Source organism: Actinoplanes sp. NBRC 103695 (genome assembly GCF_030269485.1).
In the GTDB taxonomy this organism is placed as follows: domain Bacteria; phylum Actinomycetota; class Actinomycetes; order Mycobacteriales; family Micromonosporaceae; genus Actinoplanes.
The window spans coordinates 256522-314192 of sequence record NZ_BSTL01000013.1 but is presented as its reverse complement, the minus strand read 5'-3'; the positions used below and the strand labels follow the sequence as shown (position 1 = coordinate 314192).

Below are 57671 nucleotides of genomic sequence, written 5' to 3'. Positions count from 1 at the left end.
CACGCCGGCGGTCACCGGGTCGTCGGTGCCGATGCCGTCGCCGTACCCGAAGATCATGGTGCCCGAGCGGGTGAGCGTGGCCGAGAAGTTGACCGGCTCGGTGTATTCCGACCGGGTCGGATAGGCCCAGAGCTTGGCGTTGCGGTACTCGATGACGAACGCGTCCTCACCGTTGACCTTGGTGGCCGCCGTGAAGATGCCGCCGCCGGGGGCGAACTCGACCGGGCTCTCGACGTAGAGCGGGAAGATGCCCGCACCGCCGTAGCCGGGTCCGGTGCTGCCGTCCGGGGCGATGACACCGCGCCGGCCGACGCCGAGAGTGTCGTGGCTGCCGTTGTAGAGCGCGATCGGGAACGGCAGCTTCACCGTGGCCCACACACCGCTGCCGAAGGTGACCGGTTCGGTGCCGCGCAGGTACTCGCCCTCGGAGACGGCGCAGCTGTAGCCGCCCTCGTCGACGATGAGCCCGACCGGGATCTCGGACGGCTCGTTCTGCGCGCCGACGGTCAGCGGGATGGTCTTGGGCGAGAAGCAGGCGTTGGGCTCGACGGCCAGACCGTACGCGCCCTCGGGGACAGCGGCGATCGTGAACGCGCCGTCGGCGTCGGTGCGGACCGGCTTCAGCGGCGTGCCCTTGATGGAGACGTCGGCGTTCGGGACGGGCCGCTTCTTGTCGTCGACGACCCGGCCGCTGATGTCGTGCCTCACGGCGGCAGTGAGCGGCAGCGTGACGGAGGTGTCCTGGCCGAGGGTGATGGTGACGTCAGCGGTCGCGGTCAGGTAGCCGAAGACCTTGGTGCTGAGCTTGTAGTCGCCGACCGGGAGGTTCGTCGTGAACCTGCCGTCGGAGCCGGTGCCGATCGACCGGCTGAACGGCCCGCTGATCGTCACGTCGGCGGCCGGGACAGGGGCGCCGTCGGCGGTGACGACGCCGGTAAGGGTGCCGCCCTTCCGGGGTGCGAGCTCCAGCAGGCGGACGAGGTCGAGCCGGCCCTCGCCGTACTTGTTGTTGATCTCAGCGGTGCCGCCGCACTCGGTGTCGTCGACGTCGACGGCCGACTCGCCGAGCAGGCGGCGGGTCTCGTCGACCTGCCCGATCAGGGTCGGGTCGTAGCTCCAGAGCGCCGCGACAGCGCCGGCGACGTGCGGTGCCGCCATCGACGTGCCGGACAGGTCGGCATAGCCGTTGCCCGGGTACGACGAGCGGACGCCGACACCCGGGGCGGAGATCTCGGGCTTGATCCGGCCGCCTTCGCCCTCGCCCTTGCGGGAGAACGACGCGAGCGTGCCGTCCTCCGAGTAGGCGCCGATGGAGTAGGCGCTCTCGGCGGCGCCGGGCGTGGAGACGGTGTCGCAGGGCGCGAACGGTGAGCTGTTCCCCGACGACCACGTGCTGAAGATGCCCGCGGCATTCCACGCCTCGTCGACGGCCTGGAAGAAGTCGTTGAAGTTGTTCTCGAGGTTCTGACCCCACGAGTTGTTGATGACGTGGGGGCGCTTGGACGGGTCCGGGTTGTTCCCCTGGAGGTCGGTCGGTGCGAGCAGCCACCAGCCGGACCCCAGCAGCGACTCGACGCCGGTGTCCGAACAGCAGCCGTCCGTCGCGATCCACCGCGCGTCCGGCGCGACGCCGACGTGGTCGGTGCCGTCGGCGCCGACCATGGTGCCCATGGTGTGCGTGCCGTGTCCGTTGTCGTCGCAGGGCTCGCCCGTGCACGAGCCCCGGGTGGCCATCCAATTGTAGTTGTGGTCGACGGTGCCGTCCGGCTTCACGCCGCGGTACTGGCGCGCCAGAGCGGGGTGGTCGAACTGCACGCCCGAGTCGACGTTGGACACGGTGATGCCGGCGCCGGTGGCGCCCATGGCCCACGCCTGCGGGGCGTGGATGGCCTCCAGGCCCCACGTGACGGTGTCGTCCGCACCGGCGGCCTTCGGCTTGGGCCGGGCGGACCGGTCGGCGGGGAGCTTCTCGTCCACCGGATCGACCAGCGCGACCTGCGGCGTCGCGTGGATCTCGGCGACCTGGACATCCGCTGCCACGTCGAGGGCGAGCTTCTGGGTGCCGCCCTTGACGAGCACGGCGTTGACGATCGGGTAGGAGGTGTACTTGACGCCGGCCCGATCGAGATCACGGGAGACGGACGCCACGGAGTCCTTCGCCGACGCGGCCAGCGCGTCGTAGACGAACTGACCCCGAGCGGTCCAGTCGGCGATCTTCTGCGCCGGCCCGAGGTCGGCCTTGGTCTTGAAGGTGATCCAGAAGTCGGAGGACGGCTGCGTGCGGAAGCGGTCCTTCAGGGTCTGCTCGATCTTGCCGGAATCCGGCTCGGCCGCGGACGCCGGTAATGCCTGGAACATGCTCGTGCCGAGCGCTGCCACCAGCGCAGCCGCGAGGGCTCTTACTCTCATGGGGGTCCCTTCCGCCTACAGCGGTTGGTAGGGGTCGTGGCTCTGGTGGTCAGCGGCACCGTCGGCGTCGTCGGTGTCGTCGTGTGGCTCCCGCGGCAGCTCGAATGGTGCCGGGTGCTCTGTTTCGGAGTCGTCACGCACGATGGGTCGCTCAGACATGCATCGGCCATGGGCTGTGGAACATGGAGTCATGCTCGACGGACCGCGGGTCCTTAGCTATCCAGCGGATACGTCAATGAACACGCCGGCCTCCACCGCCTTGACCGCGAGCGCGGTCCGGGAGCTCACTTTCAGCTTGCGCATCGCGGCGCGCAGCTGTTGATCCACCGTGGCCGGAGACTTGGCCAGGATCCTGCTGATCTCCCGGTTCGTCTTGCCGGCGACGACCAGCTGGACCACGTCGAGCTCGCGAGGTGAGAGCTGGTCCCCGTAGCCGCGCCGGCCGCCGCGCCACAATCGCGGGACCTCGGCGCCGTGCTCGCGAAGCCGCTGGGCGACACGGTCCGCGTCGCCGCGTGCGCCCAGCCTGAACAGCTGCTCGTACTGCGCCGCCAGCAGCTCGCGGCCCTGCTCGATCCTGCCCTGCGCGACCAGCGCCTCGGCCTGACGCTCGCGGGCGCGCATGGCGTCGTAGGGGCGCGGCAACGCGCTCCAGGCGCGCGCCGCCCGGTCGTAGGCCGTCGCCGCCCGGGAGTGATCTCCGGCCGCGGCGAGCAGCAGGGCACGGCACAGGGTGAGCGCGGCTCGAGGCGCGGGTGCCGTACGGCCGCGCAGTCCACGGGCGAACTGGCCGACCAGGCGTGTCGCGGCCGTCAGGTCGCCGGCAGCGAGGAGCGCCTCGATCCGGGCGGGAACAAGGTCCGTCGCCCAGACCCAGATGCCCTTTCGCCGTACGGTGTCCATCGGCTCGTTCGTGATCCGCAGCGCCCGGCGGCTGTTTCCGTCCGTCAGCCACAGCCTGGCCAGCGCGGCCGCGGCCTCCATCGTGTCGTCGGCCGCGCCGAGACGAGCAGACTCCTCCAGCACCAGCCGGAACTGCTCCTCCGCGGCGCGCCGCCGTCCGGCCGCGGCCGCGAGCCGGGCAGCGAGGCGAACGCTGCCGAGATAATGTGCCGGCCGGTCCGGGTCGGCCTCGGCGAGTGCCGTGCTCGTCTGCGCGAGACCGTCCCACCGACCGGTGTTCCACGCCAGGTTGGCCTGCTCGAGCCGGACGTTGTGCTGCAACCGGGACGCCTGCTCGGCCTCGGCGAGGCGCATGGCCACGGCGAGGTGTTCCTCGGCGTCGGCGTACCGGCCCCAGATCAGCGCCCCGGTACCGACGTTGACGTGGATCCGGGCCACGTCGATACGCTCCGCCGCCGACGTGCCGTCGATGGGCAGGCCGGCTACGACGTCCCAGGCCTCCTCCTCGCCCAGCATGAGCAACGCCGCGGCTCGGTTTCCGGCCAGGTTCAGCCGTTGCGCGGGGGAGTCGATCTGGGCGGTCAGTTCGGCGGCGCGATCCAGCCAGCGCCGATGGGTCGAGGCCGGCCACGGTCCCGCGTACGCCCAACCGAGGTAGGTCATCGCCCGGGCCGCCTCGACGGGGTCGTGGTCGAGGTTTTCCACCGCCTGCTCCAGCTCGCTGAGTGCGGCCTGCGCCTCGCCTCCGGTGATCAGGAGCCGGCCCAGGGGGTTGCGGATCTCGGCCTGCTGGCGGGCGGAGAGGCCGGGACTTTCCAAAACCGATCTGAGGGTACGGATCACACGGTGGTAGACCTCGTCGACCGGTTCGCGACGGCCCAGCGCAGCGACTCCGGTGATGCGCGCGACACGGGCACGGTCCGCCGGCGGCAGTACGGCTCGCGACAGCAGATCGACCAGCAGGTCGACCGCCTTGGTGTGGTCACCCGAGGCGATGGCCAGTTCGGCGCCCTGCTCGGCGTACCGCGCCCAGGACCGCATCTCGCGGGCCTCACGGAAATGGTGGGCGAGACGCGCCACGGGCGGGGGACGCAGGTGTTCCAAGGCCCGGCCGGCCAGCAGGTGGAAGTGTCTGCGGTCGGTCAACGGGATCGCTTCGTAGACAGCGGTGGCAGCCAGCACATGCCGGAATTGCCACCGGCCGTGGTCGTCGCCGTCCAGGACGCCGGCGCCGGCCGCCTCCGCGATGGCGCCTCGGCACTCGGCTGGTGACAGGTCGGCGGTCATCGCGATCGTCGCCACCGAGGAACGCTCGGCCAATGTGGCCGCCGCGCGCAACGCCTGCTGCGCCGTCGGCGACAGACGGCTCACCCGCTCCCGGGTGGAGTCGCGCACCGTCGGCGGAACCTGTAGCTCGCGCAGCTCCAGCCGGACCCACTGTCCGTCGCGGAAGACGAGGTCGGCACGGTCGCACATGAGGTGGACCGACTCCTCCACGGCCAGGGGAACACCGCCGGTCCGGTCGTGCATGAACGTCGTGAATTCCTGCGAGATCGGGTTGCCGTCAAGCATCGAGGACACCAGCGCCGCCGTGTCGCCGGGTCGCATGGGCGCCAGGGCGATCCTCAGCTGGGTCACGCCGGCGGGCAACCGGGACGTCAGCCGCAGCAACAGCGATCCGTCGTCCACCTCCTCCGGCCGATAGGAGATCGCGAGGCTGGGCCCGTCCGACTGCTGTCGGGAGATGAGGAACAGCAGGAACTCGCACGTCACCTCGTCGGCCCAGTGCGCGTCCTCGAGCACGAGAACATCGACACGCAGAGCCCGCAGCAACTCGTCCAGGGCACGGAACAGGCGGTGCCGCGCCGCCTTCGCATCGTCCAGGGGCGGCAAAGCGGGCGGCAGGTTCGAGGACCATTCAGGGAACAAGGGCCGTAACGCGCCCGCGAGCTCGGTGAGCCGCAGGCGCGGCAGCGGGCGCTCGATCCCGAGGAACGCGTCGACGATCGGCCCCAACGTCAACGACTCACGAAGCGGCGGGCACACCGACACCAGGGCGGTGCGCTCGTCCGGCGCGGCCAGCCACTCGCGCAGCAGCCGGCTCTTGCCGATCCCCGCCTCGCCCTCCACCAGCACGATCGCCGGAGGCCGGGCCAGGGCACCCCGCAGGGCCGCCATCTCCCGATCGCGACCGACGAAACGCGGCGTGGAAACGGCCGGTGAGGTCCCGTCGTCCTCCGGCGAGGGGTCGAGCATGCGTGATGATCTCGCTTTTCGGTGCTCGGGCACAAGACCGTCGCGGGCTCTGTGCGCAGGATTCAGTGGAACTGCATCTTCTGCAGCTCGTCGGCGACCACTACATTCCCTCCGACGTGGTGAGAGCAGGCGAGACGCTCGCTTCGGACGAGCCGTTTCCCTTCCGGATCGAGGCGGCGTCCCTCCTGCATCGCCGCCGCCCTGACTGACGTCGGGCAGATGGTCAGGGACCGGGCCCGCGACTGACCTCCGACGCCGAGAAAGAGGACCAGCATGACCACCTCGCCCGAGTCGCCTGTGTACGCAGCGATTCTTGAGGGCATCGGCCTTCGGGAACAGGGTCGCCCGACGGACGCGAAAGCCCTCATGGAGCCGCTCGTCGCTGACGTCGAGAGTGGAGAGGATGCGTTCGCGAAGGTCTTTCTGGCGCACTCGCTGGCCGATGTGCAGGAGGAACCCGAGGATGAGCTTGCGTGGGACCTTCGGGCGCTCGCTTTCATGGATGAACTGACCGACCAGCAGGCCGTCGGAAGAGGCAACGCCGGGGGCAAGAACGCGCTCCTGCCGTCGTTGCATCTGAATCTGGCCGAGGACTACCGGCGCCTCGGTGATGAGGCCGGCGCTCATCGGCACTTCGAGCTGGGGAAGGCGTACCTGGAGGCGCTTTCGGGCGATGCGTACGGGGACAGCATTCGGAGCGCGTTCGCTGCGTGGCGGTCCTCTTCATGACGAGGGCCCCGGCGCTTCAGCGCCGGGGCCCGGGGTTGATAGGTCGAAACACCATCTACCGGCCGTGAGGCCGGGTTGTCGTGTCCACACCTGCCGCCGTGGGAAGCGCGGGGTGCGAGGATCGCGTCAGCGTGACCGAAGACCACCTCTCGTTCGAGGGAAACTGCGGTGTCCGCCCCAAGGCGGGCGATCCAACGGTGTCTGGGCCCTCCCTTTCCTCGGTTACCGGATCTCTGTCCTACCGCTTGCCCGCCGGTGACGGAGCCCCACGCGACTTCATGGCCCCGCACACGTGCGACGAGCTGTCCTGCTGAGCCGAGCGAGCCGCGGAATGGTCCGGGGCCCTGCTTGACGCTCGGTCTGGTTCGTCTGCGTCTTTGTTAGATCTCATCTGCCAACGCCAGGAACTCTAACCAGTCTTCCCGACAATGTCTAGTACCGACGTCATAGATTTTCTGGGCGTCGGCCTGAGGTTCTCGCGCTGGAGCGTGGCCGCGGAATATCTTCGGAGGCGGGGACTTGTAGACGCGGAGAGACCGACCACAGCTGGAGAGAAGGCATCATGGCTGACAAGCCCGTTCTTGAGCCTGGCCCGGACCACCCGATCACGATCACGCCCAACCACAACCGAGTGGTCGTGACCGTCGCGGGCAAGGTCGTCGCCGACACCCGCAACGCCCTGACGTTGCAGGAGGCGTCCTACCCGCCGGTGCAGTACGTGCCGCTGAGCGACGTCGACGAGTCGGTGCTCGAGCGCACCTCGACCGAGACGTACTGCCCCTACAAGGGCGACGCCAGCTACTACTCGATCCCGCTGGGCGGCGACACGGCGGTCGACGCGGTGTGGGAGTACCGGGACCCGCGTCCCGCTGTCGCCGCCATCAAGGACCACGTCGCGTTCTACCCGGACCGGGTGGACGGGATCGACGTCGAGGCGGACGGCGCCCGCTCCTGAGGCATTACGGTGGCATCGTGGCTTCGTGGACGCCCGTGGTCGACGTCAACATGCTGGTCCGCCGTCCGGCGGCGGAGGTGTACGAGGCCTTCGCCGACCCGGACCGGGTCCGGCGGTTCTGGCTGGCGGCGAGTTCCGGCCGGCTGGAGACCGGGACGCGGGTGCACTGGACGTTCAAGGTGGCCGGTGCGGAGACCGACGTCGACGTGATCGAGGCGGATCCGCACCGGTTGCTCGACCTGCGCTGGGACGACGGGCAACCGGTGCGGATCACCTTCGAGGACCGGGGCGGCGTCGGTCGGGAGCGGTCTGATTGTCGCGACTCGACGACATCGGCCGGTTTGAGGCGACCTGGGGCGGGAAGATCTTTGCGGAGAAGCAAAGATCGAGGAGGCGCCCCAGATGCCCAGCTCGGCACCCGCGGACGAGCGGGAACACCAGACGTCACACGGTGAGCTGATGTCGGGAACGGCCTGGTACGGCGGCGTTCGCGGACCCGCTCCGGCCGGGACGATGTCCCCGGAACCGGAACGACGGCAAAAGTCCACAAACCGGAAGTCCTAGTACGTTTTTCGCGTCGTCCTTGGGGTAGTCGACGTCCTTCAGCCGAGGAAACTCCCGAAGGACGAGGCCAGATGAGCAGCTCCAAACCGGCGCGGAAGATCCAGCAGGCCGTCGAGGCGGCCGCGTCGAAAGTGGCCGACGCGGTGGACGCCGTGAGTGACCGCATCCCCGGCTCGCCGGGCAGCGCACCGGCGCCCCTGGAGGAGCCGACCACGCCGCACGAGCCGTTGCCGCCCAAGCCGGAGCAAGGGACACCGCAGACGCGTACGCCCACCGGTGCGGAAACCGGGGCGCCGCCGCCCACGCATGCCCAGCAGGGGAAGTACCTGACCACCGCGCAGGGCGCCCGGCTCCGCGACACCGACCACTCCCTGAAGGCCGGCACCCGTGGCCCGACCCTGCTCCAGGACCACCACCTGCGCGAGAAGATCACCCACTTCGACCACGAGCGGATCCCCGAGCGGGTCGTACACGCCCGTGGCGCGGGCGCGCACGGCGTCTTCACCGGGTACGGGGCCGCCGCCGGAGTCACGCGGGCCGGGTTCCTCGCCGAGGGCAAGGAGACCGAGGTCTTCGTACGTTTCTCCACCGTGCTCGGCTCGCGCGGCTCGGCCGACACCGTCCGCGACACCCGCGGCTTCGCGACCAAGTTCTACACCGACGAGGGCACGTTCGACCTGGTCGGCAACAACATGCCGGTGTTCTTCATCCAGGACGCGATCAAGTTCCCGGACATCATCCACGCCGCCAAGCCGCACCCGGATCGGGAGATCCCGCAGGCGCAGAGCGCACACGACACCTTCTGGGACTTCGTGTCACTGCACACCGAGGCCCAGCACCACACCATCTGGAACATGTCCGACCGGGGCATCGCACGCTCGTACCGGACGATGGAGGGTTTCGGCGTGCACACCTTCCGCCTGGTGAACGAGGCCGGGGAGACCTCCCTGGCCAAGTTCCACTGGAAGCCCAAGCTCGGCGTGCACTCGCTGGTCTGGGAGGAGGCGCAGCTGCTCAGCGGCATCGACCCGGACTTCCACCGGCGTGACCTCTACGACGCCATCGAGGCCGGCGCCTTCCCCGAGTGGGAGCTCGGCATCCAGGTCTTCCCGGACACGCCGGACGAGACCTTCGCCGGGATCGATCTGCTCGACCCGACCAAGATCGTGCCCGAGGAACTGGCGCCGGTGCAGCGGATCGGCAAGCTGGTGCTCAACCGTACGCCGACGAACTTCTTCGCCGAGACCGAGCAGGTCGCCTTCCACCTGGGCAACCTTCCGCCCGGCATCGACGTGACCAACGACCCGCTGCTGCAGGGCCGGCTGTTCTCCTACTTGGACACCCAGCTCACCCGGCTGGCCGGGCCGAACTTCCACCAGATCCCGATCAACCGCCCGCACGCGCCGGTCAACGACATGCTGCGGGACGGCTTCCACCAGCAGGCCGTGCACGGCGGCGTCGCGCCCTACCGGCCCAACTCGCTGGACGGCGGCAACCCGTTCACCACCGAGGAGAACGCGTTCCTGGACACCCCGGTGACCGTCACCGAGGCGCCGAAGATCCGTGCCAACCCGGCGTCGTTCGACGACCACTTCAGCCAGGTGCGGCTCTTCTGGGCGAGCATGACGCCGGTCGAGCAGGACCACATCATCCAGGCCTACACGTTCGAGCTGGGCAAGTGTTACGAGCAGGCGATCAAGGAACGCCAGCTGCGGTGCCTGGCCAACATCGACCCGGTGCTCTGCGAGCAGGTGGCGGCCGGCCTTGGCCTGCCCGTACCGGAGCCGTCTCTCACCCTGCCGGAGGTCACGCCGAGCCCGGCGCTGTCGCAGCTCGGCGCGGAATGGCCCGCGGACGGCCGGATCGCCGGCATCGTGGTCGACGTGGACGCCCCGGACGGCGACCTGGACGACGTGCGTCAGGCGGTCTTCGCCGCCGGGATGGTGCCGCTGCTGATCGCGGCGCGCGGCGGGATGATCGGCGACCTGCCGGTGCAGCGGACCTTCGCCACCATGCGGTCGGTCGAGTTCGACGTCGTGCTCCTGGCCGGCAAGCCGGTGACCGTGGACGGCGCGTTGCTCGACCCGCGCGTCAAGCTGCTGGTCGAGGAGGCGTGGCGGCACGCCAAGGCGATCGGGGCGTGGGGCGCGGGCCAGGAGGTTCTCGAGGAGGTCGGTGCTTCGGGTACGCCCGGAGTCGTGACCGCGGAGTCCGGCGCCGAGGCCTTCACCGCCGTGCAGCGGCTGCTCGCCACCCACCGGGTGTGGGAGCGCTTCGCGGCGTGATCACCTGCCGGTGAATCCGGTGGCGGCCGCGAGACGGACCAGATGGTCGTCGCTGCCGGTCGCCACCGTGGCGCCGTCGGGGCTGAAGCGGGCGATCATCGGCCAGTCCTCGCCGACCGGCACCTCGCGGACCAGCTTGCCGGTCGCCACCTGCCAGACCGGCACGCCCTGCTCGGCCTCGGTGCCGGCGATCAGCCAGGCGCCGTCGGGGCTGAAGTCCAGGGTCTCGATCTGTCCGTCGGAGGGAGCAGGGGAGACGGCGCGGCGCCAGGTTGCCGTCTCCCAGATACGTACCTCGCCGTCCGTGCCGCCCACGGCGAGCAGCCTGCCGTCCCGGCTGAACGCCGCCGCCAGCGCCGATGAGGGTCCGTCGAGCTCGGTCACCCGGGCCGCGGTCGCGGCGTTCCAGACCCGGACCTTGCCGTCGTTGCCGCTGCTGACCAGGGACCGGCCGTCGGGACTGTACGCGAGGTCGTACGTGCCGCTGGTGTGTGCGACGAAGCGTTTCCGCACCGTGTGGGTCGACGTGTCGATGAGGGCGATCCGGCCGGACAGGCCGCCGGCGGCGAGGGTCGCTCCGTCGGGGCTGTAGGCGATCGCCTGCACCGATCCGACTCCGGGATCGAGGGTCGCCACCGGGTCGCCGTCGGGCTGCCAGAACCGTACGGTCCGGTCGTCGCTGTGGCCGGCCGAGGCGAGGATCGTGCCGTCGGGGTTGAAGGCCAGGTCGAGCACCGTGTCGCGATGGTCGCCGCGGACCGTGAGCTTGCGGCCGGTGGCGGTGTCCCAGATGCGGAGGCTGGAGTCGCCGGCGCCGGAGGCGAGCAGCTTGCCGTCGGGACTGAAGGCGAGGGCCAGCACGGTGTCCCGGTGACCCGCGAGCTCGCCGCGATAGACAACCGCCGGTGGCGGTGGCGGTGGCGCCGAAGAGGGGTGGCGCGGTGGGGGAGGCGCATCGTTGAGTGCGACGACCGTCAGCACGGCCACGACGACACCGGCCGTCGCCGCGGCAAGCCAGAGCCGCCGCCGACGGGGTGCGGGGGCTGGAACGGCGGGCGTTCCCGCCGCCACCGCCGCGAGTAACGGGCGGGCCTGCTCGACGGTCAGCCGGCGCTCCGGATCCTTGTCCAGCAAGCCCTTGATCACCGGCCAGAGCCGCCCCGCGTGCGCCGGCGGGGCGGGCTTGCTGGTCAGGATCGCGGCCATCGTGGCGGGCGCGAAGTCCCGCTGGAACGGCGATTGCCCGGTCACCGCCGCGTACAGGGTGACGCCCAGGCTCCACAGGTCGGCGGCCGCCGTCGCGGGCCGGCCGCCGAACCGCTCCGGCGCCATGTACGCCGGTGAGCCCACCATCTGCCCCGACCGGGTCAGCGCCGTGGCGTCGTCGATCGCGGCGATGCCGAAGTCGGTCAGTACCACGTGCTGGTCGTCCAGCAGGATGTTCGCGGGTTTGACATCCCGGTGCGTGATGCCGCCTCGATGCGCGGCGTGCAGCGCGTCCAGGACCTGCAGCCCGATCTCGGCGGTTCGTCGCTCGGTGAGCAGCCCGTGCTCGCGGATGGTGTCGGCCAGGGACCGCCCGGGGACCAGTTCCATGATGATCCACGGCCGGCCCGCCTCGGTGACGACATTGTGGACGGTGATGATGCCGGGATGCTTCAGCCGGGCCGCCGCCTGTGCCTCGCGCAGCGCCCGCTTGACCATCGGGTCGTCATCGCCGTGCGGAAGCCGGATCTCCTTGATCGCGACGTCGCGGCCGAGCAGGTCGTCGTGGGCGTGCCAGACCGCGCCCATGCCGCCCCGGCCCAGCTCCCGCAGGAGCCGATAGCGGCCGGCGACGACGGTCATGCGAGAAACCTACCGGGTGGCGATGACCTTCTCGGCGAGCCAATGCGCGACCCCGTCCGGGAACGGCGGCGGCACACTGAGGACGAAATGCTGGAACCCGGCATCGGTCGCGGCGCTGATCGCGTCCCGGGTGGCGCCCGGATTCTCGTAGCCGACACCCAGGTGCATCGAGCGGGTGATCGCCGCCGGGTCACGGCCGATCTCGGCGCAGAAGCGATCCAGCAGCGCGCTGCGCCCGGCCGCGTCGTCCAGGTCGCCGCCGGGGATGTTCCAGATGTCGGCGTGCTCGGCGACCACCCGAAGCGTCGCGGCCGAACGCCCGCCGATCAGGATCGGTGGGTGCGGTCGCTGCACCGGTTTCGGATTGCCGAACGCTCCGCGGAGTTTCACGTACGCGCCGTCGAAGTCGAACGGCGCCGGCTCCGTCCACAACCGACGGATGACGGTGCACGCCTCCGCGAGGCTGCCCACCGAGTGCGCGAAATCGTGATACTCCAGCCCGTGTCCGTCGTACTCGCGTCTGGCGATGGGGTGACCAGGTCGGGAGCCGGCGCCGATCCCGAAGTCGAGCCGCCCGCCGGAGACGACGTCGACGGTGGTGGCGATCTTGGCCAGCATCGCCGGCGGGCGGAAGCGGTTGCTGGTGACGAGGAGGCCCAGACGCAGGCGCCGGGTCTGTGCGGCGAGAGCCGAGAGCAAGGTCCATCCCTCGTACGCGGGTCCGTCCGGGTCGCCGCCGATCGGCATGAGGTGGTCGAACAGCCACGCGTGCTCGATCTGCGGTACCTCGTCCGCCTCCCGCCACACCCGCAGGATGTCGTCGTAGCCGACCTGCATCGGCGCGGTCATGATGCCGAAGCTGGGCACGGTCACCGCCTCCGCAGGGCCGGGTCGAGCAGGGCCGGCGGCGTGTCGATCTTCTCGTCCGGCGCCAGGTCCAGGCCGGGCGCCACGATCGCGTCGACGGCGTCGAGCACGTCGGCGGGCAGCACGGTGTCCGCCGCCGCGAGCTGGGACCGCAGGTGCTCGATCGTGCGCGGGCCGATGATCGCGCTGGTCACGCCCGGGTGCGCGGTCACGAAGCCGAGCGCCAGCTGGATCAGGCTCAGCCCCGCCTCGTCGGCGACCGTGACCAGCCGCTCGACGGCGTCCATCCGGACCTGGTTGGCCGGCACCGTCAGGTCGAAGCGCTGCGGCAGGAAGCCCGCGCGGTGATTGGTGTTCTCCCGGCCCGCGCGGACGGCGCCGCTCAGCCAGCCGGAGGCGAGCGGGCTCCAGACGAGGACGCCGAGCCCGTACTCCTGGGTCGCGGGCAGCACGTGCGACTCGATGCCGCGCTGCAGGATCGAGTAGCTGGGCTGCTCGGTGACGTACCGGCCGAGGTGGTGCTCGCGGGCCGCCCACTGGGCCTGGACGATCCGGTAGGCGGGGAACGTCGACGACCCGAAGTACCGGATCTTGCCGGCCCGCTGGAGGTCGGTGAGCGCGGACAGGGTCTCCTCGTCGCTGGTCCGCGGATCCCACCGGTGGATCTGGTAGAGGTCGACGTGGTCGACGCCGAGCCGGCGCAGGCTGTCCTCGAGCGCGGTGACCAGCCAGCGACGCGAGCCGCCCTGGTGGTTGCGGTCGTCGCCCATCGGCAGGGTCGCCTTGGTGGCCAGCACGAGGTCGTCGCGGCGCCCGGCGATGGCCTTGCCGACCATCTCCTCCGATTCGCCGCCGCCGTACATGTCGGCGGTGTCGATCAGGTTGATCCCGGCGTCGAGCGCGGCGTCGACCATGGCGGTGGCGTCGTCCTGGGTGGTGCGGGCCATGGCGCCGAAGTTCATCGCGCCGAGCACGAGGCTGCTGACCTGCACGCCGGTGCGGCCTAGGGTGCGGTACTGCATCGGTTGTCCTATCCTCGGAGTAAGCGGAACCGTGTTCCGCTCTCGAACATACGGAACCGTGTTCCGTTTTCCAAGGGCTGTGGTGGAGGTAACTGCGTGGAGACGCGGAAACGGGCGGACGCCCGCCGCAACGAGGCAACCCTGCTGGATGCGGCGGCCGCGGCCTTCGTCGAGGCGGGCGTCGATGCTCCGGTACGCGACATCGCGGCGCGGGCCGGTGTCGGCGTCGCCACCATCTACCGCCACTTCCCGACGCGCGCGGACCTCATCGTCGCCGTCTACCGCCACCAGGTCGAGGCGTGCGCCGAGGCCGGGCCGGCGCTGCTCGCGGAAGGCGGATCCCCGCACGCCGCCCTCGGCACGTGGATCAACCTGTTCGTCGACTTCCTGGTCACCAAGCACGGCCTCGCCGCGGCGCTGCGCTCCGACGACGCCGCGTTCGACAAACTGCACGCGTACTTCCTGGACCGGCTCGTCCCGGTCTGCGCCCAGCTGCTGGACGCGGCGGCCGAGGCCGGCGAGATCAACCCCGGCACGGACGCACTGGAACTGATGTTCGGCGTCGGCAACCTCTGCATCGGCGCCGAGAACCACCCGCAGTACAACGCCCGTCACATGGTCGCCCTCGTGATCGCCGGGCTGCGCCGATGAGCATCGAGGAGTTCCCGGTCCCCGGCCAGCCGGCTCGGCCACGTCTCACCCACCGGCGAGTTCCGCCACGTCGACCTCCCGACCCCCGGCTCCGAGCCGCACGGCCTCACACTCGGCCCGGACGGTGCGGTCTGGGTCGCCCTGGAGACCGGCACGGTCGCCCGGATAACGGAGCAGGTGTGAACTTCGTTCCCGCCTGAACGTCGTGGTTCGGGCGGGGGAGTGCTGGTTCGTCGCTGTGGTGTTTCTTGTCGATCGGGCCGAGGTCTGTCTCGCGCGGGCTGCCGTGTGGCGGCGGCTCAGTACACGCCGTTGCAGGAGTTCGTGCCCGACCGGGAGCGGCTGGCCGTCTCGCTCGCCACCGCGGACGCTCGGGTCCGGGAGTACACCTCGTCCTTCGGCGTGACCCGGAGCCTGGGCACCATCCTCACCCGCATCCCGGGTGACCTCGACGTCGTCTTCGTGCCGAGGCAGTTCCAGTACCACGGCGACACCTTCGGTGACCGGTACGTCTTCGTCGGGCCGTCCGAGCACGACCGGGTGGAGGCAGGCACCTGGCAGCCGCCGGGCGGGCGCCTGCTCTTCGTGTCGCTGGGCACCCTGATGAACCAGAACCCGGAGTTCTTCCGCCTCTGCGTCGAGGCGTTCGCCGACACGGACTGGCAGGTGGCGATGGCTGTCGGCGGGCGGGTCGAGGTGGCTGAGCTCGGCACGATCCCGGGCAACGTCGAGGTCCGCCCGTACTTTCCGCAGTTGGACGTCCTCAAGCACTCGAGGGTGTTGGTGACCCACGCGGGAATGAACTCCACCATGGAGGCCGTGTTCAACGAGGTGCCCACGGTCGCCGTGCCGCAGATGCCCGAGCAGAGGGCCAACGCACGCCGGCTGCACGAGCTGGGCCTGGGCGTGACCCTGGCCGGGCCGACCGCCGCCGAGTTGCGCCGGGCCGTGACCGAGCTCGACCGCGACGAAACTGTCCGGAAGGACCTGGCGGTGACGGCCGAGCTGTTCCGGGCGGCCGGCGGTGCGTCCGCTGCCGCCGACGCCGTCGAGGGGCTGTTCTAGCCGGCCGGCGCCGACGGGGCAGCTCACCGGATCGGGGGCAACCTTCACACTGCGACTCCCGCACCGATAGGTTCGCTCTGTGAAACGGCTTCTGCGCAATGTTGCGCTTGCGGCGGGTGTGGCGGCCGTGGCTGTCGGCGTCCGTTCCTACCTCGGCAAGCGACGCTCGATCGCCATGGTGCCGGAGGATCTTCGACACCCCATCCTGTACGCGCCGTTTCAGATCACGTCCAGCCTGATGGTCCGGGCGATGCGGCGGATACCCGTCCCGGGCGGACCGGTGGAGCCCGGCGTCACCGTCGATCAGCAGGACAATCTGTTCGTCTACCGGCCCAAGGCCCGCTCGGTGCCGTCCGGCGCATTGCTCTACATCCACGGCGGCGGCTACGTCGTCGGGCACCCGTCGAGCTACCACCCGATCTGCAGCCGGATCGCCGCCGAGCTGGGCATCCTGGTGGTCAGCGTCAACTACCGCAAAGCCGTCGGGCATCCGTTCCCGGCCGGGCTGGACGACTGCTTCCGGGCGCTGACCTGGATCCACGAGCAGGCCGAGGCGCTCGGTGTCGACCCGTCGCGGGTCGCGGTGGCCGGTGACAGCGCGGGCGGCGGCCTGGCCGCGGCGGTCGCCCAGATGGCGTACGACCGGGGTGTGCCGCTGCGCTTCCAGGCGCTGATCTACCCGATGCTGGACGACCGCACCGTGCTGCGCGACGACCACCTGGGCACCGGCGAGCTGGTCTGGACACCGGCGTCGAACCGGTTCGGCTGGACGGCCTACCTGGGCCACCGGCCCGAAGTGGAGGAACCGCGCCCGTACGCGGTGCCCGCCCGCCGCGCGGACCTCGCCGGCCTGGCACCGGCCTGGATCGGGGTCGGCGATCTCGACCTGTTCCACGCCGAGGACGTCGCCTACGCCGGCCGCCTTCAGATCGCCGGAGTCCCGACCGACCTGGTCGTCGTCCCCGGCATGTACCACGGCGCCGACAACTTCCTGGCCGACCGGTCGGAGACGATGATCGCCTTCCGCGACGACATGATCGCGGCGCTGCGCAAGGCGCTGGTCGCCCGCCCCTGAGCGGCGCTGCCCTCGCTTCATGGCCTCGCATCCTTCATGAACAGCCGGGGCTCACTCGAAGAACTTGAGGCCCCAGCCGGTGTCGTTGTTCGGTCCGGGGACGTTCGCGCGGCCGTAGGTCACGCTGCCCCACCAGGCGAACGTGCCCGTGTACCAGTACCGGTTCTCCCAGGAGTACGGCGTGCCCTTGGGGACCGCGTGGTACATCAGCGGGAAGCGCGGCCCGGCCGGCGGGCTGGTCGCGATGTCGCCGTTCAGCAGGACGAACGTGTGGTGGCCCGGGCCGTTGACGTTCACCGTCGGATCCCAGCCGGCCATCATCGTGGCGCGGTTGGAGCCGAAGAGGCAGCCGTTCGACTTGTACCAGTCCCACACGTAGGTGGGGTCGCCGCCGGCGCGTAGCCGCAGGTCGGCCAGGCAGTACTGGTCGCTCCAGGAGCCGTTGGCGGAGTAGACGACGTGCAGCTGGCCGTTGGGGTCCTTGATCGGCTCGGGGCCCTCGTTGATGAACGGGTTGCCGACCACTCTCTCCCAGGACTCCCGTGGCTGGCTGATCACGAACCGGCCACCGGTCGACGTGCTCGGGCTGCTCATCCGGGCGACGTACAGGTTCTGCTCGATGTTGGTGTCGCCGGCCCAGCCGGACCAGACGAACCAGCGCTGCCCGTTGAAGGTGAACATGCTGCCGTCGATGGCCCACTTGTCGTCCGGCAACGCCACCTTCGTCTCGCCGCCGTAGCCGGTGGCCGCGGACGCCGAGCTGATCACGTACATCCGGTGCAGGTTGCCGCGGCCGGCCGAGAAGTGGATGTAGAACCGGCCGCCCTCGACGGCGATCTCCGGCGCCCACACCTCGCCCAGGTTGCGGGTGTCGGTCCAGACCTGGCGGGCGGTCGCGCCGGCCAGGCCGTCGGGGGAGGAGGCCGACCGGACGCTGATGCCGCCGTTCATCGACTGCACCGAGTGGTAGGTGCTGCCGACCCGGATGACGCTCGGGTCGGCCGCGCGCATGACCTGCGCGGCCTCGGCGGGTGGTGCGGACCGCACGGCGGCGAGGGCCGCGACGGCGACAAGAGCGATGACCAGGGGTACGCGCGGAAGCTTCATTGTCACTCCACGGTGGCTGGGGGGATCCGTGAGGAGCGCCGTCCAGGCCTGGGGGATCCGGGAGAGCGTTCTCCCGAGCATCCGCGTACCTCTACAACGTTGTCAAGCTCATCTATATGTTGAGGTCAGGTCCTTCTCGACGTACATGGCGGCGTCGGCGGAGGCGAGCAGCGCGTCCGAGGTCGGATGGACGAGCGCGCCGGCGACCGAGACGCCGATGCTCACCTGGACGCTGACCGGCGGGTCCAGGCCGATGGGCGCGGTGACCGCCGCGCGCAGCCGCCCGGTCAGCCCGGCCGCGTCCGCCACCGTCGGCGACACCACCACGAACTCGTCGCCGCCCAGCCGGGCGACCGTGTCCGTGGCGCGCACCGTGGCCCGCAGGCGCTCGGCGATCTCGACCAGCACCCGGTCGCCGGCCGCGTGGCCGTACCGGTCGTTGATGGGCTTGAAGCCGTTGAGGTCGAGGAAGTGCACCACCGGGCCGCCGCCGCTGCCCCGCTGCACCGCCCTCGAGAGCCGCTGGTGCAGCTCCTGGCGGTTGAGCAGCCCGGTCAGCTGGTCGTGGGTGGCGCGGTGGGACAGCGCCGCCCGGCCGCGTTCCTGGGCGCGCACCACCAGCGTGAACCGGGTCAGCACGATGACGGTGAGCAGCACCATCGCGATCGTCAGCGTGGCCCGCTCGAACCGGATGTCGCTGATCCGCAGGTCGGCCAGTCCGGGCAGGGCGAGCAGCGCGACGCCGAGGAAGACCACGCGTCCGGGGTGCAGCCGATCGTCGGCGTCGGCGGCGGCCGGTTCGAGGAGGTGGCCGGCGCCGGGGTGGTACAGGGCGGCGGCGATCAGGCCGTTGGCGAGCAGGAGCACGGCGTCGAGGCGGGAGTCGTCGAAGCCGGGGAACCAGTACGGCGTCAGCGAGATCGCCACGTCGCCGGCGAACGTGAGCGCCATCGCGCCGAGCAGGTACCGGATCGGGCCGCCGCGCCCGCCGGGGGCCAGCACGAGCAGCGTCCCGGCCACGAAGAACTGCATGTCGCCGAAGGGGTAGAGGATGTCGGCGAGTTCGGACAGGTCCAGCGAGTTCCGGGCGACCGCGGGGACGATCAGGAACTGCCAGAACACCGCGGACACGACGACCGTCATCGCCAGCCCGTCCAGCAGCGCCTCGCGCAGCCGGCCGAGCGCCCGCAGCCGGACCAGCTGGATCAGGCCGGCGGTGAGCAGCGGATAGCCGGAGAGCCAGAGCGCGTCGGCGATGGTGACGCCGCCGCCGTACTCGGTCAGCCGGTCCAGCAGGCCGAAGACCAGGTCGCCGGCCAGCCAGGCGGTGAGGGCGGAGGCGATCAGGGCGTACGCGACGCGCCCGCGCCCGGTCTGCTCACGGACGCCCTGCCACCCCAGCACCACGAAGAACACGAACGCCAGCGTGTACGCCGCCCCGGCGACCGCCGAGCCCGGCGCGACCAGCGTCGGCAGGCCCGCGATCACGGCGATCGCGGGCACCGCGAAGGAGGGCAGGCGCTTCACCCCATCCCTATCGGTCGTTTCAGCCGCAGGTGGAGAACTTCGGCACCGGCGAGCCCAGCAGGTAGCGGGTGACCACGGCGTCCACGCAGGCGTTCCCGGCCACCTTGTACACCGTGTGCCGGTAGCCTCCGCGCAGGGTCACGGCCGACGATCCGGTCAGCTTCCGGCGCATCGCCTCCTGCCCCGCGTACGGCGTGATCGGGTCGTGGTCACCGCCGACTACCAGCACCGGCCGGTCGGTGTGCAGGTCGGTCGGCGGCTCGGCGCCCCGCACCGGCCAGAAGGCGCACGGGGAGATGTTGCGGGTCAGTGGCCCGAAGAGCGGCTCGTCGCGGCGGTGCGCCTGGATGTCCCGGTAGTACGCCCCGGGGTCGCGCCCGGCCGGCCGGTCGGCGCACAGGATCGGGGTGCCGTACCGGTCGGCGGGGTTGCCCTCGCCGGTGAACAGCCCGCGCAGGTAGGTCTCCAGCGACTCGGGCAGCGGACCCGCCTTGCCGAAGAAGGCGAGCTCGGCGGAGAGCGTCGGGTAGTCGGCCTGGCTCAGCCGGCTGAACAGGTAGGCGGGCAGGAACTCGGCGTCGACCCGGTAGGCGCCGATCGGCTGGGCCCGATGCAGCCGGGCGACCGTGGCCAGGACCGCGGGGACGGTCGCGCCGAGGTGGTACTCGTCGTCGTGCGCCGCGGCGAAGCCCGCCCACTGCCGCAGGGCGTCCTGCATGGCGGGGGCGTTGCGGGCGAAGAGCGCCGGGCCGTACTGGGACGGGTCGACCGCGCTGTCGAGCACGAACCGGTCCGCGTGCGCGCCGAACATCTGCAGGTAGACGGCGCCGAGGTAGGTCCCGTACGAGAAACCCAAGTAGTTGATCTTGTCTTGGCCCAACGTCCGGCGGAGACGGTCGATGTCGCGGGCGGTGTTGCGGGTGTTCGCGTACGGGAGACGAGCGCGATCGTGGGCGCAGCCGCCCGCCAGGGTCCGCATCAGCGCGGCGCTCCGATCGAACGTGCGCCGGTCCGGCCCGGCCGAGCGCAGGAAGGTGTCCGTCGTCCAGTCGCATTCGATCGCGTCGCTGCGCCCGGTGAAGCGGGGATCCATCCCGATCACGTCGTACCGGGCCAGCAGCTCGGGGAACAGCTGCGGCGCGGCCGCCGCCAGTTCCAGCCCGCTCGCGCCCGGCCCGCCCGGGTTGAGCAGCAGCACGCCACGCCGGTGGGCCGGGTCGGTTGCCTGGAGGCGGGTCACGGCGACCTTGACGGACGGGCCGGACGGGCGCTGGTAGTCGACCGGCACGGTGAGCGTGGCGCAGCTGGCGCCGGCCTGGTCGAGGTACGCGCCGAGCTGGTCACCCGCGTCGTGAGCGCACGTGCCCCACGCGAGAGATGAGGACGGTGGGGCAACCAGTGACACGAGGGTCAGCAGGACTGCGAAGAATGGCATGGCACAGACGGTAGAAATCGGCGGACTTCGACGCACTGGGTCTGGATATCGAGGTCGGGTAGGCCTAGCCCCACCTCGCGAGGGGGTCCACTCTGGATGAATGTTCGCACTGCGTGCAGTTACCGCGGCCGTACTCGCTCTCGGACTGATCGGCGCCGCGGCGCCCCCGGCCCAGGCCCACGACCGGCCCCTGCGCGGCAAGCTGCAGATGACCGGCGACATCGGCGACTTCGTGCCCGGCGTGATCGACGACCCGGTGCACGACCCGACGGTCTTCGCCGACCGGGGCACGTACTACGTCTTCTCCACCGGGGTGCTGAACCCGGCCGACCCGGGCGGCGTCTTCGCCCGCCGCTCCCGCGGGACGCTGGCCGGCCCCTGGGAGTCGCTCGGCGCGATCCCGTTGCCGGCCTGGACCCGCGCGTACGGCGTGAACCATCTCTGGGCCCCGCACGTGGTCCGGCGCGGCGGCTGGTTCTACCTCTACTACGCCGCGTCCTCGTTCGGCTCCAACAACTCGGCCATCGGGGCGGCCCGCACGCGTACGCCCGGGGTGCTGTCCAGCTGGCAGGACCTGGGCCCGATCCTGACGTCGGACCCGAGCAGGAACTACAACGCGATCGACCCGATGGTGTTCTCCGACGGCCGGCAGTGGTGGATCACGTTCGGCTCGTTCTGGGACGGGATCAAGATGCAGCGGCTGAGCGACCCGGTCACGCCGTACGGCCCGGTGCTGGACGTGGCGCGGCACCCGCAGAACCCGCCGAACCCGATCGAGAACCCGCAGATCTTCCAGCACGGGCGGTACTGGTACCTGCTGGCCTCGTGGGACTTCTGCTGCCAGGGCGTCAACAGCACCTACCGGACCGTAGCCGGACGGGCGACCCGGCCGACCGGGCCGTTCCTCGACCGTGCCGGGAAGCCGCTGGCCGAGGGCGGCGGCACGGTCGTGCTGCAGAGCCGCGGCAACCAGATCGGCACCGGCGCGCCGGACGTGATCCTGGACCACGGCCGCTGGTACATGGTCCACCACTACTACGACGCGAACGCGAACGGCGTGATCCGGATGCAGATCCGCGAGATCGAATGGGACCGCGCGGGGTGGCCGTTCTTCCGCCCGGACGGTGCACCATGACCGGATGGGAAAACTGACCGGCGATGAGATCGCCGCCGCCGGGCTGACCGGCTGGACCAACCTGCTCGGCGGCCTGCAGACCCGCATCGCCACCAAGGACTTCGCCGCCGGCCTGGCGCTGGTCGACGCGATCGGCGCCGCGGCCGAGGCGGCGGACCACCACCCCGACCTGGACCTGCGTTACACCCACGTCGCGGTGCGGCTGCGCAGCCACGACGTCGGCGCGATCACCGACCGGGACGTGCGGATGGCCCGCCGGATCACCGAGATCGCCGCGGCCGCGGGGCTGGTCACCGACCGGGCCGCGGTGGCGCGCCTGGAGTTCGCCCTGGACACCCCGGCGCAGGGCCGGGTCGCGCCGTTCTGGGCGACGGTTCTCGGCTTCGAGCGGGCCGCGAACGACGACATCGTGGACCCGTACGACGCGCTGCCGACGGTCTGGTTCCAGGAGTCCGGGGGCGCCGAGCCGCGCCAGCGCTGGCACCCGGACCTCTGGATCGACCCGGACGAGGTGCAGCCGCGCATCGCCGCCGCGCTGGCCGCGGGCGGCACCCTGGTCAGCGACGCGGAGGCGCCGAGCTTCTGGGTGCTGGCCGACGCGGAGGGCAACCAGGTGTGCCTGTGCACCTCGCAGGATCGTCCTTCGAAAGACTGACGCACGGACGTTCGACGCCAAGGAAGGGTAAATTGTCAGAGTTTGGGGCGTGTGAAGCCTTCCGCGCTCCTCATGGCCGTCTGCGTCCTTCTCGGCACTGCCACGGTGGCGCGGCCACCGGCGGCGAGCGCGGCCGCGGCGCTCACCTTCGCGCCGCGGGTGGTGCCGGCCGGGGCGCGTCCGTACAACGACGAGGCGGTCTTCCCCCGCAAACTGGTCGGGGTGGTGGACGGCACCGGCGTACGGATGTTCGTCCGCAGGGCGACGACCGGCGGCCGCAAGGTGAACCACCCGGTCGCCCAGGCGCAGTACGGCCTCAGCCTGCTCAACAGCTATCGGCTCACGCATGACGCCTGGTATCTCACCTACGCCGCCCGGCAGGGCAAGCGCCTGATCGACACGCGCGTGGCGGCCCGGGGCGCGTGGTGGTACCCGTACCCGTTCGACTTCCCCCTGGGCTCGAACCTGAACATGACCATGCGCCGGCCGTGGTACTCGGCGATGGCCCAGGGGCAGGCGCTGTCGCTGTTCGTCCGGCTCCACCAGGCCACCGGGAACGCCTACTGGAAGGTCGCCGCGGACCGGACGTTCGCGTCGCTGCGCCTCGGCTACGCCGCCGGGACACCGTGGGTCATCCACACCGACGGCAATCGCAAGCTGTGGCTGGAGGAGTACCCCGGCCCGACCCCGGCCACGTCCTGCCGGGTGCTCAACGGCCACCTCTTCGCCCTCTACGGCGTCTGGGACTACTGGTTCCTGACCCGTTCGGCGGCCGCCGCGAGCCTGTTCAACCAGGCCGCTCTCACCACGCACCGGTACGTGCTGAACAACTTCCGGAACCGCGGGTGGGCCTCCAGCTACGGCCTTCGGGGCGACGCGCCGACCGAGAAGTACCACGTCATCCACGTCAACCAGCTGCTGCACCTGCACGCGCTGGCCGGTGCGCCGGTGTTCGCCACGATGGCCGAGGTGCTGCAGGAGGACTTCTCCGCCCCGGCGGTCCGGGCGACCGTCACGTTCGCCGCCGCCCCGCACACCGGCGTGCGGTTCCTCTCCACCTCCAACGGCGCGGTGACCGGCCGCAAGCTGGTCCGGCTGAACGCCTCCTCGACGGCGCCGGTCGGGATGCGCCGGCGGATCCTCGGCCAGCCCGGCTACTGGTACCGGATCAGCGCCGGGGTGCTGGCCGGCTACTGGGTGCAGGAGGTGCCGCGGATCCGGGCCACCCGCCGCCCGGTGTCCACGGCCGCGTACTTCGCCATCCGGTCGGTGCGGATGGCGCCCGGCACCTACACGCTCCTGACGCCCGGCAAGACGCGGACCGTCCGGCTGACCGCGGCCGCGTCCGCCCGCGTGTCGGCGTTCGGCTGGATCGACGGCCGGCGTGCCGTGCTCATCTCGGCCGGCAGCTCGAGCGGCTGGTGGCTGCCCCTCGGAGTGGGGACCACGATGCGGTGATTTGCGCCGTTTCCTGAGATCGGGGAGCCCCGTTGAGGTGAGCATGCCTGCGACATCGGTAGGTGCTGACCCTGGGGAGTGACGGATGACCGCGACGTTGAACGAGCCGCTGGCCGGCAAGCCCGCAGCCACGCCACGCGGACGGGTCGTCATGCTGGTGGACAACGGGGTGGACGGTGACTCCCGGGTGCAGAAGGCGGCCCGTTCGGCCGCCGCCGCGGGCTGGCACGTGACCCTGCTCGGGGTGACCTCACCGGGTGACCACCGGCCACCCTGGCTGCTCGGCGACGCCGAGGTGCAGCTGGTCCGGACCCGGCGGCCACTGTTCACCCACCACTCCAAGCTGCGCTGGTCGCCGCGCCGGCCGCTGGCCTACTCCAGCGGCGCCCTGGCCGCCAACCGCCGCCAGACCGTGGCCGCGCGCGCCGGCGACGTCCGCTTCCGGTACGCCCGGCTGGCCGCCGCGCGCCGGGCCGGTGGCGGACGCGCAGCCGCGCTCGCCGGCCGGCTGTGGCTGGCGCCGCTCCGGATCGGCATCAAGGCGCAGTCCCTGTGGGTGAACCTGCGGTCCGGCGAGCTCAAGCGCCTGACCGCCGCCAGGGAGAACCCGCGCTCCCTGCTCAACCGGATGACCATCGGCTGGTGGCGGCTGCTGCGCGGCACCGGCTCGTGGCGCAGCCTGGATCCGAGCCTCTGGGACTTCGAGATCGCCATGGGCCCGGTCATCGACCGGCTGCGGCCGGACATCATCCACGCCCACGACTACCGGATGCTGGGCGTCGCCGCCCGTGCCAAGGTTCGCGCCGCCGCCGCCGGGCGCAAGGTCAAACTGGTCTGGGACGCCCACGAGTACGTGCCCGGCCTGGCGCCGTTCCCCGGCTGGCCGGCCTGGCTGCCGGCGCAGATCGGCTACGAGCGGGAGTACGCCCCGCACGCCGACGCCGTGGTCACCGTCTCGCCCGCGCTGGCCGACCTGCTCGGCGCCGAGCACCGCCTGAAGAAGACGCCGGCCGTGGTGATGAACTGCCCGACATCCCGGCACACCCGGCCCGCCCGGACGGTGCGGGAGGACTGCGGGCTCGCGCCCGGCGTCCCGCTCATCGTGTACGCCGGCGGACTCTCCGTCGCCCGCAACACGATCCTGCTGGTCGAGGCGCTGACCGATCTGCCCGGCGTACACCTGGCCCTGGTCTCGGTGCCGCCGAGCGGACGCCGCGCCGCCGCGGACGAGCACCTCAAACGCGCGACCGACCTCGGTGTCCTCGACCGGGTGCACGTGCTGCCTTACGTACCGCACGACCAGGTGGTGGCCTACCTGTCCGACGCTGACGCCGCCGTCAGCCCGCTGCTGCACCTGCCCAACCACGAGATCGCGCTGAGCAACAAGTTCTTCGAGTACGCGCACGCCCGGCTGCCGATCGTGGTCAGCGACGTCCGCACGATGGCGAACACCGTCCGCGGGGCCGGGCTGGGCGAGGTCTACCCGGCCGGCGACCGGGACGGCTACCTGCGGGCGATGCGCGCGGTGCTGGCCGACCCGGCGCGCTACCGGGCCGCGTACGCCCGGCCGGTCCTGCTCGCCGACTGGACCTGGGAGCACCAGGCCGCCGTGCTCGACGAGATCTACACGTCGCTGCGCCCGGTCGGCGTCATCGCGCCCCGTTCCCGGCCGGCGGCGAAAGTGGGGGGCCGGCGGTGACGATGCGGACCGTCCTCGGTGCGCCCGAGACGCGGCGGAAGTCCGGCCGGGCCGTTCGCGGGCGGGTCGTCATGCTGGTGGACAACGCGATCGAGGGCGACTCGCGGGTCCAGAAGCAGGCGCGCTCGATGGCGGCGGCCGGCTGGGACGTCAGCCTGATCGGGGTCACGTCGCCCGGCGGCCGCCGGTTGCGCTGGGAGATCGGCGAGGCCGAGGCGTGGCTGGTCCGGCTGCCGCGCCCGCTGGCGGTGCCGGCGGCGAGCATGCGGCTGTCGCTGCGGCGGCCCCTGGCGTACGGCGGCGCGGCCATCGCCGACCTGCGCCGGCAACAGGCCGCCGCCCGCACCGTGGACCTGCGGCACCGGCGCGCGACGGTCGCCCCGGGTGAGGCCGGGCAGCGGCTGCGCCTGGCCTCGGCGTACGCGATGAATGGTCTGACCCGGCGGTGGATCCACCTGCGGGCGGCCGAGCACGACCGGCTGGAACGAGCCCGGCAGAACCCGGAGGCGCCGCTCAACCGCTGGCAGCTGCACTTCTGGCGGACGCTGCGCGGCAACCGGAGCTGGCGCAATCTGGACCCCGGCCTGTGGGACTTCGAGATCGGGCTGGCGCGCCACGTGGACCGTCTCGACCCGGACATCATCCACGCGAACGACCACCGGATGCTCGGCGTCGGCGCCCGCGCCAAGATGCGTGCGGCATCCCGCGGCCGCGACGTCAAGCTGGTCTGGGACGCCCACGAGTACGTCCCGGGTCTGGCGCCGCTGGCCGGGGCGCCGAAGTGGCTCGCGGCGCAGGTCGCCTACGAACGCGAGCACGCGCACCTCGCCGACGCGGTGGTGACCGTGTCGCCGGGCCTCGCCGACCTGCTGCGCTCGACGCACGGGCTGCCCGAGAAGCCCGCGGTGGTGCTGAACTGCCCGGAGCTCTCCGCGGCGACCGGCCCGGCGCCGGACCTGCGTGCGGACTGCGGGATCGGACCGGACGACGACCTGGTCGTCTACTGCGGCGGGATCTCCGAGGCGCGCAACACCCTGCTGATGGTCGAGGCGCTGCCCGACCTGCCCGGGGTGCACGCCGCGTTCGTCTCGGTCCCGCCGAGCGGCCGCCGCGCCGCCGCCGACCAGCTACTCACCCGCGCGCGGGAGCTCGGCGTCGTCGATCGCGTGCACGTGCTGCCCTACGTCCCGCACGACCAGGTGGTGGCCTATCTGGCCGCCGCCGATGCGGCGGTCAGCCCGCTGCTGCACCTGCCCAACCACGAGATCGCGCTGAGCAACAAGTTCTTCGAGTACGCCCACGCCCGGCTGCCGCTGGTCACCAGCGACGTGCGGACCATGGCCGACGTGGTCCGTACACAGCGGATGGGCGAGGTCTACCGGGCCGGTGACCAGGCCGATTACGTGCGCGCCGTGCGCTCGGCGCTGGACGGCCGGGAGCGGTTCCGCGCGGCGTACGACCGGCCCGGCCTGCTCGACGACTGGAACTGGGACCGGCAGGCCGCCGTGCTCGACAAGGTCTACACCCAGGTGGTGGCGGGCGCCGTCCCGGCACAGACGAGAGGCTCCGATGACTGAGGAACGGCACGTCGCCGGAGGCGACAGGCCTGCCAAACTGGTAATGCTCGTCGACAACGGGGTGGTCGGCGACTCGCGGGTGCAGAAGCAGGCGCGGTCGGCCGCCGACGCCGGATGGGACGTCACCCTCGTCGGGCTGCGCTCCAACGGCAGCCGGCGGTTCGACTGGACGATCGGCCAGGCCAAGGTCGAGCTCTACGGGATCCCGGCGCCGCTGCGCCAGCACAAGTCGCGGTTGCGCTGGTCGGTGCGGCGGCCGCTGGCCTACCCGCCGGGTCAGATCGCCGCCTACCAGGCGCAGATGGTCAAGGCCCGGCGCGCGGACCTGACGGCCCGGTTCGGTCGGCTGGCCCAGGCGCGCACGTCCGGCGCCTCCGCGGTACGGCTGGCCGCGATGCGCGTACGCCTGCTGCCCGCCCAGGCCGGCCTGCGGGCGTTCCGCCACTGGGTGGCCCTGCGCACCGCCGAGCTCAAGCGGCTGCAGGCCGGGCGCGACGACCGGAACTCGATCCTCACCCGGCTCACCGTCGGGACGCTGCGCGCGGTGCACGGCCGGCGGAGCTGGCGGCGGCTGGACCCGGCGCTGTGGGACTACGAACTGGCCCTCGGCCCGGTCGTCGACCGGTTGAAGCCGGACGTCATCCACGCCAACGACTACCGGATGGTCGGGGTGGGCGCCCGGGCCAAGCTGCGCGCCGCGTCCCGGGGACGGTCGGTCAAGCTGGTCTGGGACGCCCACGAGTACGTGCCCGGCATGAACCACCGGCCGGGTAATCCGCGCTGGCTGCCGGCCCAGGCCGCGCACGAGCGGGAGTACGCGGTCCACGCCGACGAGGTGGTGACGGTGTCGCCGCTGCTCGCCGAGCTTCTGCGGAAGGAGCACCGGCTCCCGCGTACGCCGACCGTCGTGCTGAACGCGCCCGACCTGTCCGCGGCTTCCTTCGAAGGGCCGTCGCTTCGCGAGCAGTGCGCCGTCGGGGCGGACACGCCGCTGCTGGTCTACTGCGGGGGCGTCAACGACGTCCGGGGCGTCGACGTCGCCGTGCGGGCACTGCCGGTGCTGCCCGGCGTACACCTCGCCCTGGTCTCGGTGCACCCCAACGGGAACCGGTCCACGGTCGAGCCGGTCGAGGAGCTCGCGCGCACGCTCGGCGTCGCGGACCGCGTGCACGTCCTGCCCTACGTCCAGCACTGGGAAGTGGTGCCGTTCCTGGCCGAGGCCGACGCGGCGTTCAGCGGGCTGCTGCACCTGCCCAACCACGAGATCGCGCTGAGCAACAAGTTCTTCGAGTACTCGCAGGCGCGGCTGCCGCTGCTCGTCAGCGACGTGCGGGCGATGACCGAGACGGTGCGGGCGACCGGTCAGGGCGAGGTGTTCCGGGCCGACGATGTCGCCGACTTCGCCGCGGCTGCCCGACGGGTGCTGGCCGATCCGGCGCGTTACCGGGCCGCCTACGACGCACCGGGCCTGCTGGACGGCTGGACGTGGGCCCAGCAGGCCGCGGTGCTGATGGATGTCTACCGCAGGGTGGCGCCGCTGGTCTGCCCGCGGCAGGCCACTCAGTCCGACCCGTCGCCCAGCATGGCGTTGTCGTAGGCCGGGGCGACCACCGACCAGTCCCAGGCGCCGACCGCGTGATCCGACGCGGCGGCGCCTTCCCGCTCCCAGGTCTGCTCGTCGGCTGTCATGGCCAGGATCCGGTCCGCGGCCTCGGCCGGCGACCCGACCACCCAGCCGGCCGGGAAGAGCGTCCGTGCGCCGCGCTCCCGATCGGCGAAGAACGGCCAGTCCCGCACCACCGGGACCGCCCCGCTCGCGGCGCCCTCGGCGAGACCGCAGTGGAAGCTCTCCCGCACCGAGCTGCTGAGGATGACCCCGACCTCGGTGAGCGCCGCCGGGACGTCATCGGTCGGGCCGAGCCGCCGGGCCGCGCCCTCGGCCACCAGCTCGTCCATCGCCGTGGCCAGCCGCTGGAAGTACTTCCGTTCCGGCGCGGTCCGCGGCGTCGGCCGGTCGTCGCCGATCAGCACCAGGCGGTAGCGGTCGTCGTGCTTCCGCAGCAGACGCAGCACCTCGACGCCCCACAGCGGATCCTTGGCCACCGCGTTCACGCCGACCAGCCCCAGGGCGAACCGGGCGCCGGGCTGCTTCGGCCGGACGAACCGCCGCAGATCCATCGCGTTGGTGAGCACCAGCGACCGGGGCGCACCGGCGGCGGTGAGCGCGGGGATCGTCCGGTGGACCAGATCGCGCAGGTGCTCGGAGACGAAGACCAGGTCGTCCACCCGGGAGAAGTCGATCAGATGCGGCCACTCGGTGAACGCCTCCACGCTGTGCAGACGCACCATGACCCGGGTGCTGGCCGGGTCGACGAGCGTCAGCACGGCCGGCGTGACCGTGCACCAGTCGACGAAGACGGTGTCGGCCCACTCCAGGTGCGGGCGGAGGATCTCCTCGACCTTCTCGATGTACCCCCGGGAGCCGCCGGCCACGTCCCGGATCAGGTCCTCCTGCTGCCGCAGCGCGGCGCCCAGGAACGGGTCCTGCCCGATGTCGAGCGTCCGTACCTCGGTGTCCGGGTTCGCCTCGTACCGCTGCTGGATCGCGTCGACGAAGTTGTGGTTCCAGAAGTACATGAACAGGATCCGCGGCCCGCCCGTGCCTTTCCCGGACCGCCCGCGTGGTTCGGCCAGTGCCCGGCCGACCTCGGAGTCCCGCAGCGGCGCGACGAAACCGGCCGGGTCGTCGGCGAGCGGCGACGTGAGCGAGTCGAGGTGCATCGCCCGGTGCAGCAGCAGGTTCGACGCCCGGCGGTAGCTCCGGGTCGCCTCCAGCGCGTCGCCCGCCCGGTACGCCCGGTCGGAGGCCGCCAGCTCGGTGGTCACCGCCTCGCGCAGGAATCCGGGCACCCGTCCGGCCCGCACCTGCTGCAGCGCCTTGCGGGTCAGATAGCCGGCCCGGCGCTGCACCGGCAGGGCCCGCGCCGCGGCGATCGTGACGCGTGCCGCCTGGTCGCCCCGCTGCACCTGGAGCAGGCTGTCGGCGACCCGGTCGGCCAGCTTCAGCCGCACCCGGGAGGGCATCGGCGCGAAGGTGATCGCGGTCCGGTACGCGATCCGCAGCGCCCACGCGCGCTGCGACCGAGGGCCGGTCAGCTTGCGGGCGACGTGCTTGCCCTTCCCGGACCACGTCGTCCAGGCCGACGGCTTGACCCCCGCGACCTCACGCAGTGCCGGCGCGAGCCCGAGGACCACCGCGGGATGCTGGTGCCGCTGCGAGAGCTGCCAGGCGGTGTGTACCGCGACCTGGTCCAGCGCGACGATCACGTCGGCGCGGGCAGCGGCGGCCCGGGCCCGGGCGTTCGCGTCGAACGCCGCCCAGAGACCCTCGGCGTCGGCCCGCGGCACTGTCAGCGCGACGATCGTGGCCTGTTTGACGGTCGACACGTCGGCGGCGCTCACCAGGGTGACGCGGCACCCGGCGGCCCGGAACTTTCCGATCGCCTCACGCAGGCCGCGCGGACGGGCCGGCCGGTCGTGGGCGACGATCAGGATGTCGGTCATGCGGTCTTCCTCACGTCAGCGGCTCCCCGGCCGACGGCCTCGGTCAGCCGGGCCACCGCGGGGGCGATCTGCGCCGCCCGGGCGAAGCGGGAGCCCAGCCTCCGGGCCTCGGCGCGCTGGGCGGCGGTGGCCTCGACGGCCAGCCGGGCGGCGGTCCGGATCGATTCGGTCAGCCGCTCCACGTCCAGGCCGACCGCGCCCGTCCACAGCGGGCTGCCCTCGAGAACCGTGTTGGCGTCGTGGTCGGTGTCGTGCACGGACAGCACCGGCAGCCCGCCGGCCAGGACCTCGTATACCTTGCCGGACGTCACGAACCGGCCGCCGACCAGCATGAGGACGAGCACGTCCCAGCCGCCGTACGTCCGGGCGACCTCGGCCTTGGGCACCGGGCCGCCGAACCGGACGCCGTCCTTCGCCGCCGCCCGCAACTGCTCCACGTGCGCCGTGTCCTCGCGGGCCGACCCCGCGCCGATGTGCCCGCGGATGTCCAGCGTCGACCGGGCGACCACCGGGTCCGCCGCCCGCGCGGCCCGCCACGCCGTCAGGAACGTGGTGAGGAAGTCCACCTTGAAGTTCACCGAACCCAGGTAGCCGAAGGCCAGCCCCGCCTCCGGATCCGGGGTACGCGCGGTGGCCGGCACGCTGTCCGCGTCGAACCCGTTGCGCACCACCTCGATCCGGTCCGCCCGCTCCGGATACCGCTCCCGGTAGTGCTGGGCGATCGGCTCGTTCACGCACCAGAACCGGGTCACGTCGCGCATCATCCGGGCCTCCCAGCGCCCGGCCTCCGAGTCCCGGGGGAACGCCACGCCACCGCCGATCACGTCGATCGACCAGCCGTCCCGGAAATCAACCGCGTACGGCACGCCGGCCCGCTCGTGCAGGCGCAGCGTGGCCGCCAGGTTCACGTACGGGACGCAGGTCGTGACCAGCAGATCGGCCGGGTCCTGCTCGTGCAGCCACAGCACGGCGTCCTCGAGTACGGGCCGCCAGCCACCGAACACGATCTCCGGGAAGACCGCCAGATCAGCCTCGCGGGACTTCTTGATCCATCCCGCCGGATCCAGTGACCGCTCCCGCGAGAACTGCCGGATGTCGGTCAGCAGGTCGTCCCGGACCAGCGGCAGCTCGACGATCCGGATGGCCGGGTGCACCGCCTGGGACAGCGTGTGGTCCAGCCCGAACTCGCGCTCCCACGACTCCTGCCGGATGGTGATCACGGTGACGTCCCAGCCGTGCGCGTACAGCTGGTTGGCCGTCTCCCGCATCCGGTACGCGCAGCTCTTCGCCGCCGGGGGGAAGCCGATCGCCAGGTAGTACGCGTGCGGGCGGCCACCGGAACGCCGGCGCGCGCCGGACAGCCGCCAGCCGGACGGGACCTTCATCGGGCGTGCCTCTCGTCGCGGACCATGCCGCAAGGCCTAACTACGCACGCCGCCGGGCGGATACTGCCGGCTACATCTCCCGGGCCGGCTTGATCTCCAGGGCCGGCTGCAGAACCTCGGCCAGCCGGACCGCGGTCTGCGTGCCCAGCTTCTCCACCTCGGCCTTCATCATCGGGGTGGCCAGTTTCGCCACCCCGTGCATCTCCAGGTCGAGGTGATAGGTGATCTGGCTGCCCGGCGGGATCGGCACCACCGTGAAGGTGCCGGTCGCGGTGGCGGCCTCGTTGCGGCCGATGAAGACCAGCCGGTCTGTCTCGGCCTGGCAGAGCGTGAACGTGAGCTCCGCGTTCACGCCGAGCACCCGCGCCTGGTTGCGCCACGAACTGCCGATCCCGATCGGGCCGGCGTCGATGCGCTCGGTCCGGCGGGTGGCCGGGTCCCACTCCTCGGTGTGCCCGAAATCCCTGAGGTAGTCGAGCACCGCGTCCGCCGCCGCACTGACGCCGAAGGACCGCACGACGACGATGCTCATCGCTACAGCGTAAAGGGCGGTACGGCGGAACCGTTTCGGAATCTGCCCGAACGTGTCAACCGCTCGGATTCTGCGCAGACCCGGCGAACCCGCCGGAGAATGCCCTCGTACGTGGTGGAATCGGGTCATGTCCGTCGCCGCCGCTGCCGCACCGGTGCTGCTGCGTCCGGTGCTGCTCGCCGCCGACAAGATGCGCACCAGCCTGCGGCTCGGCGCGCTGGTACTGGTCCTCATGGTGCCCGGGGCGGTGGCCACCTGGGCGTACACCGCCGAGGTCAACGCCAAGATCCAGTTCAGCGCGTCGGAGGCCGAGGGCACCGACGTCGTGGAAGAGGCGCTGGTCGCGATGGCCGACGCGGTCGCCGGGCGGACCCCCGACCTCGGGCCGGTGCAGGCCGCGATGGCCGACCACCCCGACCTGAAGCTGACCACGCGACTGCCCGCCGCCACCGACCGGGCCGCCGTCGTCGCCGCGCTGGGCGCCCTGGTCACCGAGACCGGCAACAACTCCAACCTGATCCTGGACCCCGACCTGGACTCGTTCTACGTGATGGACGCCCAGATCGTGCAGCTGCCCAAGGTGCTGCTGGCGGCGTACGACGCGGCCACCGCGGAACGGGCGGACACCAGCGACGCGGTCGCCGCCCAGGCGGTCCGGGCGGGCACCCTGTCCGGGGCGGCGGACTCCCTGCGTACCGACATCAAGACCGCCGTCGACACCACCGCCCGCGGCGGGCTGCAGGGCGAGTTGCAGACGCTCGGCCGGGCCGCGGACGCGGTCGGAGCCCTCGCCGACACCCTGACCGGCGCCCTGGAGAACCCCGGACCCGCCGACGTCACGGCCGCCGCCGACGCGGTCAAGGCCGCCGTCCCCGCGCTGGTGGACGCGCTGCGCGGGCTCCTCGACACCCGGATCGGCGGCTTCACGTCCGGCCGGGTCATCGTGCTGGTCGTGACGCTGGGCGGGTTCGTGCTCGCGGCCTGGTTCGCGGCCGGCGTGCTCTGGCGTACGCGTCATGATGTGGCCCTTGCCGTGATCGGCGTCCAAGCCATCGCCGACGGCGACTTCGCTGAACGCCCGCTGCCGTCCGGACGCGACGAACTGGGCGACATCGGCCAGGCGCTGACCACCGCCCGCGCCCGCCTGATCCAGCAGGACGAGGAGCTGAGCAACGCCCAGTCGGTCCGCGAGGAACAGCTCAGGATCAGCTTCCTGCACCAGCGCCAGGCCGAGCTTCGCCTGCGTGACCGTGCCCAGTCGATCATCGACGAGTCCACCACGGTCATCGCCGAGGAACTGCGCGAGGTGACCTCGCAGGTCGGCGAGGTCCGCCACGCCTCCGACACGATCGACTCGGAGATCTCCGCCACCGACGCCGCCACCAACCTGGTCGTCGAACACGCTCGCCACGCCGAGCAGGTCATCGCCACGCTGGAGGAGAGCCTGCGCCGGGTGGCCGCCACGGCCACGCTGGTCAAGGGCATCGCCGGCCAGACCCGCCTGCTGGCCCTGAACGCCACCATCGAGGCGGCCCGGGCCGGCGAGCTCGGGCTGGGCTTCACCGTGGTCGCCGACGAGGTCAAGGAGCTCGCCACCACGACCACCCAGTCGACCGAACAGATCGCCGAGACCATCCAGGAGCTGGAACAGGCGACGTCGGAGATGTCCGGCACCATCTCGGCGATGGTCATCGGCATCGGCAGCGTCGGCGACGCGGCCACATCGCTGCGGGCCACCGCATCCGGTCAGGGCGACCTGGTGACCCGCCTGGCCGACCGGATGGGCACCACGATCGAGAAGGTCGAGGAGATGTCCGGCCTGGCCGCCCAGCTGGAACGCCGCCAGGACGACCGGGTGGCGGCGACCGGCTCCCTCGAGCTGCGTCCGGCCGGCCGGCCCGGGATCGTCCACGGGTCGTTGATCAACGTGGGCATGGGCGGCCTGCGCGTCCAGGCCGACCCCGACGCCATGGCGAGCCTGGCGCTCGGGGACGTGGTGGACACCTCGGTCGGCGGCATCGCGGTCCAGACGCGGGTGGTCAACAAGGACGGCCACCAGCTGGGCCTGCGGTTCCTCTTCACCGACGCCGCCCACGCCCGCCGCGTCGAGGAGCACATCGAAGCCCTCACCAGCTGAGCGGAACGCCCGTCAGACCGTGGCGAGCGTGATGGAGATATTGGTGTAGTAGAGCCGCGTGATGCCCTCGTAGCCGGAGTCGGTGCCGGCGTTCAGCCAGAGGTTGCCGCCGCCGTCGGCCTGCACGGTCAGGGTGGTGGTGGAGGTGCGGGTGACCTTCGTCCAGATGTGGGTGCCGCACTCGTGGCCGTTCTCGATGTCGCCGATCACGGTCGCCTCGGAACCGCTGACGCTGTTGTTGCCCTTGTCCAGGTGGACCCGGTAGTGGCCGATGTTGTCCATGTAAAGGGTCGGCTCGGCGGTCGAGGCCCCAGCCTTGACATAGACCGCGGCGCCCTCGGAGCCGCCGGAACCGGGGCACTCGCCGGCCGGGGCCTCGCTCCAGAAGGTCACGGCGCTGCGCACCGAGTATCGCTGGCCCGCGACGATGCCGTCCGCGGTCCCGAGGCGGCGCTTGAAGAACATGTACAGGTCGTCGCTGCGGTTGTGGCCCTGGATGAAGAAGGCCTTGCCGCTGCCGGCGCCGCTCGGCAACGTGGCGATGCCGGACTCGAGGTTCAGATCGCCGGAGTTCGGGTCGTAGTCGGCGAAGCCGGCGGTCCAGCCCTGCGCGTCGGTGGTGAAATCGTACGAGTAGGTCCGGGTGGCTGCTGCTGCGGCAGCGGGTGCAAGCGCGACCGTCAGCCCGAAGGCGGCAAGGACGGACAGGACGATTCTGGTTACCCGCATGGGGTTCCCTCCCAGCATTGATGGGTCCGCGGGACTCATGTCCCGGGCACGACCCAGCAAAGCCGTCCAATGTGGCCAGTAAAAGGCTTTTACCCGTTCGACCCGAGTTCGCGGGTACGGAACTGCCTCACGAAGCGCTTCTGCCACGGGGTCTCGACGGCCTTCGGGTGGTAGTTCGCGCGTACCCAAAGCACCGCCTCCCCAGCCGGCACGCCGTCGATCACCGCGAGACACGCCAAGGCCGTGCCGGTCCGACCGCGGCCTCCGAAGCAGGCGATCTCGGCGCGGCCCTCCCGCGAGCGGTCCAAGACCTCTTCTAAGACCGTCCTGAGGTACGCCGAGGAGCGCGGCAACCGGAAGTCCGGCCAGGGCACCCACCGGCTGTCCCACCCGAACTCCGGTGGCTCCGAGCCGAGCAGATAGGCCCCGAACGTCGGCGGGTGCCCGCCCGGCATCGGCGCCCGCAGCCCGCGCCCCCGGACCAGCACCCCCGACGGCAACGTCACCACGCCCGCCGCGCCCTCGTCCCAGCCCATCACGACATTCTCGACCGCCACGCGCCGTGGACCGCGAGGAGGGGGAGGACGCCCAGCGCGTACCAGAGCAGATCGGTCGGGTCGAACGTGACACCGAGAGCGAGCCGGGCCAGGATGCTGCGCTCGGACAACGCGGCCGGGACGCCGCTCAGCTGGAAGAACTCAACCAGCCAGCAGAAGCCGACCGCCAGGCCGGCCGCGATCGGCGGCCGCAGCGACGGCGCGAGCACGTACCACCCGGCGTAGATCATCGCGGCGTACAGCGCGGTGCCCGAATATTGCGCGACCGCGCCGTCCGGGCCCGCCACCTCCCGGATACCGAACGCGACGGCCAGGATCCCCACGACCGCGCCGAGGGCGCTCAGCCGCCGGAGGATCGCCCAGCGTGTCATGTAGGTTTCGGTTCGGCTGCCCTGGTTGAGGCTCACGGCCCGAACCTACCGAAGGAGCGCACGATGGCGACCATCGAGGAACTGATGCGGGGCAACCTGCTGGAGGTCTTCAACGAGCGCGACATCGCCCGGCGCCGCGAGGCGATCGCCCGGACGTACGTCCCTGAGGTCACCTTCTCCGACCCGGAGGAGACCGTGGTCGGTCACGACGCGCTGAACGCCAAGGCCCAGGGTCTCCTCGACCAGAAACCGGACTTCGTCTTCACGCCCGGCGGCCAGGTCCACGTGATCAACGACTTGGGCTACCTGGCCTGGAACTTCGGCCCCGAGGGCGGCCCGCCGGCCGTCCGCGGCGTCGACATGGCCATCGTGAAGGACGGCCTGATCACCACGGTCTACACCCTGCTGCTCCCCGAGTAACCGGTCAGAGCCCCGCTGCGTCGCCACAACTCGGCCCGCGCGGCTGGTCATGGGCCTGTGGGTTGACGCGCGCGCCTCCCGCTGCCGGTCGAAGAACCGCCCGGTCACGCCGGCCGGGTCCGAGCCGGTCGCGAGCCGCCGCACCGCGTCCACCCCGGTGGACAACTCGTCGACGTGCCGCCCGAGTAGCGGCAACAACTCGGCGGTGAGCAGGAAGCCGGCCAGGTAGTTCACGGCGAAGCGCAGCTCGTACCCGTCGGCGCTGAGCCGGCGCTCCCGGCCGTCCGGCGTGCCGCTGCCGACGCCCGCGTTGCTGACCAGCACGTCCAGCCGGTCGGTGGCCGCTTGGACGTCCGCGGTCAGCTTGCGTACCTGACTCAGATCGGCGAGGTCGGCGAGCAGCGTCACCGGGTTGCCGCCGACCGCCGAGGCGACCGCGTCGAGCCGCGCCGCCGTCCCCCGAATGGCTGAATTGATCTCTAATTCAGTCCAAGAGGTGACGTTAATTATGTTTTCGGGCGTTTTCGATCCGATCCTGGGACCGTCGCCGCAGTGTGCCGCCCGAAATGTCAGGGGTCAGGGCTACCGTTCCCACCCTCAAACTGAGCCAGTCCCGCGAACTGGCGGCGACCCAGGGCCGGACATGACCGGCGCGCGTGGATCCCGTGTCGCCCTCAAGGGTTGCTGCGCTGGAACCGTGATGCTGTGGGCGACCAGCCGCGGGCCGAAACGCAGGTCTCTGCGGCCGGGCAACATCACCACCCGATCGGGTCCGGGATCAGCGGGTCGGGACGGCGGCCTCGCCCAGGCCCTCGTCGAGGTCGGCGGACGACTGGCGGTGGTGGGCGAAATGGCCGAGGACCAGCGCGTACCCGAGGAAGCCGAGCCAGACCACCGCGCCGATCGCGATGCGGATCGGGGCGGGCAGCGGCGACGGGGTCACGTACGCCTCGACCAGGCCGGAGACGAACAGGGCGAGCGCCAGGCCGAGGGCGACCAGCATGCCGCTGCGGGCGCGTTCGCCCAACGCCTGCGCGCGGGTGCGGTGCGGGCCGGGCGCGATCCACGCCCAGCCGATCCGCAGGCCGACGCCGGAGCCGACGAAGACGCAGGTGAGCTCCAGGAGGCCGTGCGGGGCGATGTAGGTCAGGAAGGTGTCGCCCGCGCCGGCGCCGACCATCACGCCGCCGACCACGCCCAGGTTGAGCAGGTTGCTGCCGAGCAGGTAGAAGACCGGGACGATGAGTACGCCGGACGCCAGGCACTGCGCGGTCAGCCACGCGTTGTTGGTCCACACCAGCGCCGCGAAGTTCTGGGCCTGATATTCGCTGTAGTAGGCCACGAAGTCGTTGCTGACCAGGCGGTCCATGTCGGCGTCGCTCATGAACATGCCGGCCACGTCGGGGTTGTCGGCGACGTACTGCACCAGCGCGGTGGCGGCGACCACGCACACCACCGACACCGTGATCCACCACCAGCGGGTGCGGTAGAGCTCGCCGGGCAGCGTCGTGGTGAAGAACCGGGCGATCGGCGCCCAGGAGAACCGCCGGGTGCCGGTGATCGTCGCGCGGGCCGCCAGCACCAGCCGGGACAGGCCGGCCACCAGGACCGGGTCGGGGGAACGGCTGCGCACGACGGAGAGGTGGGTGGCCGCCCGCTGGTACAGCAGCACGAGCTCGTCGGCCTCGTCCGGCCGCAGTTTGCGCTTGCGGGTCAGCGACTCGAGACGATTCCATTCGCCGCGGCGCTCGGCGACGTACGCATCGAGGTCCACCGCCGCACTCTAGCCGTCGTGGTGTTGACTTGGCGTGTGCCGAGCACCGATCAGAGCGCCCCGGACCGCCTCGTCAACGGCGAGGCCGTCGAGGTCGACATCCGGTATGCCCGCCTGGGCTCGCGCGCGCTCGCTCTGCTGATCGACATCATGATCCAGGCCGTTCTGGCGCTGGTGCTGTTCCTGCTGGTGTTGTCGTTCGCGCCGCTCGCGCTCGGTGACCTGGCCGACGAGGCGCTGGTCCAGGCGCTGACCATCGGCGTCCTGGTGGTCGTGCTGCTGGCGTACCCGACCGCCACCGAGACCTTCACCAACGGCCGCAGCCCGGGCAAGCGGGCGATGGGCCTGCGGGTGGTCCGCGCCGACGGCGGCCCGATCCGGTTGCGGCACGCGCTGACCCGGGCGCTGGTCGGGCTGACCCTGGAGTGGCCGGGTCTGATCATGCCGCTGGTCACCTGGGTGGTCAGCATGACCACGATGATCCTGTCGCCGCACGGCCGCCGGCTGGGCGACCTGGCCGCGGGCACGTTCGTGGTGCACGAGCGGTCGGCCGCCGAGTGGGGCTGGATGCCGGCCATGCCGCTGCCGCTGGCCGGGTGGGCCGCCTCCGCCGACCTGAACGGCGTCGACGACGACCTGGCGCTGGCCGCCCGTCATTTCCTGGCCCGGTCCCGGGACATCGGCCCGGTCTACGCGCACCGCTTCGCGAACGGGCTGGCCGACGAGATGACGGCCCGGATCCCGCAGCCGCCGCCCGCCGCCACCCCGCCGTGGATGCTGCTGGCCGCGGTGCTGGCCGAGCGTCGCCGCCGCGCGAGCGGTCAGCAGTTGACCGCCCGCGCGCTCACCGAGCGGATCTGGCCCGGCTTCGGCCGGATCGAGCGTTTCACCCGTTCACAGGCGCTCGGGAGTGCCGATACCCAAGAGGTCCAGCCCCTGCCTTAGCGTTTCCGCCGTCCGCTGACAGAGCGACAACCGGCTCTCGCGTACGGCGGGGTCCGCCCGCAGAACCGGACACGCCTCGAAGAACGCGCTGAACGCGCTGGCCAGCCCGAACAGGTAGCCGGCCAGCCGGTGCATCTCGAGGGTGTCCGCGACCAGTTCCAGGGTGGGTTCGAAGGCGAGCAGTTCCAGGGCCAGCGCCCGTTCCCTGGGCTCGGTGAGGACCACCGGCCCGGGCCGCGCGTCGCCGGCCTTGGCCAGGATCGACCTGGTCCGGGCGTGCGCCATCTGCAGGTAGGGGCCGGTGTTGCCGGTGATGGCGAGCATCCGGTCCCAGTCGAAGATGTAGTCGGAGCGCCGGTCGCTGGACAGATCCGCGTACTTGATCGCGCCCACGCCGACCGCCCGGGCCGCCGCGGACGCGTCGCCGGATGTCAAGGATGGGAACGAACGTTCTTTCTCCCGCGCCGGGCCGCCGGTCAGCCGGGCCGCCCGCCGGACCGCCTCGTCGAGCAGCTCGGACAGCCGCACCGTCTCGCCGGACCGGCTCTTCAACATCTTGCCGTCGGCGCCCAGGATCGACCCGAAGGCCACATGCTCGGCGGGCATGTCGTCCGGCAGCCAGCCCGCCGCCCGCGCCACCGCGAAGACCATCTGGAAATGGGTCCGCTGCGGCGCGCCGACCACGTAGAGCAGCCGGTCCGCGCCGAGCACACCCACCCGGTGCCGGACCGCGGCCAGGTCCGTGGCCGCGTACCCGAAACCGCCGTCGCTCTTGCGCACGATCAACGGGACCGGCTCGCCGTCACGGCCGGTGAAGCCCTCCGGGAACGCGCACAACGCGCCGTCGCTGACCCGCAGCAGGCCCTTCGCGTCCAGCTCTTCGACGACCCGGTGCAGGTCGTCGTTGTAGAAACTCTCGCCGACGAAGTCCGCCTCGGTGAGCGTGACGCCCAGCCGCTCGTACACGTCCATGAAGTGCCGTTCCGACACCTCGACCAGCCGCCGCCAGGTCGCCAGCGTCTCCTCGTCGCCGCCCTGCAGCGCCACCACCCGCAGCCGCGCCCGCCGTTTGAAGTCGTCGTCGCTGTCGAACCGCGCCCGGGCCGCCTGGTAGAAGCCGGTCAGGTCGTCCATGCTCAGCTCGCCGCCGTCCAGCAGATGCTCGACCAGCATGCCGAACGGGGTGCCCCAGTCGCCGAGATGGTTGGCCCGCCGCACGTCGTGCCCGAGCTGGACCATCAGCCGGGCCACCGCGTCGCCGATCACCGTGGACCGCAGGTGGTGGACCTGCATCTCCTTGGCCACGTTCGGCGCCGAATAGTCGATCACCACGGTCTGCGGCTTCGCGGCCCTGGGCAGCTCGGGCGGCCGCACCATCTCGCCGGCGATCAGCGCGTCGTCGATCGTCAGGTTGATGAAGCCCGGCCCGGCCACCTCGGCGACGGCCAGCCCCGCCAGGTCGGCGCGTTCGGCGACCGCGGCGGCCAGGTCCCGCGGCGACCGGCCCAGGTCACGGCCGAGCTGCAGGGCGGCGCCACTGGCGAAGTCGGCGTGCGGCGAGCGGCGCACCGCCGGATCCACCTCGTGCCCGGCCACCGCGGCGAACGCGCCGGCCAGCCGATCGGCGAGCAGTGCTTCCAGATTCATGGGCGATCCTCGGGTCGTGGCGGGATCGCTCGCACATCAGGAGCCGGCGGAGACGAACCCGCCGGCGGGAGACACGTGTCAGCGCGGACGGTCGGGCAGGGCCCGGCGTCGGTCACGTCGCACGCTGTTCACGCGGCCAAGAGTACGCCGCCACGCGAACGACGTCAGTCCGGTTCCACCTCGAGGAAAGCGGAGACGGTAAGACCGGGATCATGACGCTGAGCGCGGACGATCGGATCGCCGTCACGGATCTGATCAACCTGCACGGCCACCTGACCGAAGCCGTCTCCCTGCCACCACCACCGCCGGCGAGCGGCTACGGTGCAAGGCCATCACGGAGGTAACGTGCGCGCCTGCTCTCGAGGGCTTCAAGGGCAGCGACGAGCCGGCGCCAGATGTGCGGACGAAGTCGTTCGCCTGCCTGTTCCGGTGTGCAGAATTCATAGGCAGAGATTTCGTCGTCACGGAATCTGACTTCGAGCATCTGCTCAGCACCTATCTCGCCGCCGTCGAAGACGAAGGCGAGGAGGTCATCCCAGGGGCCATGCGGCGACACCCAGTCGACGACGAGGACCGGTCCGACGTGAATCGTGAGCCCGAGTTCTTCGCGAATTTCGCGTCGCACTGCGGCGTCCGGCGGCTCGTTGGCCTCGGCCATGCCGCCCGGGGTATCCCATCCGGGCTTGTATCGCGGGTCGACAAGAAGCACACGTCCGGCCCGGTCGCGAATGAGCGCGTCGGCACTGACACGCTTTCGGGCCTGTGTGGCATTTCCTTCTGCCAGATGCGCGTGCCATGCTTCTGGGTCACGCTCAAACAGGGGTTCGGCCGAACTCACCATGTCTCCGCAGGATCTTCCGCGTTTCGACCGTCGGACAACCACCGATTGAGCCATAGGCGGTCGCGCAGGGTCTCATCGAGGCGGCCCAGGAACTCGGCGACCGGGCGGCTCGTCTGATAGGTCTCCAAGGACCGACACAGCTCAAGGAACTGTTGAACGATCAGATAGGAGCCGAGCTGTGGCGTCGACTCCAGAACTTCGTGCGCCACAGCGCACGCCTCGTCGGGCTTGTCCTGTCGTACCCGAACCATAGCCAAGATGATCTGGCCGAATGCACGGCTTCGAGTGCGGTCACCCGGCCGCAGCACGATGACACGTTCGGCTTGACGCCCGGCCGCGGCCAGGTCATCAAGCTGTAGGAGACATCGTGCCGCCTCGCACGCGAGCGAACCTTCATCGAAATGACTCGTCCAGGGTGACCGTTCCACCCCGGCCGTAGCGGACAGGGCGCACTCGGCATCGATGATCCGTTGGGCGCATTCCTTGCTTCGTCCCAATGCCGCGGAGGCGCGCGCCTCCATGGCGATCACGCGTGCCTCGAGTTCGGGCTGACGCGGCGTTCGGGTCAGGAGGTGTCGTCCACGTCGGGCGAGCCGGGCCGCGTCATGAGGCTTCTGGCGATGGTGAGCCAGATGGCTCATGCTGGCGAGAACATGGACATCGAGCTGCCTGTCCCCACCCACTCGGGCCAGGCCCAGCGAGCGGGTGAAGTGATGTTCAGCGGACCGATCGTGGCCTGCGTCGTGCGCCATCCAACCGGCCATCTCGGTGAGGGCGGCAGCGACGGTGAAGTCGAACCGACTGTCACCCCCGTGATCGACGCCGAACAGCTTCGGAGCGACCTTGGTCTGCAGGTATCTGACGACGGCCGCGTACAAGTGACCGCCGCCATTTCGGCGATCGGCCGCCCGAAACGCCTCCAGGGCGGCTGCCGGGGACGCGCCAGGCGCCACCAAGGAATCCACGGACAGCGAGATCGTGGTGGGAGGAATGGCTGGAGATGGCTCAACCGCGCGAATCGAAGGTCCGTCGTAGTCAAGGGAGATCTTGAACCAAAGCAGACGAGCGGGAATGCGTAATGTTCGAGCCCACCGTGCGAGGCTGTCGAGGTGTTTGACGGGAGGGCCGTTCTCGATTCGGCTTACCTGCGCCTGAGTCAGGCCCAGCCAACCCGCGACTGTCTCTTGTGAGATCCCGTCTCTTCCGTGTACCGCGATGTGTTGCGGATGCTTGCGGTATGCGCGTGAGATCAAGCCGATGTGACGCGCGGCGAGCGCGTCGTGGATCTGTGGTGCCTCCCAGAAGTCAGGTCCCACGATCGGCGGACGGATTGCCAGATCGCTGGTTCTCTTCTGGCAGACGACGCACTGGCTGGCGGCGTTGTCATGCGCAAGACGGCTACCGCAACGACAATAAATCGTCCCGCGCTTCCGATTCATACCTGCGAACTGCTCCTAAAGCGACGTCGTCGATGGTCCACCGGTCCAGATCCGATCACGGTACGCGACGGCCCGCATGCATGCCATGTATGAGACGCATACGCGTTCGGCCATGGCCGCAGGGGTTCATTCTCGCGATGCTCACCTGGCAATGATCCGACCATCTGGAGAGTGGCGGTGCCGGTGAGACGCGACGACTTTCCTCGTACCTGGACGATTTGCCTGAGGCTCCGCGCGTGGTGGTGCTTCTCAGCGGTCTCGCGCTGAACGTGATCGACGTCGGATGGAACGAGGCGCACCAAGCGACGGCAATCAGCTTGGATGAGGACAGCGCCACCGAAGCGCTCAGAGGGATCTTCCGGATGGACCACTTCTCTGGCGAAGAGGGATAGGCATGGGATCCCAGATCGAGATCGAGGTCCAACGCGTCGGCGAGGCGCGCGGCATGATTTCTACGACGCTCTTGGTGCCGGACGGCTCGGACCCGGACGCGGACCTGATAGAGCTCCGTTTGACCGACAGCGCTGGAGCCTCCACTGCGACAAGGCTTTCCAGGTCGGAGGCCGAAACCTTTGCATTGGCACTCGCCAGGATCGTCGATGATTTCGTGACAAGGTGTGGAGGCCGGATGCTGGCTGACGTGCTTCGCCAGGAAGCTCGTACGATCACGAGGGATGAGCTATTGAAGCAGTTGCTTACGCTGCCTCGCGACGTCGAGATAAACGTCAACGTCGCCGGCGAGCAACTTGCCATCACGGGCCTCGTCCTGGACGGCCTTTACGGCGGTCTGGCCGACAGCCCTTGGTACTCCTTCCAGCTCAACCGGGGATGCGTGGAAGCGGCGCTGGAAAGTTGGCATGTACCTCCAGAACAGCGGCAGACGATCCTCGACAGCGAACTCTGACGAGAGAGACCAAGACGAGACAGGGGCCAAGACCGAGGCCGAGCCGACGCGCAGGGCGCAACCGATGGAACGCGGGGCGTCCGGGGGCCTCGGCCTCCGGAGTCAGAGCCGCCCGGCGGCCTTCAGGGCCAGGTACATGTCGGCGACCTTCGAGGCGAAGTGGTCGCGGGTCTCGTCGATGACCGTGACGCCGAGCTGGGTGAGGACGGCCCGGACGCGGTCGCGTTCGTCGAGGGACAGTTCGGCGGCGGCCGCCACGTGGACGTCGTCAGCCGTCACGTTGGACTCGGGCAGGCGGGCCAGGCGGGCGGTCTCCGGGTCGCGGACGCTCGCCACCACCACGCGATGGCGGGTGGCCAGCTTGGACATCACCGGGAGCAGGCCCTCGATGATCGGGGCGGCGTCCAGGGCCGTGAAGATGATCACCAGGGCGCGCTTGTGGTCGCGGCGCAGCAGTTCGGCGACGGCCAGGCCGAAGTCGGTCTCGACCAGGGCCGGTTCCAGCGCGGCCAGGCCGGAGATCAGGCGGGCCAGCTTGGTACGGTGGCCGCCGCCCTCGACCCGGGCGCGGATCTCGGTGTCCACGGCCAGCAGGTCCACCCGGTCGTCGGCGCGGGTGGCCAGCACCGAGAGCAGCAGCGCCGCGTCGATGCAGGCGTCCAGGCGGGGCTCGTCGCCGATCCGGGCGGCCGCGGTCCGGCCGGTGTCCAGCAGGCAGAGCACCCGGCGGTCGCGTTCGGGGCGCCACGTCCGCACGACCACGTCCTGGGCCCGGGCGCTGGCCCGCCAGTCGATCGAGCGGACGTCGTCGCCGACCACGTACTCGCGAAGGTTGTCGAACTCGGTGCCCTGGCCGCGCCCGCGGGTCACCACGGCGCCGTCGAAGACCCGCAGCTTCGCCAGTTTCTCCGGCAGCAGGCGGCGGGACGGGAAGCGGGGGAGGACCCGCAGCGTCCACGGTGGGGTGTTCTCCTCGTTCCAGGAGGCGCGGCGCTGCCGGTACGCGAGACGCAACGGCCCGTACGACCGCAGTGTCACGCGCACTGCCGGCCGGTCGCCGTGCCGGGTCGGCGTGAGCGAGGTCGCGATGCTCTCCTCCGTACCCGGGGGAAGCTCCAGCCGGTGCTCCGCGTTGGCCGAACCCGCCGACGGCACCCAGCTGTCCCGCACCGACAGGCGCAGCACCCGACCGGCGGCGTTGCCGACGGTCAGCGTGACCGTCGCCGTCTGGCCCAGCCACACCGTGGTGTCGCCGTCGCGGCGCAGCCGCACCGTGTCCAGCGGCGCCGCCGCCAGCGCGTCCAGGACGGCGACCCCGGCGAGCAGCACCAGCATCCCGGCGAGGACCAGCCACGGCGCCGGCACCACCGCGACGACGAGCGCGCCCGCCGCGATCAGCAGCGCGAACCGGCGGGTGACCATCAGCGCGGCGCGGGCACGGCGGACAGCACCGAGCGCAGCACCGCGTCCACGGTGATGCCGTCCAGTTCGGCCTCCGCCCTCAACCGCACCCGGTGCCGCAACGTGGGCAGCGCGAACGCCTTCACGTCGTCCGGCATCGCGTAGTCGCGGCCGCTCAGCCAGGCGCGCGCCTTGGCCACCGCGAGCAGGGCCGTGGCGCCGCGCGGGGACGCGCCCAGCTCCAGCGAAGGGGCCTGCCGGGTGGCCCGGACCAGGTCCACGATGTACTCCAGCACGGCGTCGGTGACCGCCACCCGGCGCACCGCGGCCCGGCCGGCGGCCAGGTCCTCGGCGGTGGCCACCGCGGTCAGCCCGGCCGCCTTCAGGTCGCGCGGGTCGAAGCCGTGGTGGTGGGCGCGCAGCACGTTGAGCTCGTCGTGGCGTTCCGGCAGCGGCACCGACAGCTTCAGCAGGAACCGGTCCAGCTGCGCCTCCGGCAGCGGGTAGGTGCCCTCGTACTCGATCGGGTTCTGGGTGGCCGCCACGATGAACGGTTCGGGCAGCCGCCGCGACTCGCCGTCGATGCTGACGGTGCGTTCCTCCATCGCCTCCAGCAGCGCGGCCTGCGTCTTCGGCGGCGTCCGGTTGATCTCGTCGGCGAGCAGCAGGTTGGTGAAGATCGGGCCGGGCCGGAAGTTGAACGCGGCGGTCCGGGCGTCGTACACCAGCGAGCCGGTCACGTCGCCGGGCATCAGGTCGGGGGTGAACTGGACGCGCTTGGTCTGCAGGTCGAGACCGGCGGCCAGGGCCCGGACGAGCAGCGTCTTGGCCACTCCGGGCACGCCCTCGAGCAGGACGTGGCCGCCGCAGAGCAGCGCGATCACCACCCCGCCGACGACGGCGTCCTGGCCGACCACGGCCTTGCCGACCTCGGCGCGCAGCCGGCCGAGCGCCTCCACCGAAGAACTCACTGTTTCCCCTTCTCATCGCCGAGCACGGCGCTCACCAGCCGTTGGACGGCAGCGGCCCGCAGAACAAGGTCGTCGTCGGTGTCCTCGGGCTCCCCGACGAGGACGCCGCGTACTTCTTCGGCCGGCAGATTCAGCTCGGCCGCCACCCGGTTCGACACGGCGTCCAGATCGAGTGGCAGGTCGAAGTGCGCGGCCAACCGGCGCAGGGCCGCGGCCTGGACGGTGGCCAGGGAGGCGTCGCGTGCTCCGGCCCGCCGATAGAGACCGGCCAGTCCGCGTACGGTCTCCGAGGCGCGCACCCGGGCCGGCAGCGGCTCGGTCACCGGCGCGCCCAGCCGCCGTGCGGACGCCGCCGCGAACGCGACCATCGCCAGGATGACCAGCAGCACCGCCGCCCAGAACGCCTGCGGGAACGCGTCGAGGACGGACTGCTCGTCGGGCTGCTGCCGCGCCGACGGGTCGCCCTCGCTCTGGCCCTGGCCCTGGTCCGACCGGCTGTCGGAGCTGTCGCCGGACTCGTCGCCGTTGCCGACCTCACCGCGGTCGCCCTCGTCGGGGCCGGCCGGTTCGCCGTTCACCTGGTCGGGCGGCGGCCCCGGCTCCCGTTCGTGCAGGTCCAGCCAGACCACCGTGGATCCGCGGCCGAGCAGCTCGACGGCGAAGTCGGCGTTGGACCATTCGCCCTGCCGGTCGTTGCGGAACGGGTCCGGCGCGCCGACCAGCGTGATCGGCGGGCCGCCGCGGTCCACCTCGACCACGCCGCCGTTGTAGCAGCTCAGCAGCTGACCTTCGGCGGGCGCGTACTGCCAGCGCAGCACCGCGGCCCGGCCGGTGGCGAACGCCGCGTTGCAGCCGGGGTCCGGCGCGGCGGCGGTCCAGCGGGGACCGGCCTGCGGCACGAGCGCGTCCAGCTTCGACAGCACCGACCGGTTCGGGGCGACCAGCACGATCCGCACCGACGGCGGCACGATCCGGAAGTCGTCGAGGTACTCGGGCCGGATCATCTCGGGCGCGGGCACGAAGATGGTGGCGTTGCGGGCGGTGGTGGCGGCGGCGAGCGCCTCGGGGGTGCTGGTCCGCCGTTGCACGGCGACACCCTGCTGGGTCAGGCGGTCGGCGAGGGCGGCGGCGCCGTCGTCGGTCCGGGCGATGGGGGAGAGGTACGTGGGTTCGCTCGGATCCGGCTGCTGTACGGCGTGCGTGATCAGCGTGGTGGCCACGATGGCCGCCGCGATCGCCGGTGGGATGGCTGCCTTGAGCCAGTTCTTCATAGGGAGCTCTGTTTCACAAGGCTGCCCTGACCTGGTCGGTGAGGGTGCGCATGTGCTGGTCGTGGGCCTGCGCGGCGGGGCGCTGGCCGTACCAGACCTCGGCGAACAGCTCGGTGGCGCCGCCCAGCGGGCCGGCCACCGCGGGCCGCTGCCCGCCGGCCATGGTGGCGAGCTCGGCGGCCGTCCAGCCCGGCTGCGGCGGAACCAGACGCGCGGCGATCAGCTCGCCGAGGATCACCCGCAGGCGCTGGCGGAGGGCTTCGGCGTACCGGCCCTCGGCGGCCAGCTGGTCGGCCAGCGTGAGGTCGGCGACGGCGGCCTCCGGCTCGGCCGGGGTGATCACCGCCTCGGTGGCGTCGTCGGCGACCCGCTTCGCCTTCGGCGCCTTCGCCTTCTTGGGCCGGCGGCGTATCCAGTCGGGCAGCGCGAACCGCTTCGGCACCCAGCGCGGGAAGAAGTACCAGAGGGTGCCGGCCAGCGCACCGGCGAAGAGCAGCAGCAGGATCGCGGTGCCGGCCGGAATCACGTCGAAGATGATCGCGGCGGTCTCGTCCCAGATCCGGCTCACGGGACGTGCACCAGGGTCTTGTCCACGTCGCCGCCGAGGCTGCGGGTCCGGCTGATCAGGATGTCCAGCCCCTCGGTCCGCACCCGCACGTCGATCACCAGCACGGCGGAGACACAGGCCAGGGCCGCGTACGCGACGCCGTTGCCGAGCGCCCGCGCGGCCGGCACCACCCAGGTCTGGAATTCCGGCTCGGCCCCGGTGATCAGCCGGACCATCTCGGTCCACCCGATGCCCAGCGCGCCACGCACCGCGGCCCAGGTCAGATAGGCGGTGATCAGGATCCAGAAGCCGCGGGCGGTCTGCCGCCCGGCCAGCCGCATCGCCCGCCCGAGCGGGTTCTTCGCCCGGTCGATCACCAGCGCCGCCGGGGTCATCGCGAAGAACCCGTAGAAGACCGCCCACGGGATGACCACGAGCAGCGCCCCGACCGTGCCCACCGCGCCCAGCCACAGCGCGAGCCCCGCCGCGGCGAGCGGCCGGGACCGCCGCCACAGCGCCCGGTGCCGCACCTCCTGGCCGAGCAGGGCCGGCCCGGCGGCCGCGGCGGCGTACGCCCCGAGCAGCGTGAGGACGAACAGTTCGGTGCCGAACCCGGCGGCGACGGTGATCCACCACGGGATCAGGTAGGCCTCGGTCGGCCCGTACCAGGGCGGCGTCAGGTGCGCCCAGGAGCGCATCGGCGCGAGAGCCACCTGCTCCGCGGCGGCGAGCAGGATGCCGGCGGCGAACAGCGGCAACGCCCGGCGCCGCAACAGCGCCATAGCCGCGTCGAGCAGCTCGCCGAGCGTCATCGGGCGCAGCGGAAGCTCCGGCTGCCCTGACATGGGCCGCATCCTATTTCACAGGGTCATCCCGGTTATCGTGCCCGGGTGACTTTCCAACTCACTCGACGTGGCGTGCTCGCCGCCTCGGCGGCCACCGCTGCCGCCGCGGCCGCACCGTTCACGGTCTCGGGGCCGGTCACCGCCGGCGCCCGTACGTTCAAGCTTTCGGTGCTCGGGACCTCCGACACGCACGGCAACGTCTACAACTGGGACTACTACTCCGACGCCGAGTACGACGACAGCGCGCACAACGATGTCGGCGTCGCCAAGCTGGCCGCCCTGGTCAACCAGATCCGGGCCGAGCGTGGCGTCACCACGCTGGTGCTGGACGCGGGCGACACGATTCAGGGGACGCCGCTGGCCACCTACTACGCCAAACAGGAGCCGATCACCGAGACCGGCGCGAAGCACCCGATGGCCAAGGCCATGAACGTGCTGCACTACGACGCCGTGACGCTCGGGAACCACGAGTTCAACTACGGGCTGCCGCTGCTGAACCTCTGGATCCGCCAGCTCGGTTTCCCGGCCCTGGCGGCCAACGCGGTGAATGTGGCGACGGGGCGGCCGGCCTTCCGCCCGTACACCATCAAGAAGTTGACCTTGGGAAACACGACGCTGCGGGTGGGGATCCTCGGCCTGACCAACCCGGGCGTGGCGATCTGGGACCGGGCCGTCGTGGAGGGCGTGCTCCGCTTCGACGACCTGGTCGCGACGGCAGCGAAGTACGTGCCGATCATGCGCCGCAACGGTGCGGACATCGTGCTGATCTCGGCGCACGGCGGGGACAGCGGCACCTCCAGTTACGGCCCGGAGCTGCCGGTCGAGAACCCGAGCGCGCTGATCGCCGAGCAGGTGCCGGGCATCGACGCGATCCTGTTCGGCCACGCGCACAACGAGGTGGCGCAGCGCTTCGTCACGAACACCGCGACCGGCGCCCAGGTGCTGCTCTCCGAGCCGTCGAAGTGGGGCCAGCGGCTGACCCGGATGGACTTCACGCTGACCCGGGAGCGCGGCCGCTGGACGATCACCGACAAGCGGGCGGCCACCCTCAACACCAACACGGTCGCCGAGGACCCCGAGGTGGTCAAGGCGGTGCGACGGCAGCACGCCACCACCGTCGCGTACGTCAACCAGGTCGTCGCCACCTCGACGGTGGAGCTGAGCGCCGCCGAGTCGCGGTACAAGGACACGCCGATCCTGGACTACATCAACAAGGTGCAGACGGACACGGTGACCTCGGCGCTGGCCGGCACCGAGTACGCCGGCCTGCCGGTGCTCTCCATCGCGGCGCCGTTCAGCCGGACCGCGGTGTTCCCGCAGGGCGACGTGAAGATCAAAGATGTGGCCGGGCTCTACATCTACGACAACACCCTGGAGGCGGTGGTCCTCACCGGCGCCGAGGTGAAGGCGTACCTGGAGTACTCGGCGAAGTACTTCGTCACGCTGGCGCCGGGCGCCCCGGCCGACCCGGCGACGATCAGCGACCCCGCGGTGCCGGACTACAACTACGACACCATCTCTGGCATCGCGTACGACATCGACATCAGCAAACCGGTCGGTTCACGCATCGTCATCGACGTGGCGCGGGACGCCCGGTTCGTGGTGGCCGTCAACAACTACCGGCGCAGCGGCGGCGGCAACTTCCCGGGCATCGTGAAGACCCAGGTCTACAACGCCCAGCAGGAGATCCGGCAGTTGCTGATCGACTGGGCGCAGGAACGCGGCGCGATCGACCCGGCCGACTTCTTCGTACCCAACTGGCGCCTGACCCGGGCCGGCGAGCCCGTCTTCTAGAAAGTGCTACGCGGCGCACCCCTCCCCGCCGGAGGGTGCGCCGCGAGTCTCTGTGATTACTTCTTGCGGACCACGGCCCACTTGGCGTCCGTGCCCGAGGTGACGGTCACGGTGCCGGTACGCCCGTCCTCGAGCGTGAGCGCGCAGTCGTACGCCCGGATGCCGCCGACGTCCCGGACGGCCATCGGGTCACAGTTGACCGCGGTGGCGCTGACACCGAGCAGGCTCTTGAGCTGGCCGTCCTTGAGCATGTTCTTCTCGACCTGGGTGGTGATGCCCTGCTCCCGGTACTGGTTCCAGGCCGGCAGGGCGACCGCGACGGTGATCGTCCAGAAGACCGCGCCGATAGCCAGCGTCGCCGCCCAGGTGATCCAGTACGGCGCCGGGCTGTTGCCGCCGCGGCGGGCCATGTCGGCACGCCGGGCGGCGGAGACCGCGCCGAGAGCGCTGAGGAAGAACGTCCAGATCGCGACCGGCCACCACGCGGGCGGGGTGGGCCGGGAGGCGTTGCGCATCTCCTCCGGGTAGGGCACCAGGAGCTGCCCGGTCTGCAGGTAGGGCTGGTACTCGGGTCCGGCCGGCCCGTTCTCGGTCGGCCCGTTCTCGGTCGGCTGCGGTGCGGGGTTCGCCCACGGCGGGGCGGTCGAGTACGCCGACGGCGGCGGGTGGGGAAGCTGAGTCGTCATGGCGAGGGCCTTTGCGAGTAGCGGCGGGGGTGCAGTGCCTTGCCGAAGTGGTCCCACCATCGGCGGGACGGGGGCGGACATGAGCTACTTCTTGCCGATGTTCCACAGGTTCTGGACTTCGGCCGCGCTCAGCGCCCGGTTCCAGATGCTCACCTCGTCGATGTCGCCGTCCATCGCGTTCGTCCCGGACTCGTTGACGGCCAGCCGGTTGTTCGACCCGACCATGCTGGTCGCCGTGACCGCGTCCTTCTCGACGCCGTTGACGTACAGCCTTGCCATGGCGCCGTCGTACACGCCGACCACGAACTTCCAGGTGCCGTCCTTCGCCCAGTCGGACTTGCCGGCACCGCCGGCCGTCGCGCGCACAGAGGCGGTCTGGTCCATCACGAAGCGCATGTAGGTGCCGTCGGTGGAGAACGCCAGCAGGTAGTTGACGTCGCCGGCGGTGGACGTGCCCTTGAACACCAGCCGGCCGAACGTGACCCCGTTCGTGCTGGTCCAGCAGGCCACGGTCATCGGCGCGGTCATCCTGTAGGCGGCGTTGGTGCTGCTGGCGTAGGTGTTGGCCACCTTCGAGAAGCGCAGCGACGGGTCGGGGTCGCCGCGCAGCCCGCTCGCGGCCAGCGCGCTGGTGCCGCTGACGGTGAGCGGGCTGACGTTCATCACGTCGGTGATCGAGGCGGTGTTGTTCATCCGCCAGTAGGAGACCGGCGCCGAGGCGACCACCGTCTGGTAGTAGAAGGCCGTCGAGGCCCAGGTCTGGCTCGCGCTGGTCGACCGGGTCCAGGCCGCCCGGGAGGTGCCCCAGGAGGTGCCGGCCGCGCCGGCACTCGCGGCGAGCACGCAGACCACGGCGGCGGCGAGCGCGGGTTGCTTCCGGCTTTTCTTCCGTACGGGGCTCTTCTTGAATAGGGGGCTTTTCTTCAGTACCGGGCTTTTCTTCAGTACGGGGAGGAGCACGCTGATCGTGATCAGCAGGATTCCGGCGACCGGCGCCCCGCGTCCGAGATAGAGCTGCGCCAGCCCTGCGAGCGGCACCACGATGCGGGCGGTGCCGATGATCTCCTGCGGGCCGATGAGCCGCGAGTCCGGCTGCGGGTTCGCGTCGCCCTTGGTTCGGTAACTACCGTCCGGCAACCGTTCGACAACACGGTGCGTCACGGGCTGGGCGCCGGGCCGGACGGGCTTCACGACCACGAGGGTGCCGACCCGCACAGAATCGTGATCTCCGGCGGCCACGACCACGTCACCGGGCCGTACCAGAGGCGTCATCGACCCGGACGTGACGGTGTAGGCGTCCCAGCCCCAGGCCAGCGGAATCAGCACCCAAGCACCGAGCGTGAGCACCATCATCAGGACCATCACGAACGTCACGCGGACGGCCTCGGCGATCAGCCGGCCCGCTCCACCATCCGGGTGCCGGTGCCTGCCGCTTCGTTCCCTGCGGTGCCGGCCGGGCCTCACACGGTCTGCGCCTCCCACGTGAACGTCGCCGACGCGGTCTTGTTCTGGGCGGCCGGCACGTTCTGCACGGTCACCGTGAACCGGTACGTCAGCTTCTCGTTCACGACGCTAGGCCCCCACGAGCCCACCCCGTTGGCAAACGAGTTCATCGCGGCGAAATCGGTCAGCGTCCCGGTGAACGGGGTGCTGCTCAGCGCCCAGCCGGCGCAGTTGCCGCCGACGGAGGTGCTGGACCCGACGTCCACGGTCACATTCAGGTAGTCGGCCAGGCCGGTGCCGGCGACCGCGCTGCTGTACAGCTTGACCGCGGCGGGCACGGTGGCGCCCTTGTACGTGACGACGATGCACTTGGTCAGCGTCTGCCCGTTGACCAGCGCGCCGTCGGTGCCGCTGTTGAACACGGCCGAGCCGGTGCCGTCGCTGGTGATCTCCGCGCCGCCCGAGGCCCAGGTGTTGTTCGTCGACGTGCTGCCGGTGAACACGGCCTGGGTGGTCCGGACGATCATGGTGGAGGTCAGGGAAGCGCCGAGCAAGACCCCCAGCAGCGTCGCCACTCGTGTCCTGTTCAACGCCATGAGAGCCTCTTCCTTTTAGCGGGTCGAGACTCCCTTTCGGTTACGCAGCGTCACACTTGAGAAGTACTGGAAACTTCAACCTGCAACTCGGTCACCCAGTGGTCGAAGTCTCCGGGCGGGCAGTCCAGGTACACCTGCTCGGCGAGCTGGGCACGCCGCATCCGGAGCATCCCGCGCAGCTCACCGGCGTCGACCTTCTCGTCGATCATGGCCTGGACCTGCTCCGGCGTGAAGCCGAGGTCCTTGAGCGCGACGATCCGGTTGAGCGAGGTCAGCTGCGCCGCGGTGTAGTAGCGGTAGCCGCTGGGCTTCTCGACCCGCGCCGGGCGGAGCAGACCGATCGCATCGTAGTGGCGCAGCATGCGGACCGAAACCCGGCCGAGGTTGGCGAACTCCCCGATCCGGAACATGTCGCCCTCGTCGTCGCTGCTGTCGCCCTCGTCGCTGCCGTCGCCGTCGTCGTCGCCTTAGAGCCCGATGTTGACGCCGGTGACGCCGGGCCCAGCGCCCTGGTTGCCGTCCTCCTCGCCGCCACCCTCGTCGGGCGTGGTCGGCTCCGTCGTCGGCGTGGTCGGCTCGCCCGTGTCCGGCGGGTCGTCCGGCGGCTGGCTGGCCGGCGGCTTGCTCGTTTTCGTCGGCGTCGGCGAGGCCGACTTGCTCGGCGTCGGCTTGGTGTTCGGCGGCGGCGCGGGCACGTTGGGCTGGCTGTCCCCGGTCGGCGGCGCCTCGGCCGGGCCGGTCGGCTCGTCCGAGTCGGTGGTCTCGCTGACCTCGGAGGACGGGGTGGGCGTCGGCTCGACCACGGCGCTGTCGCTGTTGGTGGGCCGCAACGCCAGCGCGAGGGCCAGGCCGGCCGCGGCGAGCCCCAGAGTGATGACCATGACGAGTACGGCCAGCTGACCGCGCGACGTCCGCCTGCCCCGGCCCCTCGGCTGCTGCGGCGGCGCCGGTGCCACCGCCGGGGCCGGCCGGGTGTTCCGCGGCATCGGCACCTGCCGGGTCGGCGCGGACGGGCTCAGCGGAGCGGCCAGCGAGGTGCCGGTGAGCGACGTGCCGGTCATCGTGCGGTAGTCCAGTGGCCGCGTCGCCGCCAGGGCCGCCTCGGCGAAGTCGGCGGCGCTGGTGAACCGGTCGTCCGGGTGCTTGGCCATCGCCCGGCTGATCAGCTGCCGTACGGGCGCGGGCACCTCGTCGGGCAGCGGCGCCGGCTCGTCCTCCAGGTGCATCAGGGCGACCTGGAGCGCGTTGTCGCCGTCGAACGGCGGCCGGCCGGCGAGGCAGTGGTAGGCGACCGCGCCCAGCGCGTAGATGTCCGTCGCCGGGGTGACCTTGCCCTTGGCCACCTGCTCCGGCGCCATGTAGAGGGCGGTGCCGACGATCGAGTTGATCCCGGTCACGCTGGTCACCGCGTTGGACCGGGCCACCCCGAAGTCCACCAGGATGACCGCGCCGGTCGGCCGGATCATCAGGTTGCCCGGTTTCACGTCCCGGTGGACGGTGCCGTTCTCGTGCGCGGCGTGCAGGGCGTCGGCCGCCTGCGACACGATCGACATGGTCTCGGTGACGTCGAGCCGGCCCACCTCCTTGAGGCGGGAGGACAGGGGCTCGCCCTCCACGTACGCCATGACGAGGTAGGCGCACTGGTCGTCGCCGTTGCCGGTGGAGCTCGCGTAGTCGAACACCTCGACGACGCCCGGGTGCCGGAACGCCGCCATCATCCGGGCCTCGCCGTAGAACCGGGCCGAGAACTCCGGGTCGGACATCATGTTGTCCCGCAGCACCTTGACCGCGATCGTGCGGCCGAGCACGACGTCGGTGCCCTTCCAGACGTCGCCCATCCCGCCCGTGGCGATGCGCTCGTCCAACCGGTAACGGTTGTCGAGGAGATGACCGACGTCGAGCACCAGAGCGGACCTATCTGTGTGGGGAGGCTGAGGGAGCGGGTCGTGTTGTTGTGGCTGATGCGACCGGGTGGGTCGTGCTGTTGTGGCTGATGCGACAACTCGCCATGCTACCGAGCCGGGGCGGTCATCGGCGGACCAGCGGTGGCACGCGGCGCCCCGCCGCCGAGTCGGCGATCAGCTGGGACAGGCGTCGTGACCTGGTATCTTCCCGTTTTGCGCTGACCACCCAGTGGACTGCGGAACGACGGTAACCCGAAGATTGTGCCGAGAACCACTCCCAGGCGCCCGCGTCGGCCTGGAGCTGGGCCAGTTGTTCCGGCGCGAGTTCGGCGTCCGCCGGCTGCTCGTACGAGTAGATCGCCACCCGATCGGGTTTGCGCTCGTCGAAGACTTTCTGCCCCGCCGGGCGCATCAGACCCTGTTCGGCCAGCCGCGCCACGGTCGCGATGTTCACCGCGCTCCATACGCTGCCCTTCCGGCGCGGCGTGAACCGCACCTGATGGCGCTCGTCGTCGATGCGCCGGCCGATGCTGTCGATCCAGCCGAAACACAACGCCTGCTCGATCGCCTCGGTGTGCGAGACGCCCGTCCTGCCGGTGTGCTTCTTGTAGTACCCGACGAACAGCTCCGGCGCCGAGTCGTGGTGCTTTTCGAACCATTTACGCAGTTCAGCGGCGTCGGCGAAGAACACGGCGTCGGTCATCGGCACAGCTTATGGCGGCCGGGCGACAAGGTGCGCCGCCCGGCCGCGAGAGAATCAGCCGCGCTTCTCCGGGGTGACGACGACCGCCGACTCGGCCAGCTCGAGCTCTTCCTCCTGAGCCTGCCGCTCGGCCGCCGCCCGGGCAGCGTTGGCCGCCGCCCAGCCCACGGCAACCCCGACCAGTCCGACCCCGACCAGCAGCGCCCACGGCAGAGGCCGCCGCCGCCCGGCCAGCGCGTCGGCAGCCAGAGCCGCCCGCGACCACGCCTCGTTACCGGCTGCGGACACCCGGTCACCGGCCTGCTCGGCCAGCTTGACCCCCGAATGCTGCGCCGAGGCCGCGAGCCCCGCCGCCACACCCGCGATCGCGGCCGACCGCTTGGCGGCCTGGTCAGCGACCTTAGAAGACTGCTTGGAGGCCTTGTCGGCAACCTTCGAAGCCTGGTCCACCAAACTCGACGACTTCTTGGACGCGCGGCCCGCGAACTTCGACGACTTCTTGGCGGCCTTGCCGGCCAGCTTCGACGACTTCCGCGACGCACGATCCGCCAGCTTGGAGGCCCGCGCGCTGGTCACGTCAACCGCATGCACGCCCGCGTCGCCGGCCGTGGCCACCGCGGACGACAGGTATTCCCACGCCTGAGCGGCCGTCCGCTCAGCCTTGTTCTTCCTCGAGAGCATCGCCAGTCCCGCCTTCCGCTCTGCCGGATTCGCTTCACCGTGCCCATCCCGAGCGCGGAGCAAACACCCGCCGGTTGTCAGCGCTGCCGGTTGTCAGCGCTGCCGGTTGTCAGCGCTGCCGGTTGTCAGCGCTGCCGGTTGTCAGCGCTGTCACCCGCATACCCGCCGGATTCCGGTGCTGCCGGTTTCCCAGTGTCGCCACTCCGCACGCTCGTGGGATCCCGACGCGGCCGGTTCCCCGCATCGCCACGCCGCGCACACCCGCGCAAACATGCCACGCCGCCGCAACCACCCTGCCCATATCGGACGGCTTGAGCCACGTTGGGCGGTTTGGGTCCGCGTCGGGCGGCTTGAGCTCGCGC

49 protein-coding genes and 3 pseudogenes (1 of these 52 running past the window's edge) are annotated in these 57671 nt (G+C 71.2%); 21 read left to right on the top strand and 31 right to left on the bottom strand.

The window, feature by feature from the left end:
- Together QSK31_RS24985 and QSK31_RS24980 are read right to left on the bottom strand one after the other, a co-directional pair.
- On the bottom strand, positions 1-2409 hold the start of the coding sequence (locus tag QSK31_RS24985; protein ID WP_285686728.1) for a S8 family serine peptidase. 3765 nt of this gene lie to the left of the window's left edge; the window shows 2409 of its 6174 coding nt (coding positions 1-2409); its start codon is at positions 2407-2409; its stop codon lies beyond the left edge, outside the window.
- Between the two features lie 216 nt (positions 2410-2625).
- Positions 2626-5568, bottom strand: a complete 2943-nt coding sequence (locus tag QSK31_RS24980; protein WP_285686727.1) for a helix-turn-helix transcriptional regulator — start codon at positions 5566-5568, stop codon at positions 2626-2628.
- 5 nt (positions 5569-5573) lie between these two features.
- Here QSK31_RS24980 and QSK31_RS24975 point away from each other — a divergent pair, with 5 nt between their 5' ends.
- The 5 genes from QSK31_RS24975 to QSK31_RS24955 all read left to right on the top strand — a co-directional run bounded on the left by QSK31_RS24975 (position 5574) and on the right by QSK31_RS24955 (position 10101).
- Complete coding sequence (locus QSK31_RS24975; protein ID WP_285686725.1) at positions 5574-5777, top strand: hypothetical protein; 204 nt, start codon at positions 5574-5576, stop codon at positions 5775-5777.
- A gap of 64 nt (positions 5778-5841) precedes the next feature.
- Entirely contained in the window at positions 5842-6297 is a 456-nt protein-coding gene (locus QSK31_RS24970) for a hypothetical protein (RefSeq protein WP_285686724.1), read from the top strand.
- Positions 6298-6859: 562 nt separating this feature from the next.
- Complete coding sequence (locus QSK31_RS24965) at positions 6860-7252, top strand: DUF427 domain-containing protein (RefSeq protein WP_285686723.1); 393 nt, start codon at positions 6860-6862, stop codon at positions 7250-7252.
- Between the two features lie 17 nt (positions 7253-7269).
- Complete coding sequence (locus QSK31_RS24960) at positions 7270-7707, top strand: SRPBCC domain-containing protein (RefSeq protein WP_285686722.1); 438 nt, start codon at positions 7270-7272, stop codon at positions 7705-7707.
- 180 nt (positions 7708-7887) lie between these two features.
- On the top strand, positions 7888-10101 hold the full coding sequence (locus QSK31_RS24955) for a catalase (RefSeq protein ID WP_285686721.1): 2214 nt from the start codon (positions 7888-7890) through the stop codon (positions 10099-10101).
- On the opposite strand, the gene QSK31_RS24950 is transcribed toward QSK31_RS24955, so the two are convergent.
- From QSK31_RS24950 to QSK31_RS24940, 3 genes are read right to left on the bottom strand one after another with little or no spacing between them, the layout of a single operon-like run.
- The gene (locus QSK31_RS24950) at positions 10102-11949 is read right to left on the bottom strand and encodes a WD40 repeat domain-containing serine/threonine protein kinase (RefSeq protein ID WP_285686720.1); all 1848 of its coding nucleotides are present in this window, start codon (positions 11947-11949) and stop codon (positions 10102-10104) included. It abuts the gene before it with no gap.
- A 9-nt stretch (positions 11950-11958) separates the two neighbouring features.
- The gene (locus QSK31_RS24945; protein WP_285686719.1) at positions 11959-12798 is read right to left on the bottom strand and encodes an LLM class flavin-dependent oxidoreductase; all 840 of its coding nucleotides are present in this window, start codon (positions 12796-12798) and stop codon (positions 11959-11961) included.
- Between the two features lie 20 nt (positions 12799-12818).
- Positions 12819-13838: an aldo/keto reductase gene (locus QSK31_RS24940; RefSeq protein WP_285686718.1), complete on the bottom strand. Its 1020-nt coding sequence runs from the start codon at positions 13836-13838 to the stop codon at positions 12819-12821.
- A gap of 96 nt (positions 13839-13934) precedes the next feature.
- On the opposite strand from QSK31_RS24940, the gene QSK31_RS24935 reads away from it, so the two are divergent.
- The 4 genes and pseudogenes from QSK31_RS24935 to QSK31_RS24925 all read left to right on the top strand — a co-directional run bounded on the left by QSK31_RS24935 (position 13935) and on the right by QSK31_RS24925 (position 16629).
- Complete coding sequence (locus QSK31_RS24935; RefSeq protein WP_285686717.1) at positions 13935-14489, top strand: TetR/AcrR family transcriptional regulator; 555 nt, start codon at positions 13935-13937, stop codon at positions 14487-14489.
- A 36-nt stretch (positions 14490-14525) separates the two neighbouring features.
- Positions 14526-14672, top strand: a pseudogene (locus QSK31_RS49250) (virginiamycin B lyase); the annotation flags it as partial.
- 105 nt (positions 14673-14777) lie between these two features.
- A complete protein-coding gene (locus QSK31_RS24930; protein ID WP_285686716.1) occupies positions 14778-15554 on the top strand; it encodes a nucleotide disphospho-sugar-binding domain-containing protein in 777 nt (258 codons plus the stop codon).
- Positions 15555-15633: 79 nt separating this feature from the next.
- Positions 15634-16629, top strand: coding sequence for an alpha/beta hydrolase (locus tag QSK31_RS24925; protein ID WP_285686715.1), 996 nt, complete (start codon positions 15634-15636; stop codon positions 16627-16629).
- Positions 16630-16680: 51 nt separating this feature from the next.
- On the opposite strand, the gene QSK31_RS24920 is transcribed toward QSK31_RS24925, so the two are convergent.
- The 3 genes from QSK31_RS24920 to QSK31_RS24910 form a co-directional block, all read right to left on the bottom strand.
- Positions 16681-17736 (bottom strand): glycoside hydrolase family 43 protein, encoded by a 1056-nt coding sequence (locus QSK31_RS24920; protein ID WP_285686714.1) that lies wholly within the window; start codon positions 17734-17736, stop codon positions 16681-16683.
- A 108-nt stretch (positions 17737-17844) separates the two neighbouring features.
- Complete coding sequence (locus QSK31_RS24915; protein WP_285686713.1) at positions 17845-19263, bottom strand: GGDEF domain-containing protein; 1419 nt, start codon at positions 19261-19263, stop codon at positions 17845-17847.
- 19 nt (positions 19264-19282) lie between these two features.
- Entirely contained in the window at positions 19283-20698 is a 1416-nt protein-coding gene (locus tag QSK31_RS24910; RefSeq protein WP_285686712.1) for an alpha/beta hydrolase, read from the bottom strand.
- A 100-nt stretch (positions 20699-20798) separates the two neighbouring features.
- Here QSK31_RS24910 and QSK31_RS24905 point away from each other — a divergent pair, with 100 nt between their 5' ends.
- The 6 genes from QSK31_RS24905 (at position 20799) to QSK31_RS24880 (ending at position 28819) form a co-directional block, all read left to right on the top strand.
- Positions 20799-21833, top strand: a complete 1035-nt coding sequence (locus QSK31_RS24905; RefSeq protein ID WP_285686711.1) for an arabinan endo-1,5-alpha-L-arabinosidase — start codon at positions 20799-20801, stop codon at positions 21831-21833.
- Positions 21834-21837: 4 nt separating this feature from the next.
- Positions 21838-22488: a 4a-hydroxytetrahydrobiopterin dehydratase gene (locus tag QSK31_RS24900; RefSeq protein ID WP_285686710.1), complete on the top strand. Its 651-nt coding sequence runs from the start codon at positions 21838-21840 to the stop codon at positions 22486-22488.
- Positions 22489-22539: 51 nt separating this feature from the next.
- Entirely contained in the window at positions 22540-23946 is a 1407-nt protein-coding gene (locus QSK31_RS24895; protein ID WP_285686709.1) for a D-glucuronyl C5-epimerase family protein, read from the top strand.
- 85 nt (positions 23947-24031) lie between these two features.
- The gene (locus QSK31_RS24890) at positions 24032-25645 is read left to right on the top strand and encodes a glycosyltransferase family 4 protein (protein ID WP_285686708.1); all 1614 of its coding nucleotides are present in this window, start codon (positions 24032-24034) and stop codon (positions 25643-25645) included.
- Between the two features lie 2 nt (positions 25646-25647).
- The gene (locus tag QSK31_RS24885; RefSeq protein ID WP_285686741.1) at positions 25648-27222 is read left to right on the top strand and encodes a glycosyltransferase family 4 protein; all 1575 of its coding nucleotides are present in this window, start codon (positions 25648-25650) and stop codon (positions 27220-27222) included.
- The gene (locus tag QSK31_RS24880) at positions 27215-28819 is read left to right on the top strand and encodes a glycosyltransferase family 4 protein (RefSeq protein WP_285686707.1); all 1605 of its coding nucleotides are present in this window, start codon (positions 27215-27217) and stop codon (positions 28817-28819) included. The genes QSK31_RS24885 and QSK31_RS24880 overlap by 8 nt, the downstream gene beginning before the upstream one ends.
- Here the strand turns inward: QSK31_RS24880 and QSK31_RS24875 are convergent.
- The 3 genes from QSK31_RS24875 to QSK31_RS24865 all read right to left on the bottom strand — a co-directional run bounded on the left by QSK31_RS24875 (position 28783) and on the right by QSK31_RS24865 (position 32703).
- On the bottom strand, positions 28783-30786 hold the full coding sequence (locus QSK31_RS24875) for a glycosyltransferase family protein (RefSeq protein WP_285686706.1): 2004 nt from the start codon (positions 30784-30786) through the stop codon (positions 28783-28785). The genes QSK31_RS24880 and QSK31_RS24875 overlap by 37 nt on opposite strands.
- Positions 30783-32171: a glycosyltransferase family protein gene (locus tag QSK31_RS24870; protein ID WP_285686705.1), complete on the bottom strand. Its 1389-nt coding sequence runs from the start codon at positions 32169-32171 to the stop codon at positions 30783-30785. The genes QSK31_RS24875 and QSK31_RS24870 overlap by 4 nt, the downstream gene beginning before the upstream one ends.
- A 70-nt stretch (positions 32172-32241) precedes the next feature.
- Positions 32242-32703, bottom strand: coding sequence for an SRPBCC family protein (locus tag QSK31_RS24865; RefSeq protein ID WP_285686704.1), 462 nt, complete (start codon positions 32701-32703; stop codon positions 32242-32244).
- Between the two features lie 127 nt (positions 32704-32830).
- Here QSK31_RS24865 and QSK31_RS24860 point away from each other — a divergent pair, with 127 nt between their 5' ends.
- Complete coding sequence (locus QSK31_RS24860; protein ID WP_285686703.1) at positions 32831-34840, top strand: methyl-accepting chemotaxis protein; 2010 nt, start codon at positions 32831-32833, stop codon at positions 34838-34840.
- Between the two features lie 12 nt (positions 34841-34852).
- On the opposite strand, the gene QSK31_RS24855 is transcribed toward QSK31_RS24860, so the two are convergent.
- From QSK31_RS24855 to QSK31_RS24845, 3 genes are all read right to left on the bottom strand, one after another.
- Positions 34853-35569, bottom strand: a complete 717-nt coding sequence (locus QSK31_RS24855; RefSeq protein WP_285686702.1) for a hypothetical protein — start codon at positions 35567-35569, stop codon at positions 34853-34855.
- Positions 35570-35658: 89 nt separating this feature from the next.
- Positions 35659-36126 (bottom strand): protein-tyrosine phosphatase family protein, encoded by a 468-nt coding sequence (locus QSK31_RS24850; protein WP_502873004.1) that lies wholly within the window; start codon positions 36124-36126, stop codon positions 35659-35661.
- Positions 36105-36533: a ribosomal maturation YjgA family protein gene (locus QSK31_RS24845; protein WP_285686701.1), complete on the bottom strand. Its 429-nt coding sequence runs from the start codon at positions 36531-36533 to the stop codon at positions 36105-36107. The genes QSK31_RS24850 and QSK31_RS24845 overlap by 22 nt, the downstream gene beginning before the upstream one ends.
- Before the next feature lie 27 nt (positions 36534-36560).
- On the opposite strand from QSK31_RS24845, the gene QSK31_RS24840 reads away from it, so the two are divergent.
- Entirely contained in the window at positions 36561-36917 is a 357-nt protein-coding gene (locus QSK31_RS24840; RefSeq protein WP_285686700.1) for a nuclear transport factor 2 family protein, read from the top strand.
- 186 nt (positions 36918-37103) lie between these two features.
- Here the strand turns inward: QSK31_RS24840 and QSK31_RS24835 are convergent.
- Positions 37104-37382, bottom strand: a pseudogene (locus QSK31_RS24835) (SDR family NAD(P)-dependent oxidoreductase); the annotation flags it as partial.
- Positions 37383-37695: 313 nt separating this feature from the next.
- A complete protein-coding gene (locus QSK31_RS24830) occupies positions 37696-38691 on the bottom strand; it encodes a stage II sporulation protein M (RefSeq protein WP_285686699.1) in 996 nt (331 codons plus the stop codon).
- Between the two features lie 36 nt (positions 38692-38727).
- Here QSK31_RS24830 and QSK31_RS24825 point away from each other — a divergent pair, with 36 nt between their 5' ends.
- Entirely contained in the window at positions 38728-39636 is a 909-nt protein-coding gene (locus QSK31_RS24825; protein ID WP_285686698.1) for an RDD family protein, read from the top strand.
- On the opposite strand, the gene argS is transcribed toward QSK31_RS24825, so the two are convergent.
- From argS to QSK31_RS24810, 3 genes are all read right to left on the bottom strand, one after another.
- A complete protein-coding gene (gene argS / locus QSK31_RS24820) occupies positions 39586-41283 on the bottom strand; it encodes an arginine--tRNA ligase (protein WP_285686697.1) in 1698 nt (565 codons plus the stop codon). The genes QSK31_RS24825 and argS overlap by 51 nt on opposite strands.
- 316 nt (positions 41284-41599) lie before the next feature.
- Positions 41600-42124 (bottom strand): NUDIX domain-containing protein, encoded by a 525-nt coding sequence (locus QSK31_RS24815; RefSeq protein WP_285686696.1) that lies wholly within the window; start codon positions 42122-42124, stop codon positions 41600-41602.
- Positions 42118-43563 carry a helix-turn-helix domain-containing protein gene (locus tag QSK31_RS24810; protein WP_285686695.1) on the bottom strand — a complete coding sequence of 482 codons (1446 nt, stop codon included), beginning with the start codon at positions 43561-43563 and terminating at the stop codon, positions 42118-42120. Before QSK31_RS24810 ends, QSK31_RS24815 begins: the two co-directional genes overlap by 7 nt.
- 236 nt (positions 43564-43799) lie before the next feature.
- Between QSK31_RS24810 and QSK31_RS24805 the strand changes: the two genes are divergently transcribed.
- Positions 43800-43955 (top strand): hypothetical protein, encoded by a 156-nt coding sequence (locus QSK31_RS24805; protein ID WP_285686694.1) that lies wholly within the window; start codon positions 43800-43802, stop codon positions 43953-43955.
- Between the two features lie 2 nt (positions 43956-43957).
- Complete coding sequence (locus QSK31_RS24800; protein ID WP_285686692.1) at positions 43958-44467, top strand: hypothetical protein; 510 nt, start codon at positions 43958-43960, stop codon at positions 44465-44467.
- A gap of 102 nt (positions 44468-44569) precedes the next feature.
- Here the strand turns inward: QSK31_RS24800 and QSK31_RS24795 are convergent, their stop codons facing one another.
- The 5 genes from QSK31_RS24795 to QSK31_RS24775 are packed head-to-tail and all read right to left on the bottom strand — an operon-like array spanning position 44570 to position 49502.
- Positions 44570-45889 (bottom strand): DUF58 domain-containing protein, encoded by a 1320-nt coding sequence (locus QSK31_RS24795; RefSeq protein ID WP_285686691.1) that lies wholly within the window; start codon positions 45887-45889, stop codon positions 44570-44572.
- Positions 45889-46839: an AAA family ATPase gene (locus QSK31_RS24790; RefSeq protein WP_285686690.1), complete on the bottom strand. Its 951-nt coding sequence runs from the start codon at positions 46837-46839 to the stop codon at positions 45889-45891. Before QSK31_RS24790 ends, QSK31_RS24795 begins: the two co-directional genes overlap by 1 nt.
- Positions 46836-48110 carry a DUF4350 domain-containing protein gene (locus tag QSK31_RS24785; RefSeq protein ID WP_285686688.1) on the bottom strand — a complete coding sequence of 425 codons (1275 nt, stop codon included), beginning with the start codon at positions 48108-48110 and terminating at the stop codon, positions 46836-46838. The genes QSK31_RS24790 and QSK31_RS24785 overlap by 4 nt, the downstream gene beginning before the upstream one ends.
- A gap of 13 nt (positions 48111-48123) precedes the next feature.
- Complete coding sequence (locus tag QSK31_RS24780; protein ID WP_285686687.1) at positions 48124-48678, bottom strand: DUF4129 domain-containing protein; 555 nt, start codon at positions 48676-48678, stop codon at positions 48124-48126.
- Positions 48675-49502: a hypothetical protein gene (locus QSK31_RS24775; RefSeq protein WP_285686686.1), complete on the bottom strand. Its 828-nt coding sequence runs from the start codon at positions 49500-49502 to the stop codon at positions 48675-48677. The genes QSK31_RS24780 and QSK31_RS24775 overlap by 4 nt, the downstream gene beginning before the upstream one ends.
- A 45-nt stretch (positions 49503-49547) precedes the next feature.
- On the opposite strand from QSK31_RS24775, the gene QSK31_RS24770 reads away from it, so the two are divergent.
- Positions 49548-51296, top strand: a complete 1749-nt coding sequence (locus tag QSK31_RS24770) for a bifunctional metallophosphatase/5'-nucleotidase (protein WP_285686685.1) — start codon at positions 49548-49550, stop codon at positions 51294-51296.
- Between the two features lie 56 nt (positions 51297-51352).
- Here QSK31_RS24770 and QSK31_RS24765 read toward each other — a convergent pair whose 3' ends face one another.
- The 7 genes and pseudogenes from QSK31_RS24765 to QSK31_RS24735 form a co-directional block, all read right to left on the bottom strand.
- Positions 51353-51982 (bottom strand): hypothetical protein, encoded by a 630-nt coding sequence (locus QSK31_RS24765; protein ID WP_285686684.1) that lies wholly within the window; start codon positions 51980-51982, stop codon positions 51353-51355.
- A gap of 84 nt (positions 51983-52066) precedes the next feature.
- Positions 52067-53356, bottom strand: a complete 1290-nt coding sequence (locus QSK31_RS24760) for a signal peptidase I (protein WP_285686683.1) — start codon at positions 53354-53356, stop codon at positions 52067-52069.
- An 86-nt stretch (positions 53357-53442) separates the two neighbouring features.
- A complete protein-coding gene (locus tag QSK31_RS24755) occupies positions 53443-54021 on the bottom strand; it encodes a hypothetical protein (protein WP_285686682.1) in 579 nt (192 codons plus the stop codon).
- Between the two features lie 122 nt (positions 54022-54143).
- Positions 54144-54431: pseudogene (locus QSK31_RS24750) on the bottom strand (MerR family transcriptional regulator); the annotation flags it as partial.
- A gap of 57 nt (positions 54432-54488) precedes the next feature.
- Positions 54489-55925, bottom strand: coding sequence for a serine/threonine-protein kinase (locus QSK31_RS24745; protein ID WP_285686681.1), 1437 nt, complete (start codon positions 55923-55925; stop codon positions 54489-54491).
- 124 nt (positions 55926-56049) lie between these two features.
- The gene (locus tag QSK31_RS24740; protein ID WP_285686680.1) at positions 56050-56616 is read right to left on the bottom strand and encodes a YdeI/OmpD-associated family protein; all 567 of its coding nucleotides are present in this window, start codon (positions 56614-56616) and stop codon (positions 56050-56052) included.
- A 66-nt stretch (positions 56617-56682) separates the two neighbouring features.
- Positions 56683-57309 (bottom strand): hypothetical protein, encoded by a 627-nt coding sequence (locus QSK31_RS24735; protein WP_285686679.1) that lies wholly within the window; start codon positions 57307-57309, stop codon positions 56683-56685.
- Positions 57310-57671: the final 362 nt, after the last annotated feature.

Bases quoted from the DNA above. Each gene is read 5' to 3' on its own strand.
- QSK31_RS24980 (WP_285686727.1), bottom strand. From the start codon at position 5,568: ATGCTCGACCCCTCGCCGGAGGACGACGGGACCTCACCGGCCGTTTCC.
- QSK31_RS24975 (WP_285686725.1), top strand. From the start codon at position 5,574: ATGATCTCGCTTTTCGGTGCTCGGGCACAAGACCGTCGCGGGCTCTGT.
- QSK31_RS24970 (WP_285686724.1), top strand. From the start codon at position 5,842: ATGACCACCTCGCCCGAGTCGCCTGTGTACGCAGCGATTCTTGAGGGC.
- QSK31_RS24965 (WP_285686723.1), top strand. From the start codon at position 6,860: ATGGCTGACAAGCCCGTTCTTGAGCCTGGCCCGGACCACCCGATCACG.
- QSK31_RS24955 (WP_285686721.1), top strand. From the start codon at position 7,888: ATGAGCAGCTCCAAACCGGCGCGGAAGATCCAGCAGGCCGTCGAGGCG.
- QSK31_RS24950 (WP_285686720.1), bottom strand. From the start codon at position 11,949: ATGACCGTCGTCGCCGGCCGCTATCGGCTCCTGCGGGAGCTGGGCCGG.
- QSK31_RS24945 (WP_285686719.1), bottom strand. From the start codon at position 12,798: ATGACCGCGCCGATGCAGGTCGGCTACGACGACATCCTGCGGGTGTGG.
- QSK31_RS24940 (WP_285686718.1), bottom strand. From the start codon at position 13,838: ATGCAGTACCGCACCCTAGGCCGCACCGGCGTGCAGGTCAGCAGCCTC.
- QSK31_RS24920 (WP_285686714.1), bottom strand. From the start codon at position 17,736: ATGAAGCTTCCGCGCGTACCCCTGGTCATCGCTCTTGTCGCCGTCGCG.
- QSK31_RS24910 (WP_285686712.1), bottom strand. From the start codon at position 20,698: ATGCCATTCTTCGCAGTCCTGCTGACCCTCGTGTCACTGGTTGCCCCA.
- QSK31_RS24905 (WP_285686711.1), top strand. From the start codon at position 20,799: ATGTTCGCACTGCGTGCAGTTACCGCGGCCGTACTCGCTCTCGGACTG.
- QSK31_RS24900 (WP_285686710.1), top strand. From the start codon at position 21,838: ATGGGAAAACTGACCGGCGATGAGATCGCCGCCGCCGGGCTGACCGGC.
- QSK31_RS24890 (WP_285686708.1), top strand. From the start codon at position 24,032: ATGACCGCGACGTTGAACGAGCCGCTGGCCGGCAAGCCCGCAGCCACG.
- QSK31_RS24885 (WP_285686741.1), top strand. From the start codon at position 25,648: ATGCGGACCGTCCTCGGTGCGCCCGAGACGCGGCGGAAGTCCGGCCGG.
- QSK31_RS24880 (WP_285686707.1), top strand. From the start codon at position 27,215: ATGACTGAGGAACGGCACGTCGCCGGAGGCGACAGGCCTGCCAAACTG.
- QSK31_RS24875 (WP_285686706.1), bottom strand. From the start codon at position 30,786: ATGACCGACATCCTGATCGTCGCCCACGACCGGCCGGCCCGTCCGCGC.
- QSK31_RS24870 (WP_285686705.1), bottom strand. From the start codon at position 32,171: ATGAAGGTCCCGTCCGGCTGGCGGCTGTCCGGCGCGCGCCGGCGTTCC.
- QSK31_RS24865 (WP_285686704.1), bottom strand. From the start codon at position 32,703: ATGAGCATCGTCGTCGTGCGGTCCTTCGGCGTCAGTGCGGCGGCGGAC.
- QSK31_RS24860 (WP_285686703.1), top strand. From the start codon at position 32,831: ATGTCCGTCGCCGCCGCTGCCGCACCGGTGCTGCTGCGTCCGGTGCTG.
- QSK31_RS24855 (WP_285686702.1), bottom strand. From the start codon at position 35,569: ATGCGGGTAACCAGAATCGTCCTGTCCGTCCTTGCCGCCTTCGGGCTG.
- QSK31_RS24840 (WP_285686700.1), top strand. From the start codon at position 36,561: ATGGCGACCATCGAGGAACTGATGCGGGGCAACCTGCTGGAGGTCTTC.
- argS (WP_285686697.1), bottom strand. From the start codon at position 41,283: ATGAATCTGGAAGCACTGCTCGCCGATCGGCTGGCCGGCGCGTTCGCC.
- QSK31_RS24815 (WP_285686696.1), bottom strand. From the start codon at position 42,124: ATGGTGAGTTCGGCCGAACCCCTGTTTGAGCGTGACCCAGAAGCATGG.
- QSK31_RS24810 (WP_285686695.1), bottom strand. From the start codon at position 43,563: ATGAATCGGAAGCGCGGGACGATTTATTGTCGTTGCGGTAGCCGTCTT.
- QSK31_RS24800 (WP_285686692.1), top strand. From the start codon at position 43,958: ATGGGATCCCAGATCGAGATCGAGGTCCAACGCGTCGGCGAGGCGCGC.
- QSK31_RS24795 (WP_285686691.1), bottom strand. From the start codon at position 45,889: ATGGTCACCCGCCGGTTCGCGCTGCTGATCGCGGCGGGCGCGCTCGTC.
- QSK31_RS24785 (WP_285686688.1), bottom strand. From the start codon at position 48,110: ATGAAGAACTGGCTCAAGGCAGCCATCCCACCGGCGATCGCGGCGGCC.
- QSK31_RS24775 (WP_285686686.1), bottom strand. From the start codon at position 49,502: ATGTCAGGGCAGCCGGAGCTTCCGCTGCGCCCGATGACGCTCGGCGAG.
- QSK31_RS24765 (WP_285686684.1), bottom strand. From the start codon at position 51,982: ATGACGACTCAGCTTCCCCACCCGCCGCCGTCGGCGTACTCGACCGCC.
- QSK31_RS24755 (WP_285686682.1), bottom strand. From the start codon at position 54,021: ATGGCGTTGAACAGGACACGAGTGGCGACGCTGCTGGGGGTCTTGCTC.
- QSK31_RS24735 (WP_285686679.1), bottom strand. From the start codon at position 57,309: ATGCTCTCGAGGAAGAACAAGGCTGAGCGGACGGCCGCTCAGGCGTGG.